A 57545-nucleotide genomic window follows, 5' to 3' on the forward strand; every position below is an offset into this window, starting at 1 on the left:
CCCACGTGTTACTCACCCGTCCGCCGCTAACATCAGGGAGCAAGCTCCCATCTGTCCGCTCGACTTGCATGTATTAGGCACGCCGCCAGCGTTCGTCCTGAGCCAGGATCAAACTCTCCGATAAAGTAGTTTGACTGACTACGCACATCGCTGTGCGATTTATTTAAAACTTGAATTAACAGGTACGTTTTGTCTTGTTTAGTTTTCAAAGATCATCAGCACTTCTCGATGAAGCAGCTTTACTAATATAACATTCAGGTCTCTGATTGTCAACAACTTTTTTTCAAAGTGTTTTGAGGCTTCTTGTTTTGTCTGCTGTTCATCAGCGACGTTTAATAATATAACACCTATAATTATTTATTGCAATAGTTTTTTTAAAAAAATCTATAAAACAATAAAACTGTAATCTTTTTTAATTCTATCTAACTTGTAATGCTTTTTAAAACATATATCTATTAATGAACATTTACCACAGGCAATATCATCTTGTTGTTTTAACCTTTTTCTTGTATAGTAGAAACGAACTAAATATCCGATAACCACAAGGGGAGCATAAAAGCTGAGAGTGAGCGGTTCCGTTCTGACCCTTTGAACCTGTTAGTTAACGCTGGCGTAGGGATGTGGCAAAGTCAAATGAATTGCAGATTGTAAAGCAGTGCGTGGAACTTTCCTATCCTTCCGCGTGCTGCTTTTTTGTTGTCCTTTTGGATTGTCTATCAATGGAAGGGGATTTTTATGGCTCAACCAAGACTGGTCCGTCTTATTGAAATTGCAATCATGACTGCTGCCGCTGTCATTTTAGACATCGTTTCCGGAATGTTCCTCCGTATGCCTCAAGGAGGATCGGTATCCATCATGATGATTCCGATTTTTTTGATTTCATTTCGCTGGGGAGTTAAAGCAGGTCTTACCACCGGTCTATTGACAGGTCTTGTTCAAATTGCGATTGGAAATCTATTTCTTCAGCACCCTGTTCAGCTATTGCTTGATTACATTGCAGCGTTCGCCGCTGTTGGAATAAGCGGCTTTTTCGCTTCCGCTGTCCGCAAATCAGCTTTATCAAAAGCAAAAGGAAAATTGATTGTATCAGTGATTTGCGCAGTTTTTATCGGCAGTTTTCTGCGTTATGCTGCACATGTGATTTCAGGGGCGGTATTTTTCGGCAGCTTTGCACCAAAAGGAACGCCGGTATGGATTTACTCATTAACTTATAACGCTACTTATATGATTCCATCATTCATCATCTGTGCGATTGTCCTTTGTTTATTGTTCATGACAGCTCCGCGCTTGCTGAAAACTGAAAAAGCTTAATCTAACAACCCCCAGCGGCCGTTCCGCTGGGGGTTGTTTTCTATATCCTGTTAAGCTGATTTTTTAATGAAGCAAGATCTGGCCATCCGAATCCTATTTCTTTCAAACTTTCTCCTGCGATTTCAAAACTATCCTCGGCTGCTCTTTCAGGTGAAAACGACTGATAAAATGTAATCGAAGGATTCTCTTCTACGACCCAAACAAACATGCTCGTAAAGCCATGATCAAGCAAAAAATCTGCTCCCTTTGTCAAAAGTGCTCTGCCTGCACCTTGCCGCTGTTTTTCTTCTAAAAGGTAAATGGCATATAACTCACCGTCATAGCCTTTCTGCTCTGTACGAATAGGACCAAAAGATGCAAAGCCGAATACTGAACCTTTATCATCTTCTGCCACAAAAACCCCCTTTAAGGAACGGGTTTTCCATTTGGCTTCAAAATCCTTGTAGTTTAAACCATTTAAATATTCAGCCGAGACAATGCCGCTGTATGTTGTCACCCAGCTGTCAACGTGCACTTTTGCGATGGCCTTTATATCATCTATTCGTGCTTCTCTTATAGTCACCATTCATTCTCTATTCCTTTCCGCAATGGTTATTCAGATTTTTGAACAGGTTTTGTTTCTTTTAATTCATTTGTCAGTTCGTTGATGCTCTGTTTGATGTTGCCTTTTCCTGAAAAGTTCTCAATCATTTCCTTTACGTCGATTCCCGAAGACGCTTTTAAGCTTTCTTGTAAGCTGGACATTAAGTTTGTCGCATAGCTTGTGACTTTGTTGGCGCCGCTTGAATCACCGCTGCCTCCTGTATCAACGACGGTAATCTTATCAATATTTGAAAGCGGTGCTGATACCTGTTTCGCGTATTCCGGAAGCATTTTGACAATCATATCGAAAATTGCAGCCTGACCGTACTGCTCAAAGGCAGCAGCAATTTTTTCTTTCGCTTCCGCTTCAGCAAGACCTTTTAAGCGAATAACCTCGGCCTCTGTCTCACCTTTTGCTTTTTCCGCTTCTGCTTTTGCAAGACCGTCAATTCTGACCCTTTCAGCTTCAGCCTTCGCCATCGCTTCTATGCTGTATTTCTTGGCATCGGCTTGGGCGAGCTGTTTGGCTTTTTCAGCAGCGGCTGATTGCTCAACTGAATAGCGGTCTGCATCGGCTTTTTTCTTCACTTCAGAATCATACTGGCGTTCACGGCGAAGTATTTCTTTTTCTTCTAATTCAATTTGTTTTTGCCGTTCTATAATCTTGACCTGCATTTCCTGCTCTGTGACCTGCTGGCGTGCTTTAGCTGTTTCCAAATCGTATGCCTGGTCAGCGTTGGCTTTTGCTGTATCTTGATCTCGCCGGTATTCAGCCATTTTAAGCTGATTGATTTTTTCAGCTTCCGCAATTTCCGTCGCTCGTTCAAGCTCTGATTTTTTGGCTTCTTTATCGGCTTCCGCCCGCTTAATTCTTGTTTCTTTATCAGCCTCTGCGGTTGCAATGTCAGCATCACGTTTTACCTGCGCAATTCTAGGTTTACCTAGTGATTCAAGATAGCCGTTTTTATCACGGACATCTTTAATGGTAAAGGAGACAATCACAAGACCCATCTTAGCGAGATCCTGTGAAGCGACACGTTGCACTTCTTGGGAGAATTTTTCGCGGTTTTTATAAATTTCTTCTACTGTCATAGACCCGAGAATGGAGCGAAGGTGGCCCTCCAGTACTTCACGCGCCTCCTGCTCTCGGTCTTCTTTTGACTTTCCTAAAAATTGTTCGGCTGCTGTGGCGATTTCTCCGATCGATCCGCCGATTTTAATAATTGCAGTTCCGTCCGCCATTACAGGCACACCTTGCTCTGTATAAACTTCAGGAGTCGATACATCGAGTTTGCTTGATAACAGACTTAACGGTTCAGCCTGCTGAAAAACCGGAAGAACAAAGGTTCCTCCTCCGCGAACAATCTTCAGGCGGTTGCCTCCCTCATCAACATGAACATTTTTATTTCCAAGATAGCTTCCTGTAACAATTAACGCTTCATCAGGCCCTGCCGTACGATATTTTGTAATAAATACCGCTATAAGTGCAATGAGTAAAAAGAATACAACTCCGATGACGATGATAATCGGCATTGTCATATGACATTCCTCCTTGTTTTATAAAGGTTCATGCGGAGTGACTGAAAGAACTCCGTTTTTGACATCCACAACTAAGACGACTGTTCCGTAACTGATCTGTTCATTTTCAAAGCTGATCGCCGATTTTGAGATCGTACCGCCTATCCCTTCAATCAGCACTTCTCCAAATCCATCAACCGGTACAGCGGTTATGACTTTTCCGAGTCTTCCTCTAAGATCATCTTCCCGATAAGTCAATGATTCTTCTGCCGATGATAAAGGGACAAGCACAAATAAATGGAGCATTATCACCAGCAACACTGAAAGAAGACAGGATAATAGAGCAATAATCATACTGGAGAGGGGGATAACTGTTTCGCCTATATATCCAGATGCGGAGAAAAATGTGAAAAATGAGAGCACCAATATCGGGTTTAAAAATGGAATACCTTCTAACAGCCCTTCAAACACATCTCCGAAAAATAAAAATAGCAGCGTAAGGCTTCCGGCTATGATAAGGGTGTAAAGGTAAATCGTTTGGACAGGAACACCGTATAACTCCAATTTTCTCATCCTTTCTAAGCTGCTACTTTAACCGACGGCCGTCGTTACCTTTTATACGAGACACACAAGGAAAGGTTTCAAAATGTTTCGATAAATGCTCCCGACACAGTGCTTTATACATGATAAATGCCCTTATATATGGTAATGTTTTTTCAGGAGGAGATATGATGAGTATCTTTAATGAAGCCAGATTAGAAACATGGAATGAAGTCAAAGGACTTTCCGATGAAAAGCTGAATCAAAAGCCTTCTTCTGATGAATGGAGTATACGGGAAGTTCTTGATCATTTGAAGAAAATTGATATGACCGCCCAAAACATGCTGAAAGAACGAGTAAAGGAAGCGCCTATTAAGGAAATTGGGGAAAAACCGCTTACGGCTGCACAGGATAGAAGCAATAAACGGAAAGCGCCCGCCCATCTTGAACCAGATCATGATTTTATTTCAGGCAGCCAAATGAAACGGGAGCTTGATGTTGTAAGGGAGCAGTTAACAGCTGTTATTGCATCTCTTAAAGAAGAAGATTTCGAAAGAGTATTGCCGCATCCCTTGTTTCAAGAGGTGACCGTCAGACAATGGATCGATTTTATCGGCCATCATGAAAAACGCCACCTTAGCCAGATCAAAGAAATTAAAGAGAAAATAGAAAGAGTCTGATTTAATCAGACTCTTTCTGCTTTTTGTTTAATGTTCCGCTGATAGGAATGAACGATTATTTCGTCACCTGCATACACGGCACCGGGTCTCTCGACAATACATACAATACCTCTTATCCCCAACGCATGGCGGACAAAAGCCGGTGCAAGCTTTGGCTTGTCCGGATAATAAGACTGGATGACTTCACCCGGCTGGATACACGGATCATTTTCTCCCTCACACAGTAAAGCGGCGCCGCTCGGAAATATAAGCCGGCTTCCTTCTTTTAATGTTGTGAAATCAGGTATACCGCTGATTGCAACATTTGCACCGAGCCATTCTGGAAAAATACTCGGGACACCCATTTTCAAAGCAATTTCGTCACATTCTTCTGTTGAAACAATTGAGATTTGCCTGCGATTAAAAATCTCTGTTCCTCTTGAAAACATCGGCTCTCGGGCCCCAGCTTTTTTTGTCAGGCCGAAATGCAAGTCGCCGGGAATGCCGCCATAATCAAAATCGAGCTTGTCCATTTGTTTTGTTACAAAGCTTTCTGTATCTGCAACATATAAGCCTTCCGTTTTTGCAGTCATGCGTTTCCACATAAGCTTGCACCGTCCTTTGTCTTTAGGATTGTCACTTATGTTCAATTATCCAAAAAAATCCCGCTCTGTAAAGGAGCGGGATTATCGCATTATACAGTTTTTGGCGTAAGATTAAAGCAGCGTTTGTAGATCCAGTTATATGCTTTCTCATTTAAATCTCTAGGATTTCCGAAGGTTTGCGGATCTTTCATTGCTTCTTTTGACAAGCGCTCGATCATGTCAGGTGATACCCCTTGTTCTTCTAAAGTCGGTACTTCTAACTCTTTCACAAGATCGTACATCCAGTTGACAGATGCTTTTGCAGCTTCTTCTGTTGTCATCTGGCTTGTATCAATACCGAACGCTTTTGCGATGCGGGCAAACTTCTCTGGATAGCCCTTCCAGTTGTATTCCATAACAGGGCCCATCATTGCCGCCACACATTGGCCGTGAGCGACCGGGATAATACCGCCGAGTGTTTGGCTCATGGCGTGAGCAGCACCCGCTGATTCACTGCCGTAAGAAAGACCGGCAAGCATAGCAGCCTGCGCCATTCCGTATCTAGCTTCGAGATCTTCTCCGTCAGCAAATGCTCTCTTAATGTAGTGAGCGGCATATTCAATCGCCATCAAAGCCACTGCGTCTGTAATCGGCTGCGCAAATTTCATTGTGTAGCACTCAATGGCGTGAGCGAGAGCATCAATCCCCGTCATCGCTGTTACGTGCGGCGGCATTGAGACGTGAAGCTCTGGATCAATCACAGTCAAATGCGCGGCAATCAGCGGACCGCCTGTGTTAAATTTGAATTCTCTTTCTTCATCTGTAATAACCGCCCATTGCGTTACCTCTGAGCCTGTTCCAGCGGTTGTCGGAATTGTCGTTAGCGGAGGAATGCGGTTTTCCAGCGGTTTCTTTCCTTCAGCTGCTTCATAATCAAGTACGCTTCCCTCGTGAGTCGCTTCTACTCCAATGGCCTTCGCTGTGTCCATGGAGCTCCCGCCTCCGACTGCCACCAAGCCGTTGCAGTTCTCTTTTTTGTAAAGCTCGGAACCTTCATTTACAAGCCGTACAGGAGGGTTTGGCTCAACTTTATTAAAGAGCACCACTTCAATGCCTGCCTCTTTTAATGACTCGATCACAGGATCTACAACGCCCGCTTTATAAATTCCCGGGTCTGTAACAAGCAATGCTTTTGAAACCCCCAGTCCAGCTACTTCTTTTCCTGCGTGATTGATGGCGCCAATTCCGTGCTTAATCACAGTCGGAATTTCAAATGTGTGAAATTTATGCATGCTTTCTACTTTCATATTTAATGTCATAATCAATCTCCCCCTCTTATGAATTGAACCAATTAACCGCTGCCGGTTTTGTGTTGCGATATACATGTTTGACTTCTGTATACTCTTCAAGCCCTATTTTTCCAAGTTCCCGTCCGAATCCGGATTGCTTATAGCCGCCCCATGGCGCCTGTGCAAAGTACGGATGGAAATCATTAATCCAAACCGTCCCCATTCTTAAACGGGCTGCTACACGTTCGCACTTTTCAATATCTTTCGACCATACAGCTCCAGCCAATCCGTAAATCGTATCATTCGCCAGTGAGATTACTTCTTCTTCAGAACTGAATGTCTCGACTGTTAATACTGGCCCGAATACTTCTTCCTGAACAATTCTCATGTCAGATGTACAGTTTGAGAAAATGGTAGGTTCATAGAAAAAACCATTTTGAAGTGCAGGATCTTCCGGACGTTTGCCGCCAGTCTCCAGTTTTGCACCTTCTTGCAGTCCGATCTCTACATATTTTTCAACCTTTGCTCTGTGCTCCGCGGAAATGAGCGGACCGCTCTCTGTCTCTCCGTGAAAACCGTTTCCGAGTTTAATGCGTTTCGCCCGTTTGACAAGCTCTGCTAAAAATTGATCATGAATATCTTCTTCTACAAGCAATCGGGACCCGGCGGAGCATACTTGGCCGGCGTGGAAAAATACAGCGTTTAGCGCCTGATCAACCGCGACTTCCAGGTCTGCGTCTTTGAAAACGATATTTGGATTTTTCCCTCCAAGCTCAAGCGCGATTTTTTTGACGTTGCCGCTTGCCGCCCGCATGATTTTTTTGCCTGTTTCAATTCCGCCTGTAAACGAAATTAAGTCAACGTCTTTGTTTACAGCAAGCTCATCACCCACTGTGGCGCCTGGTCCCAACACAAGGTTTGCGACACCTTTCGGAACTCCGGCTTCCTCCATCAGCTTAAAGACTTTCATTGTCGTCAGCGGTGTGATCTCACTCGGCTTCATGACAATTGTATTGCCTGCCGCTAAAGCCGGGGCGATTTTCCAGCTTGCTTGCAGAAGCGGATAATTCCACGGCGTGATTTGTCCGCATACGCCAATTGGCTCCCTGATGATTTTGCTCTCTGAATCACGGATTGGAGATGAGATGATCTCTCCTCCATCTTTATCTGCCAGACCAGCATAATACTGAAAAACATTGGCGATATCGTCCATATCGGCTTTGCTTTCTTCAAGAGTTTTCCCTGTATCAAGGGATTCGAGCTCGGCCAGCTCGTCTAAATCGCGCCTGATTAATTCCGCAATTTTCAGAACTATTTTTCCGCGTTCAAGCCCTGAAAGAGAAGGCCATTCTCCTGTGTCAAAAGCTTTTCGTGCGGCAGCAATTGCTTTAACGGCATCCTCACGTCCGCCCTCGCTAACTGTTGCAATTTCTTCTTGATTAAATGGATTAATAATACTGCGGACCTGCCCTTTTTCGGCACTGATCCATTCACCGTCAATGTATAATGTTTGACTCATCTAAGTCCTCCTTGACGAAAATAAAGTTTGTTAAATAAAAATTTAATGTTTTTAACAACCTTAATCTAACATATGGTTTTTAAACTGTCAAAGCCCTAATTGTGATTTTTCGTTTTGACTTTTCTCTAGGTTTCGATAAGATAAAGAACATAAAGAAATGACTTAACGAATTTAATTTTCTAAAGGAAAAGAGGGTCAGTATGGATGAAAATCCAGAATTTGCAGCTATAGAACAGGCACGGGATCTCGTTATTGACTCCATTGCTGAAACAATGGATCTTTACGGAATTACCCGAAGTGTCGGGATATTATATGGAACGATGTACATGCGGGACGAAATGACGCTTGACGAAATGCGGGAGGAGCTGCAAATGAGCAAGCCCAGCATGAGTACAGGTGTCAAAAAGCTGCAGGATTTAAATGTCGTGAAAAAGACATTTCACCGAGGCATCCGCAAGCACACATTTGTAGCCGAAAAAGATTTCTTTAAATTTTTCACAAATTTCTTTCCGCCAAAATGGGAACGGGAAGTTCAGGTGAATGTATCAGCAATTGAAGAAGCTCAGGCTGATTTACAAGAGGTATTGCAAAAGGAAACGCTCAGTGAGGAAATGAAGAACGAAGCGCAGCGTTTATACGAGCAGCTGGAAAGTTCTAAAGCCTACTACGATTGGCTGAAACGTCTTGCTGAATCAGTGCAGAGCGGAGAGATTTTTAAATTTATACCAATTGAAACAAAATAATTAAGAAACGTCTGGAAAACCGGACGTTTTTTTGTTTTTTCACTTTAATTACTACAAATTTTAAAAATACGGGAAAAACACCCCATTTACTTCCATTTTATTTGATGGTAATTTTATGTAGGTAAAATTTGTATTTGGCCTTTTAAGAGGAGGTGGAAAAGCAGAGGCAGGCCTTTAATCTTTATCACTTATTAGGGGGAATTTTTGTTATGAAACGCAAGTTATTATCTTCTTTAGCTATCAGTGTATTAAGTCTCGGTTTACTCGTTTCTGCACCTTCAGCTTCATTTGCAGCTGAATCTAAGTCATCTTCTGCTCATACTGAGTCTACGATGAGAACTCAATCATCAGCTTCATTGTTTGCAACAATTACAGGAACGAGCAAAACAGAATGGTCTTTCTCTGATATTGAATTGACATACCGTCCAAACACGCTTCTCAGCCTTGGCGTAATGGAATTTACATTGCCAAGCGGATTTACAGCAAATACAAAAGATACGATGAACGGAAATGCATTGCGCGAAACACAAATCCTCAATAACGGTAAAACAGTAAGAGTACCTCTGGCTCTTGATTTATTAGGCGCTGGTGAATTTAAGTTAAAACTGAATAACAAAACACTTCCTGCCGCTGGTACATATACTTTCCGTGCAGAAAACAAATCACTGAGCATCGGAAATAAATTTTACGCGGAAGCCAGCATCGATGTGGCTAAGCGCAGCACACCTCCGACTCAGCCATGCGGCTGTAAGTAATCCCAGAGGGCCGGCTTTATGCCGGTCTTTTTTACGTTTATTGACTTCTTTCTCCCGCTTTTTCCTCTATTTCCAGCTATCTTTTCACTTGTTTTAAATTTAAATTGACAAACACTAGAAACAGGAGTAAATTCTTGAGTGTTCAATTTCATAAAGTCTCTTTTACCGCTTAATCAAAAACGAACGGGGAAACCAATGATTGGCTGTTTCACAAAACGGCCTTGGGGTGAATCTTACTTAGTAAGAAGGGGTACTCTGAATCCCTAATCCGACAGCTAACCTCGTAGGCGTATACAGAGAGGAGGTCTATTGTGACCATTCTTTGTAATGGTCTTTTTTACTTCAAAACGCTAATTTTATTAAGGGAGTCTTGAACATTGGGAAGAATAAAAAACAAGCAATTTGCCGTAATCGGGCTTGGACGGTTCGGGGGAAGCATTTGCAAAGAGCTTCACAGAATGGGCCATGAGGTCCTTGCCATTGATATTAATGAAGAAAAGGTCAATGCCTTCGCTTCCTACGCAACCCATGCGGTCATTGCCAATGCCACTGAAGAAAACGAATTGCTTTCACTGGGAATTCGTAATTTCGAATATGTCGTTGTTGCTATTGGGGCGAATATTCAAGCGAGCACACTGACCACTTTGCTATTGAAAGAGCTTCACATTCCAAATATTTGGGTGAAGGCTCAAAATTATTATCACCATAAGGTGCTGGAAAAAATCGGCGCCGACCGCATTATTCATCCGGAAAAGGATATGGGCGTTAAAATCGCACAAAGTCTCTCTGATGAAAATGTCTTGAATTATATCGACTTATCCGATGATTACAGTATTGTTGAGCTGCTGGCAACACGAAAACTGAATTCCAAATCCATTCATGATCTGAATGTTAGAGCGAAATACGGATGTACCATCCTGGCAATTAAACATAATGGAGATGTTCGCCTTTCTCCTGCACCGGAAGAGATGATTTACGAACAAGACTGCCTGGTGATGATGGGTCATAAAAAGGATATTAAACGCTTCGAAAACGAAGGGATGTAGACAAAGGTGAGACTTCATAAGGAAACTGTAATCAAGTGGGTTCGTTTTTCTCCCCCGCAAGTGCTTGCGATTGGTTTTTTTCTTACTATTATTATCGGCTCTCTTTTGTTAAAGCTCCCGATTTCTACTGCGAAGCCGTTGTCATGGATAGATGCTCTTTTTACAGCGGCTTCTGCCACTACTGTTACCGGGCTTGCAGTTGTTGACACTGGGACAGAATTTACGGTGTTCGGGCAAACTGTCATCATGGGTCTGATTCAAGTCGGCGGGCTTGGCTTTATGACATTTGCTGTTCTGATCGTCATGATTTTAGGAAAAAAAATCGGATTGAAAGAACGAATGCTGGTCCGGGAGGCCTTAAACCAGCCGACAATCGGCGGCGTGATAGGCCTTGTCAAAGTCCTGTTTCTGTTTTCAATCAGTATCGAATTGATCGCCGCACTGATCTTATCCATCCGGCTTGTGCCCCAGTATGGCTGGGCGTCGGGATTGTTTGCCAGTCTGTTTCACGCGATATCCGCTTTTAACAATGCCGGTTTTTCTTTGTGGCCGGATAATTTAATGAGCTACGTTGGTGATCCTACGGTCAACCTTGTCATTACTTTCTTATTTATCACAGGGGGAATCGGGTTTACGGTGCTTTTTGACATCCTGAAAAATCGGCGTTTCAAAGCCTTTTCATTACATACGAAACTGATGCTTGCGGGAACGTTCATTTTAAATATTGCTGCCACGCTGATCATCTTTATTTTAGAGTACAGCAACCCCGGCACGCTTGGTTCCTTGCATTTACCAGATAAACTGTGGGCTTCGTATTTTCAGGCAGTGACGCCGAGAACCGCGGGCTTCAACTCTGTGGACTTTGGCAGCATGAGAGAAGGCACCATTGTATTTGTCCTGTTGTTGATGTTTATTGGAGCAGGAAGCGCCTCAACGGCGAGCGGTATTAAGCTGACTACTTTCATTGTGATTTTAATGTCTGTCATCGCTTATTTAAGAGGGCAGAAAGAAACTGTTATTTTCCGCCGGACCATAAAATATCCGATCATCATTAAGGCCTTAGCAGTCAGTGTTATCAGCTTGTTCATCGTCTTTATAGGCATTTTTGTCCTGACCATTACAGAACAAGCGCCGTTTATCCAGATTGTTTTTGAAACCTTTTCCGCATTCGGAACGGTCGGACTGACAATGGGGCTGACTCCCGAACTGACAACAGCGGGAAAATGCATCATTATTGCGATTATGTTCATCGGAAGAATCGGTCCGTTGACGTTTGTTTTTTCATTTGCGAAAACAGAAAAATCAAATATTCGTTACCCTGACGGCGAGGTGTTTACTGGGTGATGTTTAAAAAATCCGGCATATTACATGCCGGATTTTTTATGATTCAATATGAGATTGATTTTGTCTTTTTTCCTGCTCCGCGATGATATCATTATCTTCCGCGTTATCACGCGTCACTTTTTGCGTAAGGATCGCGCCGACCGCAACAAGGATCATCACTGCAATGTAGTAGCCTTTTTCATTGAGTTCGAGATTATCAGCGTTATAGAGTCCGATACAAAACAAAAATACTCCCGCAAAAAAAGTGAAATAAGCTAATACAGTAAAGGCAACCGTGTTTCTCCGTCTATATTTCTGCACCTTTGTTCCCTCCTGAAGCATAGTTATTAAGTGATAACTTCCGTGGAATATTATACCTCAAATTCCCCTGAATGGAACAAAAAAATAAAAATACCAGGAAAAACGGCTCAGGTTGCTTCCTTTATTTCAACAGCTGAGTCATCAATCCAGCCGACCAGTTTATTATTGACTTGGAATTGGTACCATACGGACTGGCCTTTCTCTTTTTTAGATACAACCTTTATATCTTTACCAACGTAAGATTGCGCAGAGGTCAGCTTAATGGATTGTTCATCAGTAGAAGGCTTAGACCATACATCTTGAACGGCGCTGTCTTTGATGGCCCCTTTTAAATCCACAGCTTTCAGAGATGGATTCACCTCATCGTATTTATCTAAATCATACTTTTCCACAATAGCACTGATTTTGCCAGCATAGTCCGGGTCTGTGGCATAACCTGATGTTTGAAGAGCGCCTGCCGCTTCTTTATAATCCTCAGCTTCAAGCACCGGCTTATACTTCTTTTTATTCCACGATGTGCCTTGGACAAATAATTTGGCGTGATCATCCATTGATTCAAAAAACGTGCTGTATTTGCGGAATTTCGCGCGGATCGTTTTTCTTTCCCCTTTTTCAAATTCATCTGTTTCCATGGTGACGTGATGTCCTTTATAATTTCCTTTTACACCAAACAGGTTGTTGGCTTTAGAGGCAAGCTCGCTGTTTCCCCAGTCAGATTCGAGTATGGCCTGAGCAATCGTTATGCTGGGAAGAACATGATATTTTTTATATAAAATTTGAGCATGTCCGGAAAGGCTGTCAATAAATACTTGCTGTTCATCAATTTCTTCCGGTTCTTTGGCTGTTTCAATTGGCTTTGAGAGAGTTGTCACTAAAACAAACAAGGCTAGCGGAATCGATACAACGAAAAATAGAGAGATCAAGAGTCTACGTTTTTTCAGTTTTTTACGGGCCATGAAAACCTTCCTTCGATTTAAAAGATTACGAGTGTAAAGTATCTACCTTTAAGAATTTTACTTGTACTTCTAATATTTTTCAATTCTTTAGGGATAAAGTTTGAGAGAGAATACACAAAAAGCCTTCCCCATCAAAGGAAAGGCAGTGATCAAGTATCTATTTTTGTAAGACCGTGCTGTTTAAAATGTCTGAGCGCATCACGATATTCTTGATCATGTATGACTTTAGGAGATTTTACCGCAGCCTTTGTCAATCCATGTGCGGAAACAGCCGGTTTCTCCGGAGCTGGTTTTCCTTTATCATGAGGCTTATGAGCCAGCTTGTGTCCCATCCCTGTGGCGTTCATACAAAACGATAAACAAACGAGCAGCACGCTCAGGATAAAAGAAATCAAAAAGAGATCATGATAGGCAGTCATCATCGCATCCTGCATTGATCCATTTTGTCTGGCCGCATCCTTTTTCGTGAAATAGCCAATCAGGATAGGCACACCCATATAGATAAACAATCTTAAAAACTGAACAGCTGTCATTCTTTTGACCAAATTAGGAAGCGGGCCGCCCATAGCGGCTCCCATTAGTCCTGCTGCGACCGTCAGACCGGTTCCTGCTGCCAGCATAATGAACAGCGCCGCAAACACATAGAGAGATGATTGATACTGCATATGAAGCCATTGAACATTCACAAAAACGAGAATGAGAGAACCTATAATCCCCAGTATCCCTGGTCCGACTTTATCATATAACAGAGCACTCGCAATAGCCGCGATGGCCACTCCGATCAATAGAGTCATGTTTAAAAGAATGAGATGATCTCGGGAAATATCATACATTTGACGAAGCAAGCCTTGAAAAGCTGCCAGGCTGACAGCTACCGTAATCGTTCCTGCCGCTATGATAAATAAACCGAGCACAGGTTTAGGCAGCAGCATCTGTTTAATAGAGATGAAAGGGTTTTTCACCTTATATTCTACAATGAACAGAATGATGAGCAAACATAAAGCAACCCCAAAACCAGCCCGTACATAACCTGATGAAAAGCCCCATTTTTGCAGAATAATAAATGTAAACGCTGAGGCTGCGGCCACACATACAGATAAAATGATTCCTGCTCTGTCGAGTGATGACTGCTCCTTTTCTGATCCCCCATGATGCTCATCATAGAGAAAGAAATAACTCACTGCGATGCCGATCAAAGACAGTGTGCCAAAGGTAAAAAACAGCCATCTCCAGTGGCCGTAGCTCAACGCGATCGTTCCTAGAATCGAACCGATAATAACAGAGCCATAGAACCCGCCGATAAGCACCAGTAATGCGTAATTCCGGCGTTCAATCGGAAATGACAGAACAAGCATCGGAATCATAATCATCAGCATGACACCTGTAGCCGCTCCCTGTAAAAAGCGTCCTGCCGCCATCCATGCAATATCGCTTGAAAATGCGAAGAGCAGAGAGCCAAGTATAAAAACGGGTAATGAAGCCAGATAGATCGGACGGGCGCCGAATTTTTTCCTTAGCAGCGGCCCTGCCGGAACTAATAAAGCGAAGGCCATATTGCCGATCAATATTGGATTTACTGATGTGAAGTCACTTGTTCCAACCGTCTTCTGAACAAGGCCTTGAACTGACGACAATGCCGTGTTAGACATCAATCCCGGCCCGACCGCTAAAACAGCGAGCAAAGAAATCACCCAATAGTGTTTTGTCTTCATGTTGTCATTCCTTCCTGTATGAATACATAAGAACACTTCTTTTTTTGAATACAAAAGAAGCTAATAGATTTTGGAATGCCATTAGCTTTTATTCTGGTTCTCTCCCCATCACGGGAAATGATATGATTTTATGATAATATGTGAAAAAATGAGCATATACTCAAACATTATTCCAAATCGATTGTGTTTTGTCAATGGCGCATATTTCAAGCACAAAACAAAAGCCTGAACACCTTTTGCACGGTATCGTGACTTATGAGTCCCTGCTTGCTCCCTCAAGCGATTCAAAGTAGGCCGTTTTAAAAGTTCACCAGAAAATCCTTCCAGTCTTCGTCTTAGGTCATGTCGGCACCTTTCAATTCACTGTTTTTATCAAAATTCCAACTAATAAACTCGAATAAGATGGACCGCACAATTTTCTTTGTTCACTAGGCGTTTGCCGCCTCTAAATTGCATATGGGTAAATACCATGAACTAATCTGCGGAATGCCAATGCTAGTCAATTCTAAATGATCCGGGAGGTAAAACGAATGGAACTGTATGAGTGTATCGAAGAAATGTTTAGCGGCTTGAAAAATCCGTCGGTTAAAGATTTGGCAGCTTCTTTAAAACAAATTCCAAACGCGGCAGAATTAAGTCAACGATATATAAAGGAGCCAGACCAGTACGCTTACGGCCGAAATGCCATTTATAGAAACAATGAATTGGAAATGATCTTGATTCACATTCCCCCAAACAAGGAGACAGCAGTCCACGATCATGGCCAATCCATTGGTTGTGCAATGGTGTTAGAGGGAAAACTTCTCAATTCTATTTATCGCTCAACCGGCGATCATGCCGAACTCTCCAATTCATATTTTGTCCACAAAGGAGAATGTCTTATTTCAACGAAAGGGTTAATTCACAAAATGTCCAATCCTACTTCCGAACGGATGGTGTCTCTTCATGTGTACTCACCCCCTTTGGAAGACATGACGGTCTTTAAAGAACAAAGTGGTGTATTGGAAAATTCATGATTTACAGGTGAACTGCTTTACTTGATTAGTTGTTATCAGTCATTTTTCAAAACAAACCCAGGAGCCTAACGAAGGAAATACCTGACTTTATCGTTAGAGATGTATACGCCCCTTATATACTAAAAATGAAATGCTTCTGGGGATATTTGAATTTGGATCACAGAAGAGTTCAGAATGAAACCTTTCCATTAAAAACAAAAAAACCCTTATAGAATAAGGGTTTACAGGTATGGAGCCAAGGGGGCTCGAACCCCTGACCTCTACGCTGCCAGCGTAGCGCTCTCCCAGCTGAGCTATGGCCCCGTATGTAACGTCATGTTTATTATAGATGATTTTTTTTTGAAAAACAAGCTGTTCCTTTCTAATTAACAGAAAAAAATAAGGCCCTTTCCAGAGCCTTATTTTTCGATTCACATCATAAACAAAAGCAAAATGACGCCGAGAATGATTCGGTAGATTGCAAACGGAACAAGTTTGATTTTGTTAATCAGTCTTAGGAAGAAACGGACCACAAACAGCGCGACAACAAAGGCACAGATAAAGCCGACGATAAAAAATGGCATCAAATCTGAGCTTAAGCTGTCCCAATGCTTCACTAGGCTTAAGGTGCTGGCTCCCATCATAATCGGCATTGCCATAATAAATGTGAAATCGGCTGCCGCACGGTGATTCAATCCGAGAATAACGCCGCCGGAAATGGTTGAGCCGGAGCGTGAGAAACCCGGCCAAAGGGCAAGACATTGGAATAAACCGACACCGATTGCCTGCTTATATGAAATACGGTCTAGGGTGTCTGTCGTTTCTTTCCGTTTATTAATCCAATCGGCTGCAAGCATTAAAACTGCCCCGGCAATGAGGCCGATGGCCACGGTGCGGACTGAAAATAAATATTCATCAATATAATCCTCAAACAAAAAGCCGAGAACCGCGGCCGGCACAAGCCCTACTGCGATTTGGGCAATGCTTAATTTGTGACCATGCTCTTGGTCACTCGTGATATTTTTTTTCAAGCCAAGCAAATTTAAAATCCTGTCTTTAAACACGATAGCAACCGCTAAAATAGAGCCAAGCTGAATGACAACTTTAAATGAGTTGGCAGCTTCCTCAGACATGAGACTGCCTGATTTAAGCCAGATATCGTCCACTATAATCATATGTCCTGTCGAAGAAACCGGCGCGTACTCTGTTAACCCTTCTACGATTCCTAAAATAGCAGCTACAAACAATTCCCATAGAGTCATGATTTTAATTCTCCCCATTAGACATTTATTTTTTACATAACGGGAGCCTTCCATAAATGGAAAGCCCGTCTTATATAACTATAAATGAAATTTATGCTTTATGACTCTTTGCATTTTCATTTTTTTCTTCATCGTATAGATGCGACTGCATTTTAAACCAGTCAAATAAATGTGTCGTAATGACTTTGGTAACCGCATAACCCGGAATGGCAAGAATAATTCCGATAACACCAAACAGCTTGCCTGCAGTTAACAGCAGAAAAATAATGGTGATTGGGTGGATATGAAGGTTTTTCCCCATAATTTGCGGAGAGATCAGTTTCCCTTCAATAAGCTGAACAATCGTCCAAACGATCACGAGCTTGAGCAGCATCAGAGGCGATGTCACAATAGCGATAATAATCGCAGGCGTAATGGCGATTGTCGGCCCTAAATACGGCACGATGCTTGTACAAGCCGCAATAACGGCAAGTAATGAAGCGTAATCCAGTCCGATGATCAAATAGCCGATAAACAGCAAAAATCCAATGCAGAAGCTGACAATGACCTGTCCTCTGATATAAGAACTCAGCCGATGATTCATTTCGCTTAATACCGTGTATGTTTGTTCTTTTAATTGTGTCGGTACAAACTTCAGTATGTAGATCGGCAATTTCTTTCCGTCCTTTAACAGATAGAAAAGAATAAATGGAACTGTCACGATCGAAATGATAATCTCAGTTAGGGCGCCGATAAAATTCCCAACGCCGGTAAAGGTGCTGTTTACAATCGTCGCTGCCTGATCTGACACCTTTGTCGCGAGATCAGATATATTAATGTTCATCGTTTGCTGCGCCTGATTCACAAAGTTACTTCCGATCAGCTCTTTTGTCTGATTCTCAACAACATCCACATATCTCGGGATGTTGTCAATCAAGCTCATAATTTGTTCTTTTAAAAAGGGGATGATGGATACAATCGTAATCGTGATCAGCCCGATAATCAACAGATATAACAGCACAATGGAATAGACTCTTCTGATTCTTCTTCTCTCAAGGAAATCAACGACAGGGTTTAACAGATAGAAAACAATGCCTGTTAAAATAATCGGAAGCGATATCGTTTTGAGCAGAACAATGATCGGGGTGAAAATAAATGATGTTTTTGTAAATACGAGAATATTTAAACCAATCAGCAGCAGCACAAGCAGAAATAGAACAAACTTGTTGTCCAAGAAAAAACGCTTGAATCTGCCGCTCCATGTTTGCAACGTCTCCACTATCGTTCCTCCGTCATACATAGTTTAAGTAAATTGTACACTATCGTACCTATAATGAAAAATAAAAACCGCTAATTGCTGGAAAAACTTCCTTATCTAAAAAAATATGATGTAATCTATCATGTGGGTTACTCCTTTTTAAGCTATAATTTAGCTATATCATACAAAAGGAGCGATATGCGTGATACGATTTGCAATAGTAGGAACCAACTGGATTACAGACCGCTTTCTAGAAGCAGCTTCAGAAATTGAAGATTTTCATCTTACAGCCGTTTATTCAAGAACGCCTGAGCGCGCTGCTGAGTTTGCTGCTCGGCATGGGGCTGCACATACCTTCTCAAATCTTCAGAAAATGGCGGCAAGCGATGACTTTGATGCTGTATATCTCGCCAGCCCGAATGCTCTTCACAAGGAGCAGGCGATCCTCTTTATGAATCATGGCAAACATGTGCTATGCGAGAAACCGCTTGCTTCAAATGCCAGAGAAACAGAAGAGATGATTTCAGCCGCTAAAGCGAATGGAGTTGTCCTCATGGAAGCAATGAAGACCACATTCCTGCCTAATTTTAAAGAGCTGAAAAAACACTTCCATAAAATCGGCTCAATCCGCAGATTTACCGCAAGCTACTGTCAGTACTCTTCAAGATATGATGCGTATAGAAACGGAACTGTTTTGAACGCGTTTCAGCCTGAGCTGTCTAACGGCTCATTGATGGATATCGGCATCTATTGTATTTACCCTGCCGTTGTGCTGTTTGGAGAGCCGAAAGCCGTGAAAGCGAACGGCTACACTTTATCTTCCGGTGTTGATGGAGAAGGCACCGTCATTCTCTCATATGACGGGTTTGAGGCCGTACTGATGCATTCTAAAATCTCAACTTCCTACGCGCCTGCTGAAATCCAAGGAGAGGACGGGACAATTGTGTTGGATACGATCCATCGTCCTGAACGAGTGGAAATTCGCTATCGCGACGGCCGTCTGGAAAACATTTCGCTCTCTGATCCTAAACCGGCAATGTTTTACGAAGCGGCTGAATTTGTTTCACTCGTGAAAGAGAAGAAGCAGGAATCTGAAGAAAATACATATGAACGCTCCTTGATCACTGCGAAAATCATGGAAGAAGCGAGAAAACAAATGGGGATTGTCTACCCTGCTGATCAAGCCTAAAAAAAACCGCCCGCGGCATGTTGCACGCGGGCGGTTTTTTTAAATAATCGGTGAGGATGCCTGCCTTTTGAAAAGCACGTTTTGTTCATATTCTTTGATATCATTGAGCCAAGCCTCTTTTACCGGCACTCCCATTTGCTCACAGTAATAATCCCAGATGGCACCGAAAGGATAGGTTTTAAATTCCTCCATCAGCGCCAGCCTTTCTGTAAAGCGCCCCTCTTCTTGCAATTGTTTTAAATGGTCATTCGGGAGAAGCAAAGCGTACATTAAAGCTTTCATCATATTTCTCGTTCCAATAGTCCAGGCGGCGACACGGTTAATGCTGGCATCGAAAAAGTCCAGACCGATGGCGACTTTCTCTAATGCCTGATTACGGACGATCTCAAGGGCGATTTCTCTCAATTCATCGTCTAACATCACGACATGGTCACTGTCCCAGCGAACGGGGCGGGATACGTGCAAGGCGAGTTTGTCTGTGTAAAGCAGCATCGCCGAGATCTTGTTTGATACCGTTTCTGTCGGGTGGAAATGTCCTGTATCGAGCAAGCATAACTTATGGTTCGTTAAAGCATAGGCCAAATAAAACTCATGAGACCCGACGACATATGACTCTGATCCAAGTCCGAACAGCTTGCTCTCGACCGAATCGACATTGTAGTCTTCACTGATTTCCTCTTGGAATATCCGATCCAATGATTCCTTTAATCTTTTGCGCGGCGTCAGCCTGTCACTCGGAATATCCTTATAGCCGTCCGGAATCCAAATATTCGTCAAGCAAGGCGTGCCTAATTCTTTGCCGAAATACGCTCCGATGCGGCGGCACGCGATGCAGTGATGAATCCAAAACTCCCGGATGGAAGGATCAGGATGTGCGAGTGTAAGCCCGTCATCAGCTTTCTCATGTGAAAACAGTGTCGGGTTGAAATCTAATCCGAGACCGAGCTCCTTCGCCCACTTCACCCAATTTTCAAAGTGATGCGGCTTCAGCTGATCACGTTCTACAACTTCTCCGTTTGTTTCTGCGTATATTGCGTGCAGATTGACCCGATGATTTCCCGGAATGAGAGATAGAGCTTTCTCCAGGTCTCTTCTTAGTTCTTCCGGGTTTTGCGCTTTTCCGGGATAATTGCCTGTCACGTCAATTCCGCCGGAAAGCTCACCCTTATTTACTTCAAAGCCTTCAATGTCGTCACCCTGCCAGCAGTGGATTGAGATCGGAACTTGCTGTAATTGCCGGAACACAGCTTCAACATCAATTCCCCATTTTTCATATTCTAGTTTTGCGCTGTCATAATTCGCTTTTATCGTCATACGGCTCTCTCCCTTTTATTCGAAATAAAAGACTTCCTTCAGATCGATTGAAACGGGACTGTCATCGGCGTTTGTTTTCATTAATGGCGCCATTGCCTTCCACCATCTGCGGCACACCTCTGTGTCCGCCATCTTCCTCCACCTTTCCTCATCCTCTATCTCTAAATAAGCAAATAACCGACCTGTCTCTTCGTCTAAAAAAATAGAATAGTAATGCGCTCCATGGGCTTTAAGCGCGTCTGCCATTTCTGGCCAAATGTCATCATGCCGCTGTTTGTATTCCTTGAATTTATCTTTATGGACGAACATGATACTCGCTTTTCTTTTCAAGCAGATCACCTCTTTTTATTTAGATAACGCTTTCAAAACAGTTTGATGATAGGACTGAATGATGGCGCTTCTGTCAGCATCTTTAGACATAAACACTTTAAGTGGAAAGGAGTTCCTGACGATCTTGCGGGCCTGGTTTACATCCTTTATTTCTTTGGCGGCAATCATTTGCATCAGCAGATTTCCGATGGCTGTCGCCTCAGCAGGTCCGGCGTATACCGTTTTTCCGCTCATATCAGCGGTTAATTGATTTAAGAAGTCGTTTTGGGCGCCTCCTCCGATAATATGAAGCTGTTGAATGTTTTTCCCTGTAATGGTTTCTAGTTCTGAGATGGCTGTCGCATAGATGATGGCTAAATTGCTGTAGATACAGCAGGCAAGTTCGCCTGCTGTGTGAGGAATCTGTTGGAAGGTTTCTCTGCAATAATTTTGTATTTCCTTTATCATGTCATCCGGATTCAAAAAACGATCATCATTTAAGTTGATAAACTGCTGAAACGGTTTTGTTTTTCCGGCTTCTTCTGCCAGTTGCTGAAAATTGTAATCTTCTCGTAATTGTCTTCGGACTTCTTGTATCACCCACATGCCAATGATGTTTTTCAAGAAACGAATGGTGTTGTTTGCGCCGCGTTCATTTGTATAATTGTTTTTCAATGCGAGTTCATTAATAATCGGTGTTTCGTTCTCCATTCCGATTAGCGACCATGTTCCGCTGCTGATATACGCCCAATCATTGTTTATACCTGGTGCGGCGAGGACAGCTGAAGCAGTATCATGCGTTGCGACGGTAATCACCCTGCAAGCCGGCAGATCATAGGCTGGAAACCATTCATTTCTTAGCATGCCGAGCTCCTGTCCCGGTTCAGTCAGCGGCGGAAATTGCTGTGCCTTAACAGACACGGCTTTGAGCAATTCGGGATCAAACTTTCCTGTTGAGGGGTTTAAGAGCTGTGTCGTGGACACATTTGTGATTTCTGCTGCTGCTTTGCCGGTTAAGCAATAGCCTAAATAATCCGGCACCATTAAAATCTGCGCTGTTTTTCTCAGCAGCTCTTGGTCTTCTTCATATAATTGATAGATCGTGTTAAAAGGCAGAAATTGAATGCCTGTTTTTTGATAGATTGTTTCTTTTGATACCGTTTGCGTAAGCTTTTCCATTGTGTTCTCTGTTCTTTTATCCCGGTATGATATGACTTCTCGTAAGCGGCTGCCTTTCTCATCCAGCAAGACGTAATCAACGGCCCATGTATCAATGCCGACGGTGCAGCAGTCATAGCCAAGGGCTTTCACCTTTTGCAGCCCTTGCAGGATTTGCTCTAACAAGTGATCAATATCCCAATAGCAATGTCCTTCTCTTTGCATGAAGCCGTTTGCGAATCGGTGAATCTCTTGTACCGCAAGCTTTCCTTCCTGGAGTTCGCCTATGATGACTCTCCCGCTTGATGCCCCTATATCAACAGCAGCATATATCATTCTTTCACCCTTTCTTTAGGAAGGGGGACGGCTGTCACTGTCGCATTCTTTTCTTCAAGTGCTTTTACTGATACCGGATCAAGTCCAGAATCAGTAATGATGCAGCTGACATCTTGCAAAGAGGCGATATGTGAAAACTCGCGGTTCCCCCATTTGCTTGAATCGGCCATCAGAATGGTCTGGTCAGACCTTTCAATCATCCGTATTTTGAGCAGTGCCTGCCACTCATTTGAGTCGCTCATTCCATGTTCCATATCAACCCCTTGGCAGGACAGAAAGGTTTTATTTACATGATAGGTTTCAAGTGAACGCTCAGCTAACGGTCCCGCAAATGATAATGATTTTGTCAGCAAGATACCGCCGGTTGAAATAACGGATATCTTTTGTTTTTTGCTCAGTTCAATGGCTGCCTTCATTGAGTTTGTAATGACGGTGAGCTCAATATCAGGGAGTATTTTCGCCATGTACCACGCAGTGGTGCTTGCATCGAGAATGATTCGGTCACCGCTTTTTACATATCTGGCCGCTTCATGAGCAATGGCTTTTTTCTCTATTACATTTGTAATTTCACGTTCAGAAAAATGAATTTCTGACTCCTGCTGCTGAATGCTGACCGCACCTCCGTGGCTGCGGCTCAGCTTATGCTCTTTCTCAAGCTTCTCAAGATCACGCCGAATCGTTTCTTCTGTGACAGAAAATATGTCACTCAGTTCGGATACGCGGATGCTTAAACGCTTATTCACTAGTTCAACTATTTTTTTCTGCCGTTCTGCTACTAACATCGGTAACGTCCTTCCTCAATAATATCCGTCTTGTGGTTCCCATATCATAGCATACTTCTAACGCGTAAAAGCTGCCGGGACGCCGCCGTCTACTGTAACCATACATCCTGTCGTCTTTTCGGCTTTAGAAGAAGCAAGGAACGCGATTGATTCAGCAATATCCTGCGGGTAAATATTAACCAAAAGCGTCGTGCGTTTCCGATAATGTTCCTCTAGCTGATCCTGCTCTATTCCATATGCCGCAGCCCGTTCCTCCCGCCAGCTTGATCCCCAAATGGCTGAGCCTTGGAGAACCGCGTCAGGCAAAACTGAGTTTACTCGAATGCCGTATTCTCCTCCTTCTGCCGCAATACATCGTGCCAGATGGGTTTCAAGCGCTTTTACCGAACTGTAGGCTGAAGCGTTTTTTCCCGCATAGACAGCGTTTTTTGATCCTACAAACACCATGCTTCCGCCTATGTTTTGCTGTTTCATTTGCTTAAACGCTTCGCGGGCCACGAGGAAATAGCCGGTTCCCAATACATTGATGTTGAGATTCCATTCTTTTAGACTAGTTTCGTCAAAAGGGCTTGATGTTGCCAGCCCGGCATTATTAACGACAATGTCAATTCCGCCGTAGGTAAGCGCTGCTTGTTCAAAGGCAGACTGTACCTCTTCTTCGTTTGTCACATCCATTTTGACAGCCATTGCGCGTCCTTCTCCGTACGTTTCGTTTATTTCCTCGGCAATTTTTTGTGCGCCTTCTATATTCAAGTCAGCCGCAATTACGTGTCCGCCTTCAGCCGCAAAGCGTCGGCAGGCTGCACTTCCGATTCCGCCGGCTCCACCTGTTACCAATGCTACTTTTCGAGAAAATTCTGCTTCCGGCGGGGCCAGCGTGAGTTTATATAATTCCAGCGGCCAGTATTCAACATGATAGGATTCATTTTCGTTTAGTGAAACAAATTGTCCGAGTGAGGTAGAGCCTTTCATTACAGCAATAGCTCTCTGATATAAAGCACCGCTTACTTTTGACATGGCAAGGCTTTTTCCCGTATTGACCATTCCAATGCCAGGAATCAAGATGACACGCGGCGCTGATTCAAAGATTTGATCGCCTTCCTGCTGATTGCGTGCAAAGTAAGCTTGATACTCTGCTTTGAAGCGCTCGATCCCTGACTTCAGCAGATCCTCCAGCTCCTGTGCATCTTGCGTTTCCGGATTCCATTCAATGTACAGCGGGAAACGCTTTGTATGAACGAGGTGATCCGGACACGCAGCGCCGATTTGAGAAAGCTCCGGCGCTTGCACGCTGTTTACAAATTCTAATACCTCTTCATGATCGTCATAGGAGAGGATCATTTGCTTTTCATCGCTTACAGCTCCTCGGATAACTGGCATGACACCCGCCAGAATTTGTTTCCGCTTATCTTCTGGCAGTGACTCGTATCGCCTTCCGCCGAATCGCTGTTTTTGGTTGATGCGTTCATGAATGTACTGCTCGGCTTCTTGAATAATGGAGATCGTTTTCTCATAACACTTCTCTGACGTATCTCCCCAAGTGACTAAGCCGTGTTTTTCCATTAAGACAAGCTCGGCATTTGGATTGTTTGCCACGCCGTCTGCGATCATTTTAGACAGAGTAAATCCCGGGCGAACGTATGGCACCCACACAAACCGGCTGCCGTAAATATCTTCGGCAATTTGTTTTCCATTATCAGCGCAGCAAATGCTGATAATCGCATCCGGATGGGTATGGTCAACATGATTGTATGGCAAAAATGCGTGTAAGAGTGTTTCAATGGAAGGGCGGGGATGTTTGCTGTCTATCATACAATGAGACAAGTAATCTACCATTTCTTCATCAGACATCTGATCTCTTTCGATCAGGGGACGGATGTCATCTAATCTCAGACCGGTAAAGTTATGCGCTTTCATTGTTGCCAAGTCTGAGCCGCTTCCTTTTACCCACATCACTTCTGTTTCGCGGCCTCTGAAATCCTTCTCCGTTGTTTTCATCGACGTATTGCCGCCGCCCCAGTTGCATACAGTGCGGTCTGCTCCGATTAAATTGGACCGATACACCAATTCTTCAACACCCTTTGATAGCTGGGCGGCATGTTCTGAATCCCATACATGTTTCACCATTTTCATCTTCCTCCGTCCCTTTTACTTGTATCCGCTTTCATTATATATCATGTTTGTTTGTTTTTGAATACCTTTTGTTTATTTTTGTTTTATTAAGAAACAAAAAAGAAAGCAGCAAAGATATGCCGCTTTCTTTTTCTATTAAGATTCAATTTTAAATTTTTTCGTAATGTCTTGAAGTTCTTCCGCCATGTTCGCCAATGTTTCAGCTGAAGAGCTAATTTCTTCCATAGACGCAAGCTGTTCTTCCGCCGAAGCCGCGATATCTTGAATACCCGCTGAGCTTTCTTTCGCTACTTCGGAAATTTCCTCAACCGCACTTGATACTTCCTGTGATCCGACTGACAGCTGTTCAACCGTTGCATTCAGATTTTGCAATTCACCGGATATTTGCGATGTCATCTCGTAGATTTGCTTAAAGCTTTCAGCTGTTTGGTCTGTAATTTGCAAGCCTTCTTTAACTTCATGATTCACGGATTGGAACATAGAGAGTGATGTGCTGATTTCTCTGACAATCTCTTGAATTAATCCTTCAATTTCCTTCGCAGAATGTGCTGATTGCACAGCAAGTTTTCTGACCTCTTCTGCTACAACAGAGAAGCCTCTGCCGTATTCTCCGGCTCTGGCTGCCTCAATTGCTGCATTTAGAGCCAACAAGTTCGTTTGATCTGCAATGCCGTTAATTACATTTAAGATGCTGGTAATGTCCTGAGATTTTGTTTCAAGCCCTTTGACAACCGCTTCCGCTTTTTGTACGGATTCATCGATTGTCTTCATTTGGCCGACTGTGTGCTCTACCAGTTTTTCTCCGCTTCCTGCTGCCTCAGAGGACTGGATCGAAGACTTCGTAATGGTTGATGAAGCCTGAGCCACTTTTGATATGCCATGGTTCATTTGAGAAAGATGATCTGAGCTTGTTTCCAATTTCTCACTTTGCGCCTCGTTGCCATTTGAAAACTGTTCGATTGCCAGCGTAATGTGTTCAGTCGCCTTACTCGTTTGGGCTGCACTTGCCGTCAGTTCTTCGGAAGATGATGCCACATTTTCTACAGACGTTTGAATAACACCGATGACAGAACGCAATGATTCAGACATTTCGTTAAAACTTTCTCCTAGCTGGCCAAACTCATTTTTCGACTGAATATCAATCACTTCCGTTAAATCTCCGCTGCTGATTTTCGCAGAGGTTGAAACCAGTTTTCTTAACGGTTTGGTGATGGCGCGTATAATAAAGAGAATGAGTATGCCGCCGATAACAATTGACACACATAGAATGATAACGGCAGTGTTCAGTACCGGACTTGAAGCATCTTGCAATTCACTGACAAAGTACGTACCCGCAATTTTCCATCCCGTCAGTTTATTTGTCGTAAATGCCATTTTCTTTTCTTTGCCTTCGAAGGTATATTCAAATGAGCCGTCTGCTTTGGAATATACCTCTTTTGTCCAGTCGCCGGATCCAGTTGTTCCAGGCTTAATCGTCGGATGGGCGATATATTTTTTATCGCCTGATGTAATAAATGCAAAGCCGTTTGTACCGATTTTTATTCTCTGTGAAGCTGCCAGCACTTCATCCAGATTTAAATCAAGCGCTATGACCCCTGAGCCATCTTTTAATTGTTTGGAAATCGTAACCACGATATCTCCTGTCGCTTCGTCAGTATACGGGTCTGAAAAAACAGCCTGTCCTTTTTTCGCAACGGCTTGTTTGTACCAGTCACGTTCTGTCGGATCGAAACCTTTAGGAACACCGCTTTCCGGATATTTGTAAAGCTTTTTATTTTCTGAAGCCGCATAGATTGCTCCTACATCGGCATTTAGTATTGTGTACTGCTTAAATTTTTCATTCAGTAAGGTTTTGTTTTTCCCTTGCAGTATGTCTTTATCAATCGTCTCACTGTAATAATCAATTGCTTTTACTTTATGATTCAATTTGTTTTCAAGTGTGCTGTTGAGTTCTTCAACGTTTCCTATTGCACTATTCGTAAGTTCCCTGTCCAGCGCGTTCCAAGCTGATTGATAACTGAAATATGCTAATACCCCAATCGGCAAAATAAGCACTGTCAGAAACGCAGCGATAAGCGGTTTGCTGATTGATGGCTGTTTGATCCAATGTATGAATTTTCCCATTCTCGATAATTCCTCCTTTAAGCTAAAAATAATATCGTCAAGCTAGGACAAAAGCTTTAATAAAAAAACTAAAAAAAACACCCAGGTGCAGAACCCTGGGTGTTTCGACTAATTATTCGATTTTGAATCGTTTTGTCATATCGCGAAGCTCTTCAGCCATGCTTGAAAGTGTTTCTGCTGATGAGCTGATTTCTTCCATAGAAGCAAGCTGCTCTTCGGCTGATGCCGCGATATCTTGAATGTGGGCTGAGCTCTCTTTTGAAATCGATGCAATATGCTCAGACGCTCCCGATACCTCTTCAGAGCTGGCAGAAAGCTGCTGCACCGTGGCACTCATGTTTTGCAGTTCTCCGGCTATCTGGTTTGTCATTTCAGAGATTCGTTTAAAGCTTGTCTCTGTTTGATCTGTGATGTCAAGGCCTGTTTGCACCTCTTGGTTCACAGACTGGAACATGCCGAGAGATGTGTTGATTTCTTTCACAATTTCAATGATGAGTGCTTCAATTTCTTTAGCTGAATCAGCGGACTGTACAGCCAGTTTTCTGACTTCTTCCGCTACGACGGAGAAGCCGCGCCCGTATTCGCCTGCGCGCGCCGCTTCAATGGCAGCGTTTAATGCAAGCAGGTTCGTCTGGTCAGCAATACCGTTAATCACGCGCAGAATGTTTGTGATGTCTTTTGATTTGGTTTCCAATCCGCGAACAACTTGTTCCGCCTCTTTCACGGACTTGTCTATCACGTTCATTTGGCCGACAGTCTGATGAACAAGCTGTCCGCCCGCACTCGCGATTTCTGTCGATTGAACAGATGAATCTGTAATGACTTCAGAGGCTTGGGCCATATTCGTCAATCCGTCATTCATCTGATAAATATGCTCTGCCGCTGTTTCGATGTTTTCATTTTGTTTTTCATTGCCATTTGAAAATTGTTCAATCGCCAATGTGATATGCTCGGTCGCCTTGCTTGTTTGCGCGGCAGATGCGGTCAATTCCTCAGAGGAAGCGGCAACATTGTCTACCGAATCCTGAATGGCGTGTATGAGAGAGCGAAGTGAAGACGCCATATTGTTAAAGCTTTTGCCCAGTTCGCCCAGTTCATCTTTTGAACGGATATCAATCGTTTCTGTTAAATCTCCTTCACTGATCCGTTTTGAAGATCCAACAAGCTGTTTCAGCGGCGTCGTGATCGATCGAATAACTAATGTCATTACGATGATACCGACGAGAATGGCTGCAATCAGGACAATTGTTGCGAGGTGAAGTACAGGCTTAGCCGCATCATGAATCTCGTCCAGATACATCGTTCCGCCTATCTTCCATCCCGTTAGCTTGTTCGTATCAAAGGCCATTTTTTTCTTATCGCCGTTCATGCTGTATTGAAAATCGCCTTTATCGGCAGACAGCATCTGTTCAAGCCAGTCGCCTTTCAATTCGGTTCCTGAAGTCTCATTAGGATGCGCAACGACCTTTTTGTCTTTCGTCATAATAAAAGCATAGCCTTCTTTGCCGATGTTCACTTGTTTCGTCGTTTTCAGCAGGTTATCAATCGTCATGTTGATTGCGATAACGCCTGATCCGTCTTTTGTCTGCTGGGCAATTGTCACAACCATTGTGTTCGTAGATGCTGTTTTGTATGGATCTGTTATGACGACTTTGCCATTATTGGCAACCGCTTTTTTGTACCAGTCCCGTTCAACGGGATTATAATCGCTTGGCATCGGCAGATCTGGGTAACGGGTAAAGCGCCCGTCTTTGTCACTTGTATAAATAGATTCTACGTCTTTATTAATTTTAATATATTGTGAGAATTTCTCTTCAATGCTGGCATTGCTCTTTGCTTTATATTTCTTTTGTGTCAGCCATTCGCTGAAGTATTCGGCGCTGTTTTCTTTTTCTCCGATGCTGGTGTTAATGATTTCGTTTAGTTGCTGTACATTTTCTAATGCGCTTCCCATCATCTGTCTGTCGAGCGAGCTGCTGGCAGATCCATAAGCAATCGCCGCTAATATGGCAACCGGTATGATGAGAATCGATAGAAAGGAAACAAGAAGCTTCCGTGTAATAGATCTCTGTTTGATAAGTTGGAGTATTTTTTTCATCAGTTCATTTCTCCTTTTTTATGCTACCCTTCATATCGGCTGAAAATGGGTAAATATATACATTAAAAAAGGAGAAATTCAAGAAAACTAACTAAATCCCTATTAAAAAATAGTAATTTAGACCTATTAATCATCCAATTTAAATCGTTTTGTCAAATCTCGCAGCTCTTCAGACATTTTTTCAAGCGTCTGTGCCGATGAGCTGATTTCTTCCATGGAGGCAAGCTGCTCCTCGGCTGAAGCGGCGATATCTTGAATGCCGTCCGAACTTGCTTTAGAGATAGCGGCGATATCTATAGAAGCAGCGGATATTTCCTGAGAACCCGCCGACAGCTGTTCAACCGTCGCATTCATGTTTTGCAGTTCTGCGGCAATTTGATTCGTCATTTTTGATATATGGTTAAAGCTTTGTTTTGTTTCGTCTGTCATGACCAGGCCTGTTTCCACTTCTTTATTCACAGATTGAAGCACGTTTAATGATGTATGGATCTCTTTTACGATTTCGCTGATCAGCGATTCAATTTCCTTAGCTGAATCTGCCGACTGTACCGCAAGTTTTCTCACTTCTTCAGCGACCACAGAAAAGCCTCGTCCGTACTCGCCTGCTCTTGCCGCTTCAATGGCGGCATTTAATGCTAAAAGATTGGTTTGATCTGCGATGCCGTTGATAACACGTAAAATATTTGTGATATCCTTTGATTTAATTTCCAGGCCTTTGACCACTTGCTCCGCTTCTTTCACAGAATGATCAATCGTATTCATTTGGCCGGCTGTTCTCTGAACGAGTGTTTCCCCTGCGCTTGACACTTCGGTGGAATCTGCAGAGGTTTCTGTAATGACTGCCGCCGCCCGAGCCAGCTCTGCCAGTCCGTCGTTCATTTCGTTAATTTGTTCTGTTGTTGTCTCGATTCTGTCGCTCTGGTTTTCGCTTCCGTTTGAAAATTGTTCGATTGCCTTTGTAATGTGTTCAGTGGCCTTGCTTGTCTGATCTGCGGAAGCTGTCAGCTCTTCTGACGATGAGGCGACATGTTCTACAGAATCTTTGATGCCGTGGATCAGTGAACGGAGAGAGTGCGCCATATTGTTGAAGCTTTGGCTCAGAACCCCGAGTTCGTCTTTTGATGTGATTTCTATCGTTTCTGTTAAATCGCCTTTACTGATTTTTTCAGCTGACGCAACGATGCGTTTCAAAGGCCTTGTAATCGACCGAATGACAAAATAGGTCGCCGTGATTCCGGCTGCAATGGCAATGGCCAGAACAACTGATGCCATAACAAGAACCTTGCTTGCGGCATCATGGATCTCGTCAGCATACATCGTGCCGCTGATTTTCCAGCCTGTTGTTTCGCTTGTGGCGAACGCCATTTTCTTCTTCTTTCCTTTGTGCGTATATTCAAAGTCACCGCTTTTGTCTTTGTAAAGTTTGTCTATCCACTCCCCTTCTAACTGCGTTCCCGCTTTTTCACCGGAGTAGGCGATGACTTCTTTATTTTGGCTGAGGATAAAGGCATAGCCTTCTTTGCCAATACTGATTTCTTTTGCGGTTTCCACAAGGTCATCGATTTTCATATCCATGGCGACAACGCCTGATCCGTCCTTTGTCTGGCGTGCAATGGTGACAACCATTTTTCCTGATGAAATGGATTCGTAAGGTTCGGTCACAATTGTCTTTCCTTTATTAGCCATGGCTTCTGTGTACCAGTCACGTTCTAAAGCATTAAAGTCGCTCGGCATGTCTGCGTGCGGATAGCGTGTGAATGTCCCGTCTTTACTGCTTGAAAACACCGCAGCGACATTGTCATTCATTTGAATAAATTGTTTAAATTCTTGTTTGAGTTCCGTTTTTTTCTTGTCTTTCAACTTGTCTGCTGTCGCCCAGTCGCTGAAAAACGCGAGGCTTTTTTCAGTCGTTTTGATCTTACCGTCAATAATGTTATCTAATATTTGAACGTTTTCCTTTGCGCTTTGCGCCATCTGTATGTCAAGAGATGCAACGGCTGATTGATAAGCGCTTACCGATAGTGCCGCAATTGGGACAATTAAGATCAGCAGGAAAGAAATAATGAGTCTCCTGGCAATTGATGATCTGCGAATGGTGGTGAGTGTTTTTTTCATTCCTCTTGAACCTTCTTTCAATAATTTACAAATTATATCGGCTGATATTCCTTTATCTTACATTGAAAATGAAGGAAAAAATGAAAAATAGTTCTAAACTCACCGTTTTAGACAGGTCTTTTTTATTATTTCTTATACAAAAAAACAGCGCTTCATACGCGCTGTTTTTTGCTCTTATTCAATTTTAAATTTTTTCGTCAGATCACGAAGCTCTTCTGCCATCTGCGCCAGGGTCGTGGCTGACGAACTGATTTCTTCCATAGAAGCAAGCTGCTCCTCGGCCGATGCGGCAATGTCTTGAATGCTTGCCGAGCTTTCTCTTGAAACATCGGCAATTCCGCTCACCGCTGCCGATACTTGCTCTGATCGGCCTGACAGCTGTTCTACGGTTGTATTCATCGTCTGCAATTTGTCTGCAATCTCATTTGTCATGGTGAAAATACTTTGGAAGCTTTCCTTTGTATTGTCTGTGACAACCAGTCCCGATTGCACTTCTTGATTAACGGCTTTAAACATGTGAAGAGAAGTTTCGATTTCTGCTACGATCTCCTGGATTAGTTTCTCGATTTCTTTAGATGAGTCTGCAGATTGAACGGCCAGTTTACGCACTTCCTCCGCTACAACAGAGAAGCCTCTCCCTGATTCCCCGGCCCGCGCCGCTTCAATGGCTGCATTTAATGCCAGCAGGTTTGTTTGGTCAGCAATCCCGTTGATGACTCGTAAAATACTCGTGATATCTTTTGATTTTCCTTCTAAGCCTTTCACCACTGCTTCAGCCTGCTGAACAGACTCATTAATTGAATTCATCTGCCCGACTGTCTGCTGGACAAACTTCTCGCCTGTACCCGCGATTTCCGTTGATTGAATAGACGCCTTCGTAATGTCTGATGATGTTTGTGAGACTTGCTGGAGCCCTTCATTCATCATGTTCAGCTGATGAGAGCTGGATTCCACTTTTTCGCTTTGCTCTTCGTTTCCGTTTGAGAACTGCTCAATTGCCATTGTGATATGCTCCGTCGCCTTGCTCGTTTGTCCGGCGGATGCAGTCAACTGTTCGGATGATGCGGCAACATTATTAACCGAGTCTTGAATGGCGCTGATAAGCGAACGCAAGGATTGTCCCATTTCGTTGAAGCTTTCGCCAAGCTCTCCCAGTTCATCTTTCGACCGGATTTCGATGGTTTCTGTCAGATCCCCGCTGCTGATCATTTTTGATGATTGAACCAGACGTTTTAACGGTTTTGTGATCGAACCAACGATAAACAGGATTAAAATTCCGCCTATAAGTATTGAAGCAATCAGCACAATCATGCCTGTTGTGAGAACAGATTTTGAGGCATCTTTGATTTCACTCATATACATGGTGCCGGCAATTTTCCAGCCAGTCAGCTGATTTGTCGTATATGTCATCTTTTTATCTTCATGATTCAGGGTATACTGCAGCTCGCCGCTGTCCTTGTCATACATTTTGGCAACCCAGTCGCCTGACAGCTTTTCACCAGCCTTATGGTTTTGATGGGCGACATATGTTTTGTTTTTCGTGGCGATGAAAACATAGCCCTCTTTTCCGACTTTAATCTGTTTCATCTGTTCCAACAGCTTATCAATTGTGATATCCATGGCAACGACACCTGAACCATCCTTCAATTCCTGAGCAATCGTTATGACCATGCTTCCGTCATTGGCTGCCACATAAGGATCGGTCACTATGATGTCACCGCCGGCTTTCATAGCATCCTGGTACCAAGCTCGTTTTCTCGGATCGTAGCCATCCGGCAATTTTTCTTTCGGTGCCTGTACATATGTGCCGTTTTCTGCCCCAGCGTAGATTCTGGCTACGTCTTGGTTAATAGAAACATATTGCGAAAACTTGGCTTTAAGCTCTTCCTGTTTGGATTTTCCTTTAAACGCAGAGCTTTTCAGTGATTCACTGAAAAAGCTGATGCCTTTCGCTTTTGCTCCTAAATCATTTGTAACTGTTGTATTAAATGAATCGACACTATTTTTCGCATTTCCCATGATTTCCTGATCCAGTTTTCCGCTTGCTGAGCGGTAAGAACTGAATTCCAATATAAGAATCGGAATAATTAAAATCACAACAAATGAAATCATTAGCTTTCTAGAAATTGACGGTTTTGTCAGCCAATTGATAAAAGTCTTCATATCCAGTTTCTCCTTCAGGTTTGATACACTATATATCGGCTGCTTTAAAAAGTTTTTAAAATCAGACGCAAGAAATTTCCTTTCCGACTTTTTCTCTGTTTTTTAACTTTCATTGCCCGAGCCTTGTGCATAGTTTATAAAAAACAAGGGGGGCTTCAGATGATTATTATATCCGGACAATGGCTCCGTCCCCAAGACATTGAAAACTGGCAAATTGACAAGAACCTGAACCCGCTGCTAAAAGAATTGATTGAAACACCCGTTCAGTTTGATTATCATTCGATCGCTGAACTGATGTTTGAGCTTCATTTGCGCATGAATATCGTTGAATCGGCAAAAGCGCTGCATAAAAGCGGAGCGAAGTTCGCCACCTTTGTAAAAACATACGGGAATACAGCGTATTGGCGGGTTTCACCGGAAGGGGCTCTGGAGCTTAAGTATAAAATGCCGCCTTCAAAGGCGATTCGGAATATTGTAGAAAACGGCCCGTTTTACGCGTTTGAATGCGCGACGGCAATTGTTGTGATTTATTACTTGGCTTTGCTTAAAACCATCGGAGAAGAAAAATTCGACGCAGCCTTTGACAGAATTATTTTGTATGACTGGCATTATGAGAAATTGCCGATATATACAGAAACGGGACATCACTTTTTTCTTGGAGACTGTTTGTATTTTAAAAATCCTGAATTTGATCCGCAGAAAGCGCAGTGGAGAGGCGAAAATGTGATTTTATTAGAAAAGAACAAATATTTCGCTCACGGCTTGGGAATTTTAAACGCTCAGCAAATTATTGATAAGCTGAATTCCTTCAGAAGAAAAGGAGCCGTACAGTCCGCTTATCTCCTTTCACAAGCGACCAGGCTTGATATTCCGTCTCTCTATCCCATCACCCGCTAAAAACCCCACCGTCTATTTTGGGGACGATGGGGTTTCAAATGCTTTTCGTTTTCGATAGAAAGGGGCTGTGCCGACATACTGGTTCGCAGCCCATTCCATTTTTTCAAGGTCAGTTCTCGTCACGATGGGATCTTGGCTGCTCCACTTGATACATCGGACAAAATAATACCCTTGGATGGGAGCCATTGTAACTTTTGAATGAGGCCAGTCTTCAAATACAAACTCAATTTTCCCTTTCTTTTTATAAGAATATTGAAGAATGTTCATCGTCTGTCACCTCTGTTGGTTACGTTACGATTGGCAAAGCTCAGCTATCAGCGTTCTCACGTCAGCGGATCTATTGAGCATTCCGACTGATTGCCCCGCCCACAGAGACATGTGACCGGAATCTTTGGCTGCGGCGGCATGTTTTCTCATTGGTTTTGTTAACGTGTTTTGCAATGGATAAGGAAGTGTATTTGCCTCTTCAGCTTGTTGCTCTTTCATCCATTGGTTGACTATACCCCTTGCAGGCTTTCCCGAAAACAATGCGGTAAGGCGTGTGTCTGTTCCATGTGCTTCTTTTAATTCCTGTCTGTACGTTTCAGAGGCTTCGCTTTCCTCACACATAAGAAATGGAGTCCCGACCTGTACACCTTGAGCTCCGAGACAGTGAGCTGCTTGGACGCCGCGGCGGTCTGCAATTCCGCCTGCCGCAATCACGGGTACTGAAACAGCGTCTGCAGCTTGGGGAACCAATGACATTAAGCCAATAGAAGACTCTCCGCTGACCGGCAGAAAAGAACCGCGGTGGCCGCCTGCTTCACTGCCTTGCAGCACGATGATATCCATTCCGCGCTCTTCCAGCAGGACGGCTTCTTGCGGCGAAGTAGCCGTTCCGATAAGACAGCACCCATTTTCCTTTAATACATGAATGCTTTCATCAGGCGGGATGCCGAACGTAAATGAACAGGCTCTTACATTGTATGTAAGAATCAGATTTATTTTTTGATGAAAATCCTCCCACTCTTCCTCTTCTGAAGGAAAAGCAGCCGCCTGTTCGGCAAACGGAATGTTCTTTTTCCATGTGTGAACCGTTTTATCGTCCGGTGCCTTCCTTTTTTCCGGCACGAACACATTTACCTGAAAAGCGCTGCTGGTCAATTCCTGCATCTCGATGATTTGTTTTTCAAGCGTACCCGGACTGAGATATCCGGAAGCGAGACTTCCGAGTGCGCCTTCATTCGACACAGCGGCTGCCAGCCGGGGTGTGACCAGGCCGCCTGCCATCGGCGCCTGAATGACAGGCTTTGATAATGATAATGCTTTCATCCATTGAGTCATAGAAGCACCTCCTGTTAATCCATAATTTTGATATGGCATGTTCGGTGACGCGGGCCGTCAAATTCGCAGAAATAAATACCTTGCCACGTCCCGAGAATGAGACGCCCATTTTCAATTATGACATGCTGTGAAGCGCCTACCGTACTGGACTTCATATGTGCAGCTGTATTGCCTTCTATATGGCGGTCCAGCTCATGGTCCCATGGATAAATCTCATCAAATCTTCGGAGCATATCTCTTTTCACATCGGGATCGGCATTTTCATTAATTGTAATGCCTGCCGTCGTATGCGGACAGTAAATCAGCGCTGCCCCGTTTGCCACCCCTGTTTCTTGGAGAAACGCTTCCACCTCGTGAGTGATTTCAATCATTTCATCTCTTTTGTTTGTTTTGATTTGCAGTGTTTTCAGCATATCGTTTCTCCTTTCAATTCCCCTTCTCTTTGCATATTCGTTCTGTGTTCTTTTTTTCCTGTTACATCAGGCTCATAAACCTGAAGAAAACAAAAACTCCAGCTTTTTGCCGGAGTTTTATTGCCATAGGTATACTCTGGCTTCATAAGGTTTTAACAGCAGTGATGTCGTATGCTTGTGCGGTTCTGTTTCCATATTTGACAGGAGGAGTTTGTCAGTGGATAACGGCAATGCGGGATATCTGCAGAACGCCGGCGACCCCGTCAGATTTGCCGCAATCAGTGCCGTTTGGCTCTCGTTTTTGCGAAGGTATGCAAAGATTTGCTGATCTTCCGGCAGGATCAGCTCGTATTGGCCATAAATAAATACATCATATGTTTGGCGGAGTTTGATCAAGCTTTTGTAAAAGTGATAGACAGATGTGTTATCGTTTAGTTGCGCCTCGGCGTTCAGCCATGTGTAATTGTCATTTACCCCAAGCCATGGCTTGGCATGAGAAAACCCAGCGTGAGGAGAAGCATTCCATTGCATGGGGGTTCGTGAATTGTCTCTTCCCTTTTTCCAGACAATCTTCATTACTTCCTCATGAGAAGCGCCTTTTGCAGTCTCAATGTCATACAGCCGCTTCATCGCGACATCATCATAATCCTCAATGGAAGGAAACGCCACATTGGTCATGCCGATTTCCTGTCCCTGATAAATAAACGGCGTGCCTTTCATCAGAAAATAAACAGCGGCGAGCGCTTTTGCACTTTCCTTTAAGGAATTCCCGTCGTCTCCCCATACAGAAACAGAACGGGGCTGATCATGGTTTTCCATGAACAAAGCGTTCCACGCAATTCCCTCCAAACTGTTCTGCCACTCTGTTAAAATTCGTTTGAAAGCAACGATATCGATGGTTTCATTTATCTCTATATCCCACAGACCGAGATGTTCAAATTGAAAAATCATGCTGAAAATCCCGGATTCCTCTCCCACCCATTCAGCCGCCTCCTTTGCCGCGACACCGTTTGCCTCTCCGACCGTCATGATCGGATAGCGGGAAAATGTGTTTTCCTTCAGCTCTGTTAAAAAATCTAAAATACCCTCAGCATTCATATGATAAGGAAAGGATGGAACATAGGACAGCCCTTTCGGATTCGGCAGATCAGGCAGCCCTTCTTTTTTCTTAATATGAGAAATGGCATCCACCCGAAATCCGTCTATGCCTTTATCAAGCCACCAATTGACCATGTCATAAACGGTGTTTCTTACCTCTACATTTTCCCAGTTCAGATCAGGCTGCTTTTTATCAAAAAGATGGAGATAGTACTGGCTTGTCTGTTGATCATACTCCCAAGCCGATCCGCCGAAAATGCTTTCCCAATTGTTCGGCTCTTTTCCGTCTTTCCCGTCCTTCCAAATATACCAGTCACGTTTTTGGGATTGTAAAGATGCACGTGATTCAATAAACCATGGATGTTCATCACTTGTATGATTCACGACAAGATCCATAATAAGCTTCATGCCAAGCTCATGAGTATCATGAAGCAGCTGATCAAAATCTGCCATTGTGCCGAAATCGCTCAATATGTTTTTGTAATCTTTAATATCATAGCCGTTATCCGCATTGGGTGAGTCGTACAAGGGGCAAATCCAAATCACATTGGCACCTAGTTCTTTTATGTACGGAAGCTTGGACCTGATTCCTTGAATATCCCCGATTCCATCGCTGTTTGAATCTTTGAAGCTTCGGGGATAAATTTGGTAGACCACCGCTTCCTTCCACCAAGCCTTTTTCATACAGCCACTCCTTCCTGTGTGTTTTATATCTTATGTAGAAAAAGGCCATTGAAGCATTCATTTTTTCAGAAAAAAACCTCTTGCCGATGACAAAAGACTGATCAATGTTTCAGAAGCCTTTGGTCCGGTCTTTCTTTGAATGCTCAAAAAAACAGCCGCGTTTAGCCGGCTGTTTTTGATTAAAACTCTGTTTTTTTGATTTCGACAAATCGAATATGATGGTCTTCAGCATCGAGAATTTTAAACTCGCAGCCCTCCGCCTGTATCACATCTCCTGCTTTCAGCTCCATTTTTTGCGTCAGAAGCCAGCCTGCAATCGTATCAATTTCTTCATTCTCAATGGCAATGTCGAGCAGGTCATTCACTTCATCTATTAGCGCTTTTCCATCCATCACATAATGGTGCTCGCCTTTTTTCAAAATATGCGGCGTTTCATCCTGGTCATATTCATCACGGATTTCCCCGACGATTTCTTCGATAATATCCTCGACAGTGACAAGCCCCGCCGTACCCCCGTATTCATCTACGAGAATGGCCATATGAATCCGTTCCTTCTGCATGCGGATTAAAAGCTCCTGAACAGGAATGCTTTCAATGACCCTGATGACAGGTCTCATAATTTGCTTCAGTTTAATCGGCTGGCCTAGAAAATACGCTTTAAACATATCTTTGCTGTTGATAATCCCTAAAATATGATCCTTATCTTCTTTAATGACAGGATACCGTGTATACCGTTCGTTAATGATGAGATGAATCGCCTCTTCAAGCGACTGCTCCAGAGAAATGACAGCGATTTCTGTTCGCGGAATCATAATTTCTCTCGCCACGCGGTTGTCGAATTCAAAAATCTTATTCACATAGCGAAATTCGGACTGGTTGATTTCCCCTTTTTCATAGCTTTCTGACAGGATCAGCCTCAGTTCTTCCTCACTGATGACAACCTCATGCTCCTTTACTGAATGAAACCCAAACAGCTTCACAAGAAAACTCGCAGAGCCGTTCAAGGCTTTGATAAACGGATACATGATTTTATAAAACCAGATCAGCGGCTTAGCGATCCATAAACTGACGGCCTCCGCCTTTTGAATCGAAACCGTCTTCGGCGCAAGCTCTCCCATCACCACATGCAAAAAAGTGACGATGATAAATGCAACAATAAAGGTGACGATGTGATTGATAGGTTCCGGCATACCCGTCATTGTAAATAAGGGATGAAGGATGTGCTCCAATGTTGGTTCACCGAGCCACCCGAGGCCCAGCGCCGTGATCGTAATCCCGAGCTGGCAGGCTGATAAATACTCGTCTAGATTAGAAATGATTTTGTGTACGGCAAGCGCACGGCTGTCACCGCTTTCCATGAGCTGATTGATTTTCGAACCCCGAATCTTAACAATCGCAAATTCCGCTGCAACAAAAACAGCCGTAATGCCAATCAAAACAAAAATGGCTACCAATTGTAGAATAAGCAAAAAAAGCCCTTACCGTAAATGGTAAGGGGCCACCTCCTTAACGTTAATTCTCATTACGACCGTTTAAGAAGATCATCACAAACCGAAGAAGTTCAAACAGGGAAACCAGCGCGGCGGCCACATACGTCAATGCAGCGGCACTCAGCACTTTATTTACACCGTGTTCTTCGTTGTTTCGAATGAATCCTTCAGACACAATAATTTGCTTCGCGCGTGAACTTGCATTGAATTCAACAGGCAGTGTGATCAGCTGGAAAAAGACAGCGGCTGAAAACAGAATGATGCCGAGCCCGATGAGGTTCAGACTGCCAAGAAGCATGCCCCCTAAAAAAAGTAAAGGAGCCACTCCGGATGCAAAATTCACAACGGGGAACATTTTATGTCTCAGCACAAGCGCACCATATGATTCCTGATGCTGCAAGGCATGTCCGACTTCATGGGAAGCAACGGATATGGCGGAAATTGAGCGGCCGTAATAAACCGGCTCAGATAAACGCACCACCCGTCTTGTCGGGTCGTAATGGTCTGTTAAAGCGCCTCTTACCGGTTCAACCGGCACGTCGTAAAGACCGTTTATATCTAAAATCCGTCTTGCGGTTTCTGCCCCTGTTCGACCGCTTGAGGCTTCCACTTTTGAATATTTTTCAAAGTTGCTCTTTACTTTAAATTGTGCCCAAAACGACAATCCCAATGCGGCTATTGTTAAAAATATAAACAGCATGTTTCATCATCCTTTTTTAAAGATCGTATGTTTCTTTATTACGATTATTTTAATGAGTTTTCTTTCTCGTGTACAGAAATGCGCTTTTTCTTCCGTCTCGGTGCACACATTCCGATAAGCAAAAGGAACAAGCCGGCCGAAAACAAATAAAAAGAAAAGCCTCCAATCAGCTTATTCAAAAAATGATGCCATGAGAAGCTATCGGAGAAGTGATTATACGAATTCAAGTCGAAAATAAACAAAATCACTGCGGATGCCGCAAGCTGCGTACCGATCAAAACCACAACAGTTCTCTGAATGATCGTCATCTGTTCCACCTTTTTTCGCTGATTTGTTTTAGTTTATGGAGAAAACCGGTTTTATATGTTTTAGTTCATTTTTTGAAAAACAACGCCGGAAGTAGGACATACTGTTATAAAAAGAGCACGGGTGTGATGAACATGAAAGTGACGAGTGAGGAAAAGGAACAGCTGAGTACAGCGATTGACCGAATGAATGAAGGACTGGACGTATTTATCCAGTTTTATAATGAATCTGAAATCGATGAACCCCTTATTCAGCTGGAAGACGATACAGCTGATCTCATGAAGCAGGCCCGCGACCTGTACGGCCAGGAAAAGCTAAATGAGAAGCTGAACACAATTATCAAACAGATTTTATCTATTTCATTATCTGAAGAAGGAGAAAAAGAATGAAGTCAAATCGGATCTTTATCTCATGGCTGAGGTGGCCGTTATTTATCCGAATCGGGCTGATCATTCTTTTTCTAGTTCTTTTGTTCGGGCAAATCATTTATTTACTTGAGCCCAAGCAGTTTACTTCTGTCTTCGAAGGTATTTGGTGGGCCGTGGTTACCGTCTCAACAGTAGGCTACGGGGATTATGTGCCGCACACGCCGCTTGGTCAACTAGCCGGAATGCTGCTGATATTAATCGGTGCAAGCTTTGTCACTGCTTACTTTGCCACCTTATCCGCTGCCGCTTTCAGTAAACAGCACCGCTACATAGAGGGTAAGGTCGCTTACAAAGGACGGGGCCATGTCATTATTATCGGCTGGAATGAAAAATCAAATCGCCTTTTGAGAGAGCTTCAGCTGGCGGCGCCCTCCAAGACAGTCGTTCTGATTGATGAAACGTTAAAAGAAGGGCCGCTCATTGAAAATGTCCATTTCATACGCGGACACGCCGCAGATGATGAAACGCTGAAACGAGCCAATATTACTGAGGCGGACACAGTTATGGTCACCGCCGACCAATATAAAAGTGAAGCGGAGGCGGACATGCTGTCGGTGCTGATTCTTTTATCAGTCAAAGGATTGAATCCGCTGGCTTACTGTATTGTCGAAATTCTGACTGACCGCTTTGTCACCAATGCAGAACGGGCAGGCGCTAATAAAATTATCGGGACATCTCAGCTCTTAAGCCGCGTGATGCTGGAACATTACCGAGTCAAATTGCAGCTGTCTAAACCGCAAAGCTTAATTGAGCTGACACTCGATAAAAAAGTGCGGCTGATTTCGGTTCCTTCTGAGCTGCAGGGCGCCGCTTATAAAACATGCGTCCTCTATTTTCTAGATCACAACACCACCATTATCGGCATACAAAAAGAGGAAGGGCCTATGATTACCCCTCCTCTTTCATATAAAGTGCTTGAAACAGATCAGTTCCTTGCGCTTTAACCCAACAGAACATCCTCCAGCTCTTTGACAAGGGAGGCGCCGATATCCAAATACGCCGGATCAATCTCCGCGTCCCGTCTTTCGGGTTCAGAAAATTGATTAAACAGCGATTGAAACGGCCCTCCTTCAGCTTGATCATCAAGGCCTGTCTGGAACACCTGCCTCAGCATAAACGGAGTTCCGATACGGACAGCTGCCCCGCGTTCATCGAGACTGCCTTGTATGGCATTGACGGGAATTCTTAAAAACAAATATCCGTCTTTATCATCAATTTTATAATCAAAATAGCCGTGGTCGTACTCCCAGCCGCCGTTTATCACATAACCGAGCGGCTTCATGACTTGTTCCAGCTCCTGAAGCAAAAAAGGCTGCCCATCTATCGCGGAAGGTATTGTAATCATCAAACTGCCCCTTTTTTCATTTATCCTGTCCTGCCGAACAAGACTTCATTCAGAGGCTGATTACATGGAAATTGTTTTTTCCTTTGCCCGGCCAACCGAAAAGAAAGCGCATTCAATTAAGAAGTAAACAGTTATCGCTGCAGCAATCCCCGCCGCAGATTCCCATGAAACATATACAACAGCCGCATAGAGTCCTAACTTTGTTAAAAGGGTGTGAGATTGCTTCAATTGCAAAATATGATGCACTGCATCAGTAAAAATGGCAAGCGGAAGCCCGATCAGAAGAAAGGTGTGGATAAAAAAGTGTGAGAGTGTGCCGCCAAGGTGGGAAGAAAACTCTGTATTCACGGCATCAAAGGATATGAGAATAACGAAAACTGCTGCCGATAAGCCCGCAATGATGAGATGTTTGACCATTTGTTTCATGAACATCAGCACCTTTCTGATTTGATAAAAAGCCGACCGGCTAATGCCAGTCAGCTTTCTTACATTAATCTTCGAGACGTTTTTCAAGCTCAGCTTTTTTCTCTTCAAAGCCAGGTTTGCCAAGCAATGCAAACATATTGACTTTATATGCTTCTACTCCAGGCTGGTCAAAAGGATTGACGCCGAGGAGATATCCGCTCATCGCACAGGCTTTTTCGAAGAAATAAACAAGATATCCAAAAGTATATGCATTCAGCTCAGGAATGTTGACGATTAAGTTTGGAACGTTTCCGTCTGTATGAGCCAGCATTGTACCTTGGAATGCTTTTTTGTTAACGAAGTCTACCGTTTTTCCGGCTAAATAGTTTAAGCCGTCAAGATCGCTATCCGCTTCTTCGATTGTCAGCTCGTGTTTAGGTTTTTCGACATTCAGCACCGTTTCGAACAAGTCTCTGCGGCCTTCCTGTACGTACTGTCCTAATGAGTGAAGGTCTGTTGAATAGTTGGCAGAAGAAGGATAAATGCCCTTCTCGTCTTTGCCTTCACTTTCGCCGAACAGCTGCTTCCACCACTCCGCAAAATATTGAAGCGCCGGCTCATAGTTGATAAGCATTTCAATCGTTTTGCCTTTATTGTAAAGCACATTGCGAACGACCGCATACTGGTATGCAGGGTTTTCTTCCAATTCTGATGTGGCAAAATCCTTGCTCGCATCAAATGCGCCTTTCATCATGTCGTCAATGTTGACGCCGCTGACAGCAATCGGAAGGAGACCAACAGCTGTTAAGACAGAATATCGTCCGCCGACATCATCAGGAATGACAAATGATTCGAAGCCTTCTTCGTTAGAAAGTGTTTTTAACGCGCCGCGCTCTTTATCAGTTGTCGCATAAATCCGCGCTTTCGCTTCTTCCTTGCCGTATTTCTCTTCCAGAAGCTTGCGGAAAATACGGAAAGCGATTGCAGGCTCAGTTGTTGTACCTGATTTAGAGATGACGTTAATGGAGAAGTCAACATCTTCGAGAAGATCCATGACATCTCTCATATATGATGAACTGATGTTGTTTCCGATGAAAATGACTTGCGGATTGCCTCGTTTTGCTTTTGGCAGTGTATTGTAAAACGCGTGATTAAGCGCTTCAATTGCTGCCCGCGCGCCGAGGTAAGAACCGCCGATACCGACAACAAGCAATACATCAGAGTCAGATTTGATTTTTTCCGCGCTTTTTTTAATGCGCGCAAATTCTTCTTTATCATAATGTTCAGGGAGGTCCACCCAGCCTAGAAAATCGCTGCCCGCGCCTGTTTTTTCATGAATATTATGGTGTGCTGTTTTTACAAAGTCGCGCAAATATGTAAGTTCATGTTCGTTGAAGAAAGTCAACGCTTTTGAGTAGTCAAAGCGTACATGCGTCATTGCTTGTCCCTCCATAACGGTATAATGTTTTCATCTTTCACTTTATATGAACTTATCTGTGAAATCAAGTCAAGAAGAAAGGACGGAATGACTGCATTCCGTCCTTTGACATTAGAGTGACGCGCGGAGGATGGCAAGCACGTCATCTTTGTTCAGTTTTTGGAAGTTGCCGAAGCCGCCGTACTCCATTTCTTTGGCTGCGATATCAGCAATCAGTTCCAATTTTTCTTCTCCGATCTCATAGTCGGATAGACGGGAAGGCGCACCCAGACTTGTCCAGAACGCAGACAGCTTGTCAATTCCTTCAAGCGCAATTTCTTTATCCGTTTTGCCCTCTGTATCAATGTCAAACATATTGAGCATGAGGTTTTTAAAGCGGCCGACATTCGTATCAAGCGTGTATCTCATCCAGTTCGGGAACAGGATCGCAAGTCCGCCGGCATGCGGAATATCATATACAGCTGATACGGCATGCTCCATGGTGTGAGAAGCCCAGTCGCCGAAGTAGCCCATTTGAAGCGTGCCATTCAGAGCGATAGTGCCTGCATATAGAATCGTCTCACGATGTTTATAATTTTCAAGATCCTCTAATAGTTTTGGAGCTGTTTCGATCACCGTCTGCAGAACGGCAAAGCACATTCTGTCTTGCAGCGGTGTGTTTTCGACATTATGGAAGTATTGTTCAAACACGTGGCTCATCATGTCAACCATGCCGTAAACCGTTTGATTTTCAGGCACTGTGAACGTATTTTCAGGGTCTAAAATCGAGAACCGCGGATGAGTTACATTGCTTCCCCATACAAACTTCTCATTTGTTTCCCAGTTTGTAATCACAGAGTCAGGGTTCATTTCAGAACCTGTGGCAGCAAGGGTTAGAACTGTACCAAACGGCAGTGCATCCTCGGCTGTTACTTTCTTGCTGAAAATGTCCCAAGCGTCTCCGTCGTATTTCACTCCCGCAGCAATCGCTTTTGTGCAGTCAATGACACTTCCGCCACCCACAGCAAGCAGAAAATTAATATCATGCTGTCTGCATAGGTCAATGCCTTTTTCCACAGTCGCAAGACGCGGGTTCGGCTCGACCCCTGACAGTTCATGGACAGCCGCGCCTTCTTCTTTTAATATGTCTGTTACTTGGTCATAAAGGCCATTACGTTTAATGCTTCCGCCTCCGTAGACAAGCAGAACATTTTTACCGTATTGCTTTAATTCTTTTCTTAATTGTTCAAGCTGACCTTTTCCGAAGATCAGTTTCGTCGGGTTATAATAAGTGAAATTTTCCATTGTAAAACCTCCATATATTGCTGTATCAAAAAACAGGTTAACAATTGTAACATAAGTTCAAAGAAAAAGGGAAGCAGCCTGATCGGCTGTTTCCCCTTTTGTTATAGAGATGCTTTTAAGATAGCAAGTACATCTTCTTTGTGTAGTGATTTAAACTGGCCGAACGTACCGTTGGCCATTGCCTTGTCTGCAATTGTGTCAAGCTGTTCGTCATTGATATCGTAATCAGCCAGTCGATTTGGAGCGCCTAGGCTTGTCCAGAAAGCAGACAGCTTGTCGATACCTTCCAGCGCGATTTCCTCATCTGATTTTCCAGCTTCCTCCACACCAAACACACGAACCGCAAGCTGCTTCATGCGAGCCGGGTTTTCTGACAATGTATGTCTCATCCAGTTCGGGAAGAGTATTGCGAGTCCGCCGGCATGCGGAATATCGTAAACGGCTGAAACCGCATGTTCTATATTATGAGTGGCCCAATCCCCTCTTGCACCCATTGACAGCATGCCGTTTAAAGCGATTGTCCCTGTGTAAAGAATCGTTTCACGCAGTTCGTAATTTTCAAGATCATTGATCAGCTTAGGCGCTGTTTCGATGACTGTGCGTAAGAGCGATTCGCACATGCGATCCTGGTAAGGTGTGTTTGATACATGGTGGAAGTATTGCTCAAACACGTGGCTCATCATATCAACCATTCCGTAGATCGTGTGATTTTTAGGAACAGTAAACGTGTTCACTGGATCCAAAATTGAGAACTTAGGGAACACGAGCGGGCTTCCCCAGCCATATTTCTCTTTTGTTTCCCAGTTTGTAATAACTGAACCTGAGTTCATTTCAGAGCCAGTTGCGGCGAGAGTCAAAACAGTTCCGAACGGTAAAGCTTCCTTCGGCTGGTGTTTTTTCGTTACGATATCCCACGCGTCACCATCATACTTTGCCCCCGCAGCAATCGCCTTTGCACAGTCGATGACACTGCCGCCGCCGACAGCCAATAAGAAATCAATGTTGTTTTCTTTGCAGATCGCAACACCTTTATTAACAGTCGACACACGCGGGTTCGGCTCTACGCCTGCTAATTCATGTACCGTGACACCGGCTTTATTCAGCTGTTCCATCACTTGGTCATAAAGGCCGCTGCGTTTAATGCTTCCGCCTCCGTAGACTAACAATACATTTTTTCCGTAAGGTTTTAGTTCCTCCGGGAGTTTTTCAACTTCGCCGCGGCCGAAAATTAATTTCGTCGGGTTCCAATATGTAAAGTTTTGCATGACATCTCCTCCTTAGATTTTTATTATGCAGAATGCCTGCGCTCCATGTAAAGCAATCAGCTCGTTCTGTTTTCAGCGTATCAGACAGTTTTCATTTGCAAGATGCTGGGAATGAAACAGATACAGCTGAGTTTGAGCCGTTTCGTCCGGCTTCTCACAATATGGAGAATGCATGTATATATTCTCCAATATGTCACAATCTATAACTGTTTTAATAATTCATGGAGGAGGTTGTAAACATGAGTACTATTCAGAGAATTTGTCTTGTATTAACGATCATTGGCGCTATTAACTGGGGACTGATCGGATTTTTCCAATTTGATTTAGTAGCAGCCATCTTTGGCGGCCAAGGGTCAGCCCTTTCCCGTATCATTTACGGACTTGTCGGAATCGCCGGATTAATTAACCTCGGCCTGCTGTTTAAGCCAAACGAGGAAAGATCACGTGAAGAGGCAACAAATCCTGAAATGCGATAGGATAAAAAAAGCACCGAACATTCCTGTCCGGTGCTTTTTCATGCTTATTTTTTGATAAGGTCTTTGCGGTTGGACATTTCGATCCACTCTTCAAGCTTATCTTTTAATGTGTTGAAACCTTGTGGCGCAGAAGCTTCTTCGCTTACTTGCGCAGCTTTAGATTTTCTTGGTTTGCTTTCTTTTTTCTCAGGCGCAGCTTGTGTCGCACGAATTGAAAGGCTGATTTTCCCTTTTTCTTCATCAACAGCAAGTACTTTTACTTGTACTTCGTCGCCAACAGAAAGGTGCTCGTTGATATCTTTTACGAAACCGTGAGTCACTTCAGAAATGTGTACCAAACCTTGAGTTTCTTCATCTAATGCAACAAACGCACCATACGCTTGTAATCCTGTAACTTTACCAGTGTAAACACTGCCCACTTCAAATTTTGCTGCCATTCATAACAACTCCTAAGTTAAATTAAATATCTGTTTATACGCAATTTAAAATTATATCATACATGTCTCATTTCCGCAAAGGAAACTTTTTTATATGATATCGGGTTTAAGCATATCAAAAAGAGGGTAAACTTTAAATACTAAAGGCTTTCTAGTATTCCCCCTTTTATTGGATGCGAACAAAAGGTTCGTATCTTTTTTTATGTTGTTTTGTGTAAGAAACGTTTCATTCTGACCAATGCTTCTTGCAGCTGTTCAATTGATGTCGCATATGAACAGCGGATATATCCTTCTCCGCTCGGCCCAAACACATTACCGGGAACAACAGCTACTTTTTCCTGCATCAGGAGCTCCTCGGCAAACTGTTCTGAGCTCATCCCAGTGCTTTTGATGGATGGGAAAGCATAGAAAGCACCGCTCGGATGGTGGCAGCTGAGACCGATCTCATTTAGCGTTTCAACAAACAAATTACGTCTTCTTCGGTAGCTCTTTTTCATCTTTTCTACATCTTCTATTCCGTTTTTTAACCCTTCAAGCGCTGCGTATTGCGCCATTGCAGGCGCGCACATCATCGCATACTGATGGATTTTAAGCATCGCGTTGCGAATTTCTGAAGGCGCCGCGGCAAAACCGAGTCTCCAGCCTGTCATGGCAAACGCCTTTGAAAATCCTGAAATGACAACCGTCCGCTCTTTCATCCCCGGTAATGCTGCTATGCTCGTGAATTCCTCATCGTATGTCAGTTCCGCATAAATCTCGTCGCTCAGTACGATCAAATCATGTGTTTTGGCAAACTCAGCAATTTCATGCAACTCTTTCTTTGAGTAAACCGAGCCGGTCGGATTCGAAGGCGAACAAATGAGAATAGCCTTTGTCTTTTCGGTCACTGCCGCTTCAAAATCCTCAGCCGTCGCTTTAAATCCTTTATCAGCCGTCGTATGGACATGAACCGGAACGCCGCCTGTCAAAGAGACAAGCGATTCATACGCCACAAAACACGGTTCTGGAATAATCACTTCCTCACTCGGATTTACAATGGCGCGGATCGCAATATCCAAAGCCTGGCTCGCCCCTACCGTCACAATCAATTCATCGTCAGGAGAGTATGTAAGACCAAACCGGCTGCTGACATAACGGCTGATTTCCTCTCGCAATGAGTATAAACCTGCATTAGCGGTATATGACGTATATCCTTGTTCAAGGGAAAGAATGCTTGCTTCACGGACATTCCAAGCCGTTACAAAGTCAGGTTCTCCGACTCCTAAAGAAATAACACCTTCCATCGTTGCCGCCAAATCAAAAAATCTGCGGATGCCGGATGGTTTTATTTGTTGTACATAATCGGATAAATAAGAAGTCATTTACGGTGACACCACGATTCTTTTGTCGTCGTCTCCCGTTTCAAATACTTTGCCGTCATGCTTGTATTTTTTCAGGATAAAATGTGTTGTCGTAGACACAACTGAATCAAGAGTTGACAGTTTATCAGATACGAAACGCGCAACGTCAGACATTGAATTGCCGCGGATCACGACAGACAGGTCGTATACGCCTGACATCAGGTAGACTGATTCTACCTCCTGGAATCGGTAAATCCGCTCCGCCACTTCGTCAAAACCGACTCCGCGCTTCGGAGTGACTTTAACATCAATCATGGCTGTCACGCCTTCATGGCCGTCCACCTTCCGCCAGTCGATCATAGCGGAATAATCGATGATAACCTTTTCTTTTTCCAATTTGTCAATGATCGCTTTTACTTCATTTACAGGGATACCGGCCATCTTTGCGATTGTTTCTAGATCGGCGCGGCTGTTTTCGTCTAAAATTTCTAATATTTCTGTTTCTTTCTCGGTCAATTTCATTCAATTCACACCTTTGCAATGTCAAGAAATCTCATGACATTATATCACGTTTTTTGACGAATGCTAAGAAAAAACGAGGAGAAACTTCCGCTAGAACTGACAATTTCTGGGCATAATACAGGACATCCTATGAAAGGAGTGACGGCAAAATGGAGGCGGTTACACCAATAAGGCGTGTTAAAGTCGGAGGCGTAAATGTATATTATGAGCACTATCAAAACCCGGGCAAACAAACAATTGTCTGCGTACACGGTTTTTTATCTTCTGCTTTCAGCTTCAGAAAATTAATCCCCTTGCTTCGGGACCAGTATGACATCATCGCGCTCGATTTGCCTCCTTTCGGCCAATCAGAAAAATCAAGGACATTTAGATATACCTATCAAAACCTCGCCATGCTTATCATCGGACTCCTGGAGCACTTGCAAGTCAAACAGGCGGCGCTTGTCGGGCATTCGATGGGAGGACAGATATCGCTGTCGGCAGCTCTATTAAAGCCTGAACTCTTCTCGAAGATTGTGCTTCTTTGCAGTTCAGGTTATTTAAAACGCTCGCACCCGACGATTATCTTCGGGACTCACCTCCCATATTTTCATCTTTATATCAAACGCTGGCTTTCCAAAGAAGGCGTGATGAAAAACTTATTAAATGTCGTCCACAACAAATCGCTGATTGACGAGGTGATGATTGACGGCTACGGCAAACCTTTTCAAGATGAACAGATTTTCAAAGCAATGACGAGGTTCATCCGGCACAGAGAAGGAGATTTACAGTCTGTGGAATTGAAAAAGATCAACAAACCCGCTTTATTGATTTGGGGCGAGGAGGACAAGGTGGTTCCGGTGAAAATCGGCGAACGCCTGCATCATGACCTGCCGGATTCCAAACTGTATTCATTGCGGGAAACAGGACATTTGGTGCCGGAGGAACGCCCTGAATTCGTTTCCGAACGAATTGCAGAGTTTATCACAGAATAAAAAAACCGGTTTGTATACCGGTTTTTTTCAAGGCGTGCAAGAGCTGCTGTCTTTAATGAACAGCAGCTGGCCAGCCACATTCCGGCAGCCGTCGATCGGAAGTGTTTGTTCAAAAGAAGCTTCGAAAATATGCTGTATGCTTTTCGCTAACACTTCAGGATCGTCTTCATCATAGACGGCCTGTACGACATCAACAGCCTCCGTTTCATAAAAATCTTCACCATATTTAAACGGGTCCCATTTGGCAATGATATTGATCATTTCCCTGACCGCTTGACTTTCTTCCATTTTCATCACCGCTTATAATAAAATTTGCAGATTTATTTTATCATAGTTACGCTAAGAAAAATAAATATACATAAGAGGTGGAACAGAATGAATTTTGATAAACAAGAACAGCGCCTCGGCACCCAATCCGTAAAATGGGATAAGACAGGCGAATTATTCGGCGTGACAGACGCCCTCCCGATGTGGGTCGCGGATATGGATTTTCGTGCGCCGGAAGCCATAACAGAAGCATTAAAACAGCGCCTAGAACAAGGGATTTTCGGATATACAGCGCCAGATCAGAAAACAAAAGATGCAGTATGTGCATGGATGCATAACCGGCACAGCTGGAAGGTGAACCCGGAAAGCATTACATTCAGTCCCGGCGTTGTCACAGCTTTAGGCATGGCGGTTCAGGCTTTTACAGAACCACAGGATCAAGTGATTGTCCAATCCCCTGTTTACACGCCTTTTTACCATATGATTGAGAAAAACGGCCGGCGTATTTTACATAATCCGCTTAAAGAAAAAGACGGAACATATGTAATGGATTTTGAAGATTTGGAGACAAAAATCAGTGATCCGAGCGTCAAAATGTTTATTTTATGCAATCCGCATAACCCTTCAGGGCGTGCCTGGGGCCGGGAAGATTTGCTGAAGCTCGGCGAATTATGCCTTGAACACGGCGTTACAGTCGTGTCAGATGAAATTCATTCCGATTTGATGCTGTACGGAAATAACCATACGCCGTTTGCCTCTCTTTCTGATGAATTCGCTGAGATTTCTGTGACTTGCGCGGCACCTAGCAAAACGTTTAATATCGCGGGTTTGCAGGCGTCTGCAATCATTATTCCAGACCGGCTGAAGCGCGCCAAATTTTCAGCCAGCCTGCAGCGGAACGGTTTAGGCGGATTAAACGCGTTTGCCGTGAGCGCAATCGAAGCCGCTTACTCAAAAGGCGGGCCGTGGCTCGATGAACTGATTTCTTATCTTGAGAAAAACATGGACGAGGCTGCAGCCTTTTTGACCAGCGAGCTCCCGAATGTCAAGATGATGAAGCCTGATGCGTCTTACCTGATCTGGCTGGATTTCCGCGCATATGGCTTGTCTGATGCAGAGCTGCAGCAAAAGATGCTGCACAAAGGGAATATTATTTTGGAGCCCGGCACGAAATACGGCCCTGGCGGAGAAGGATTTATGCGTTTGAATGCAGGATGCCCTCTGGCAACCTTGCAGGACGGACTGCGCCGAATAAAAACAGCGTTAGAGTAAATATTCGTCACAAACGCCTTTACGTATCAATCGTAAAGGCGTTCTTTATTAAGAAATTTTGTATTTTACTTCTAATGATAAGTGTTATAATAGATTCATATTTTATACGAAAGGATTTCACTCGAATGGAAATTCTAAAAGACTATCTCCTACATATCTGCTTTATTTTGTTTCCTATTCTTCTTTATCAAGTGTTTTGGCTTGGAAAACCGTCGATCATTGTACCAAAAATCAACAACGTATTGGTCACGATATTTGCATGCGGCGCCTCAGTTTTATGCATTATATTCCCTATACAGGAAATGGACTACATCCAATATGGCCTTCAAATCATTCCTGTCATCATTTGTTTATTGTATATAAACACTGCTTCCGGGCTAACAGTCGCCGCATCCGTCTTATGTTTTGAACTGCTGTTTTTTGAGCCTTCCGCCATTTTTGTATACGCTTTGCTGCCTTTTCATATCATCATTCCAACTCTACTTCAAAAAAAGTGGCCATTCATGTCCAAAGCGAGAAAACTGCTGCTGTCTTTATTCATCGGTTGCTTGGAGATCTTCTTATTTTTCGCCTCCATCTTGGTTTTTTCTGCCGTGAATATTTTAAATTTTCAAAATTCAGAAATGATATATTATGAGGCAGCTGTCTCAGGTCTGTTCCGCTGCACCGTTCTTCTTTTAAGCATTTATCTGATAGAAAGCATCGCAGAAAATATCGCCCTGCGTTCCCAGCTTATCCATTCGGAAAAAATGGAAATTGTGAGTGAACTTGCGGCAAGTGTGGCTCATGAAGTAAGAAATCCGCTGACAGTTGTCCGGGGATTTGTCCAGCTGCTTTTTAATGATGAATCCCTTCAAAACAAATCCAGTGCGGATTATCAAAAGCTTGTGCTGTCAGAGCTTGACCGGGCTCAGGGCATTATTACAAATTATCTTGATATCGCCAAACAGCAATTGTACGAAAAAGAGATTTTTGATCTATCTTCTCTTATCAAAGAGACGAGCTCCCTTATGATTTCGTATGCCAATTATAAATCTGTGACAGTAGAGGCGGACGCTGAGCCGGACCTTTTGGTATACGGGGATGCAACAAAGCTGAAGCAGGCTGTGATCAACCTCATGAAAAACAGCATTGAAGCCGTTCCTACGGGTAAAGGGGTCATCCAAGTTTCAGCGGAAAAAATCGGCCATATAATTGTAATCAAAATCTCAGATAACGGTGTCGGCATGACGGATCACCAAATGCAGAAGCTGGGTGAACCTTATTATTCTTTAAAAACGAATGGAACGGGACTTGGGCTGACTGTGACGTTTTCCATCATTGAACATCACCACGGAACCATTTCGTTCAGCAGCAGCTTTCAAAGAGGAACCATTGTGACGATCAAGCTCCCCGCCGACCTTCCTCACTAGCAAATCAATTGGAACTTTTATAGAATGAATGCGAGGTGATAACAGATGAGTACATTTGAGAAAGGCTCTATCGTAAAAGGATTTTACAAAACAGGTGCATACATAGGAGAAATTACAGATTGCAGACCGCAGCATTATTTAGTCAAAATTAAGGCGGTTCTCACCCATCCCGCTCAAGGAGACCTTCACCATCCAAAACAGGCAGATGTGCCGTTTTTCCATGAAAGAAGAGCGCTTGCTTTCGGCGAACAGACTAATATCCCCCATCACATGGTGAAGCCCTATGACAGTGAAGTGCCGGATTATAACGAGTCTTTGCGGCAAGCGGTTGCACAGCTGAGAGCCAAACTGGCCGGAGATGATTCACAATGGGCAAAGCGATCCCTGAACAATCTGGACGTTTTAGAAAAAGAATACTTTACCCGGCCATAACCCAGTCTGACGAAAGATTGGGTTTTTTATGTTGCGCGCCGGAATAGTTCAGATAAATCAATCCTCTCGCCGATTGTCGGCGGTTTTGGTTTTTCGAGGTACTGCTTATCCTGCTCGACAAGCTTAAAAAGCTTATAGGCTGTAAGAGCATCGTCAAGCGCCTTATGATGGGTGCCAGTTCCCTTATCTCCGTACTCTTCCGCAGCCTTCCACAACCCAGTCAGTGTCCGGTCTCCAAAAAAGTTTTTATATTCAAGAGATAAATCTCTCATCTCCCCTTTAAACGGGAAAGGAATATGGTTAAACATACAATTTTGCTTCAGCACTTTCATATCCATGTTTCCCCACGTGATGATCGTGCAATTTTTTTCAGGGTCAAGCTCATTTAATTTACGGATAAAGTCCTCGAACCTCATCCCCTCATCTACTTGGTTTTGCGTAATGTTTAAAAATGATTTGCAGCGCTTCGTCAGCTTGGGGAATTTTTTCGGCCTAATATAACTCGAAAACGTCTCAACTACTTCACCATTAACCGACTTTACAATTCCTGCTTCTATGATTTCCGGAAAAAAATTTTGCGGACTGTATTTTCCTTCGGGCATCGTAAATTCGAAATCAATAATGAGTAAGTTGCCTGCCTCCACTATTTTTACACCTACCTTTCCTCCGATCAGAAGAATGCTATCTTTATAGTATATCGATTCTCCTTCTCTTCATTTCTTCATTTTCTAAAAATAATGAAATTTCCCAGCCGCATTGTTTCTTTTAAATGGTGCACTGTTTCTTTATAATTAGTAAGGAACCCGAAATAATAAGAAGGTGATGTTATTTCTATCCGCAAGAAAAACTTTGTCATTGTGTGGCTGGCGAATTTCTTTGTATCAGCCAGCACCACAATGATCATTCCTTTTCTCTCCTTGTATATTGAGACGCTCAGCACCTTTTCCAACGGCTTTGTGCAAAGGTGGAGCGGTTATGTGTTCGGCATTACATTTTTAATGGCTTTTTTGGTATCCCCGTTCTGGGGGCGGTTCGGAGACAAACGCGGTTACAAGAAAATCCTTTTGACAACCGGAATCGGCATTGCCGTCAGCATTTTATTAATGGGCTTTGTCACATCGGTTTATCAATTGTTTTTTCTGCGTATGGCTATGGGGCTTGTAACCGGATTTATTCCGACATCCCTTGCAATGATTTCCGCGCAGACGCCTAAAAGCTCAGCCGGCAAAACGCTTGGCACGCTCCAAATGGGGCAAGTGTCCGGAAGCTTGTTCGGCCCGCTTTTGGGAGGCGTGCTTGCTGACCACTTCGGCTTTACGTATACCTTTTTTATCACATCCTTTGTAATTTTCTTGGCCGTTCTTCTCGTGTTATTCGGGGTCAAAGAACAGCCGCTCACAGAGAAGATGAATAAACGTCAGTCTTATACGAGAAAAGAAGTGCTCTCCTATATATTTCACCAGCCCGCGCTTTGGGTCATGATGCTGTTAACCATGCTGATTCAAACAGGAAATTTCAGTATCCAGCCGTTGCTCGCTTTATATGTAAACGAGCTGCACGGACCTGCCAATCTGGCCTTTTTCTCCGGCATGGCATTTTCGGCAACCGGACTCGGCAGTTTGCTGCTGGCAAGAAAATGGGGAGATTTAGGAGACCGCTACGGCCACCGCCGCATTCTAATCGGGCTTTTAATTGCCGCCTCTTTATTTTTTATTCCGCAGGCACTCGCGTCTTCATTCAGTGTGCTTCTTGTTTTCAGGTTTTTATTCGGGATGGCGATGGGCGGCCTTCTGCCATGCATCACAGCGGCAATCCGCGTTCAGGCTCCCGGCTCCATCCAAGGAGAAGTCCTCGGCTACAATGTCAGCTTTCGCTTTTTAGGAAACGTTCTCGGACCTCTTCTCGGCGGTATTATATCGAGTCACTTCAATATCTCTGCAGCCTTTTATGTCACAGCATTTCTCTTTTTCGCAGGTGCCTGCCTGCTTTGGATCATGAAGAAATTCCAAAAAGAATCGTATGCCAAAGCAAGCTGATTTTCAGCAAAAATTGAGGAGTCTTCTAAATTTAACCTTCTCGTAAACTCAAAAGAATGGTACGATATGGCTAGAATTTAGGAGAAAAGAGAGTGACCATGTTACGAAAAATTATCGGATGGATTTTGCTCCTTTGCATAATCCCATTGTTTGCATTTACAGTTATCGCTTCCGGAAAAGAAGTAAAACAAATGAAGTCCCTGGATCAGGTGCTTGATAAGAATATTGATTTGAAAGAGATCAGCCTTGTTCAAAACAGCTACATGTACGACAGGGACGGGTCTCTGGTCTCGGAAATCGTCAGCGATGATGAGAACCGAGTGCTGGTTCCCTTCAACAAGATTCCCGAAGAAGTCAAACAGATATTTTTAACTTCCGAGGACCGCCATTTTTACGAACATAAAGGCTTTGACTTTATGGGGATGGTGCGGGCGGCCGCTTCCAACGTGAAGGACAAAAAGATTGACCAAGGGGCCAGCACCATCACACAGCAGCTTACAAGAAACTTGTATTTGAGCCACGAGCGCTCTTTCAGCCGCAAACTGACTGAGCTCGCATACTCCTATCAGCTTGAGAAAAAGTATACAAAAAATGAGATTCTTGAAGCCTACTTAAATACGATTTATTTTAATAACGGCGTTTATGGCGTCGGATCAGCTGCTGAATTTTATTTCAGCAAACCGCTGAAATCTCTCACACTGGGAGAAATGGCTTTTATTTGCGCTATACCTAATAACCCTACATTATATGATCCTCTCAAGCATTTTGACTACACGAAAAGCCGTCAAGAACGCTTGCTTAAAGGGTTAAAAAATGCCGGGGTTATAACGGACAAAGAACTGAAGAAAGCCGTAAAACAAAAAATCAAACTGGATGTCGAGGAGAAAGAAGACAAATTTCCAGACTACGTTTCCTACGTAAATGATGAATTCACTCAACTCGTGTCTGAATCTGAAGGTTATGATAAGCGTCTTCAAAAAGCATCAGGAAAACAAAAAGACAAAATAGAAAACGAGCTGTCCGCTAGAGTCAGCACACTTCTGAAAGACGGCGTAAAAATTTATACCGCACTTGATCCGTACATGCAAAATCAAGTCGTGGCACAAATGAATTCGAAGCTGCCGTATGCGGGCGTACAGGGCGGAGCGGCTGTTATTAATCACCAGACGCATCAAGTTGTCGCTCTATCCGGCGGAAAAAACTATCATAAGTATGATTTTAACCGTGC

Annotated in this window: 56 protein-coding genes, 1 tRNA gene, 1 rRNA gene, 1 pseudogene and 2 riboswitches (1 of these 61 running past the window's edge); of the genes and pseudogenes, 18 read left to right on the forward strand and 41 right to left on the reverse strand. The window is 43.5% G+C overall.

The features are described from left to right. A 16S ribosomal RNA gene (locus tag LJF29_RS13280) occupies window positions 1-124 on the reverse strand; the annotation flags it as partial. Between the two features lie 410 nt (window positions 125-534). Next, window positions 535-636: riboswitch (TPP riboswitch) on the forward strand. A gap of 99 nt (window positions 637-735) precedes the next feature. Between LJF29_RS13280 and thiT the strand changes: the two genes are divergently transcribed. Beyond that, a complete protein-coding gene (gene thiT / locus LJF29_RS13285) occupies window positions 736-1311 on the forward strand; it encodes an energy-coupled thiamine transporter ThiT (protein ID WP_229149017.1) in 576 nt (191 codons plus the stop codon). A 40-nt stretch (window positions 1312-1351) separates the two neighbouring features. On the opposite strand, the gene LJF29_RS13290 is transcribed toward thiT, so the two are convergent. The 3 genes from LJF29_RS13290 to LJF29_RS13300 are packed head-to-tail and all read right to left on the reverse strand — an operon-like array spanning window position 1352 to window position 3975. Next, entirely contained in the window at window positions 1352-1876 is a 525-nt protein-coding gene (locus tag LJF29_RS13290) for a GNAT family N-acetyltransferase (RefSeq protein ID WP_229149018.1), read from the reverse strand. Window positions 1877-1902: 26 nt separating this feature from the next. Further along, window positions 1903-3432: a flotillin lipid rafts scaffold protein FloT gene (floT, locus tag LJF29_RS13295; protein ID WP_010331616.1), complete on the reverse strand. Its 1530-nt coding sequence runs from the start codon at window positions 3430-3432 to the stop codon at window positions 1903-1905. Between the two features lie 18 nt (window positions 3433-3450). Beyond that, the gene (locus LJF29_RS13300) at window positions 3451-3975 is read right to left on the reverse strand and encodes a hypothetical protein (protein WP_229149019.1); all 525 of its coding nucleotides are present in this window, start codon (window positions 3973-3975) and stop codon (window positions 3451-3453) included. A 167-nt stretch (window positions 3976-4142) separates the two neighbouring features. On the opposite strand from LJF29_RS13300, the gene LJF29_RS13305 reads away from it, so the two are divergent. Then, entirely contained in the window at window positions 4143-4631 is a 489-nt protein-coding gene (locus tag LJF29_RS13305; RefSeq protein ID WP_229149020.1) for a DinB family protein, read from the forward strand. Window positions 4632-4636: 5 nt separating this feature from the next. Here the strand turns inward: LJF29_RS13305 and LJF29_RS13310 are convergent, their stop codons facing one another. From LJF29_RS13310 to betB, 3 genes are all read right to left on the reverse strand, one after another. Then, the gene (locus LJF29_RS13310; RefSeq protein WP_010331619.1) at window positions 4637-5215 is read right to left on the reverse strand and encodes an MOSC domain-containing protein; all 579 of its coding nucleotides are present in this window, start codon (window positions 5213-5215) and stop codon (window positions 4637-4639) included. An 89-nt stretch (window positions 5216-5304) separates the two neighbouring features. After that, window positions 5305-6513 (reverse strand): choline dehydrogenase, encoded by a 1209-nt coding sequence (gene gbsB / locus LJF29_RS13315; RefSeq protein ID WP_010331620.1) that lies wholly within the window; start codon window positions 6511-6513, stop codon window positions 5305-5307. Window positions 6514-6529: 16 nt separating this feature from the next. Beyond that, window positions 6530-8002 (reverse strand): betaine-aldehyde dehydrogenase, encoded by a 1473-nt coding sequence (gene betB / locus LJF29_RS13320; RefSeq protein ID WP_229149027.1) that lies wholly within the window; start codon window positions 8000-8002, stop codon window positions 6530-6532. A 200-nt stretch (window positions 8003-8202) separates the two neighbouring features. Between betB and cudC the strand changes: the two genes are divergently transcribed. The 4 genes from cudC (at window position 8203) to LJF29_RS13340 (ending at window position 11890) form a co-directional block, all read left to right on the forward strand. Continuing rightward, a complete protein-coding gene (cudC, locus tag LJF29_RS13325) occupies window positions 8203-8745 on the forward strand; it encodes a choline uptake/conversion transcriptional regulator CudC (protein WP_010331622.1) in 543 nt (180 codons plus the stop codon). Between the two features lie 209 nt (window positions 8746-8954). Then, window positions 8955-9500, forward strand: coding sequence for a biofilm surface layer hydrophobin BslA (gene bslA, locus LJF29_RS13330; RefSeq protein ID WP_010331624.1), 546 nt, complete (start codon window positions 8955-8957; stop codon window positions 9498-9500). A gap of 156 nt (window positions 9501-9656) precedes the next feature. Then, window positions 9657-9806, forward strand: a riboswitch (cyclic di-AMP (ydaO/yuaA leader). A gap of 71 nt (window positions 9807-9877) precedes the next feature. Continuing rightward, entirely contained in the window at window positions 9878-10546 is a 669-nt protein-coding gene (locus LJF29_RS13335; protein WP_010331625.1) for a potassium channel family protein, read from the forward strand. Between the two features lie 6 nt (window positions 10547-10552). Next, the gene (locus LJF29_RS13340) at window positions 10553-11890 is read left to right on the forward strand and encodes a TrkH family potassium uptake protein (protein WP_229149029.1); all 1338 of its coding nucleotides are present in this window, start codon (window positions 10553-10555) and stop codon (window positions 11888-11890) included. A 36-nt stretch (window positions 11891-11926) separates the two neighbouring features. On the opposite strand, the gene LJF29_RS13345 is transcribed toward LJF29_RS13340, so the two are convergent. The 3 genes from LJF29_RS13345 to LJF29_RS13355 form a co-directional block, all read right to left on the reverse strand. After that, window positions 11927-12190, reverse strand: a complete 264-nt coding sequence (locus LJF29_RS13345) for a YiaA/YiaB family inner membrane protein (protein WP_010331626.1) — start codon at window positions 12188-12190, stop codon at window positions 11927-11929. Between the two features lie 107 nt (window positions 12191-12297). Then, window positions 12298-13146, reverse strand: coding sequence for a glucosaminidase domain-containing protein (locus LJF29_RS13350; RefSeq protein WP_229149030.1), 849 nt, complete (start codon window positions 13144-13146; stop codon window positions 12298-12300). A gap of 149 nt (window positions 13147-13295) precedes the next feature. Next, window positions 13296-14858: an MFS transporter gene (locus LJF29_RS13355; RefSeq protein WP_229149032.1), complete on the reverse strand. Its 1563-nt coding sequence runs from the start codon at window positions 14856-14858 to the stop codon at window positions 13296-13298. Window positions 14859-15388: 530 nt separating this feature from the next. Between LJF29_RS13355 and LJF29_RS13360 the strand changes: the two genes are divergently transcribed. Continuing rightward, window positions 15389-15874, forward strand: coding sequence for a cysteine dioxygenase (locus LJF29_RS13360; RefSeq protein WP_229149033.1), 486 nt, complete (start codon window positions 15389-15391; stop codon window positions 15872-15874). Window positions 15875-16104: 230 nt separating this feature from the next. Here LJF29_RS13360 and LJF29_RS13365 read toward each other — a convergent pair. The 3 genes from LJF29_RS13365 to LJF29_RS13375 all read right to left on the reverse strand — a co-directional run bounded on the left by LJF29_RS13365 (window position 16105) and on the right by LJF29_RS13375 (window position 18373). Continuing rightward, window positions 16105-16177 (reverse strand) — tRNA-Ala (locus tag LJF29_RS13365). Window positions 16178-16284: 107 nt separating this feature from the next. Further along, window positions 16285-17115, reverse strand: a complete 831-nt coding sequence (locus LJF29_RS13370) for an undecaprenyl-diphosphate phosphatase (protein WP_010331630.1) — start codon at window positions 17113-17115, stop codon at window positions 16285-16287. A 91-nt stretch (window positions 17116-17206) separates the two neighbouring features. Next, the gene (locus LJF29_RS13375) at window positions 17207-18373 is read right to left on the reverse strand and encodes an AI-2E family transporter (protein WP_010331631.1); all 1167 of its coding nucleotides are present in this window, start codon (window positions 18371-18373) and stop codon (window positions 17207-17209) included. 181 nt (window positions 18374-18554) lie between these two features. Between LJF29_RS13375 and LJF29_RS13380 the strand changes: the two genes are divergently transcribed. After that, window positions 18555-19541 carry a Gfo/Idh/MocA family protein gene (locus tag LJF29_RS13380; RefSeq protein WP_229149035.1) on the forward strand — a complete coding sequence of 329 codons (987 nt, stop codon included), beginning with the start codon at window positions 18555-18557 and terminating at the stop codon, window positions 19539-19541. A gap of 39 nt (window positions 19542-19580) precedes the next feature. Here LJF29_RS13380 and rhaA read toward each other — a convergent pair whose 3' ends face one another. The 10 genes and pseudogenes from rhaA to LJF29_RS13425 all read right to left on the reverse strand — a co-directional run bounded on the left by rhaA (window position 19581) and on the right by LJF29_RS13425 (window position 34073). Beyond that, a complete protein-coding gene (gene rhaA / locus LJF29_RS13385) occupies window positions 19581-20855 on the reverse strand; it encodes an L-rhamnose isomerase (RefSeq protein ID WP_229149036.1) in 1275 nt (424 codons plus the stop codon). 15 nt (window positions 20856-20870) lie between these two features. After that, window positions 20871-21185 (reverse strand): L-rhamnose mutarotase, encoded by a 315-nt coding sequence (gene rhaM / locus LJF29_RS13390; RefSeq protein ID WP_229149038.1) that lies wholly within the window; start codon window positions 21183-21185, stop codon window positions 20871-20873. 15 nt (window positions 21186-21200) lie between these two features. Continuing rightward, complete coding sequence (rhaB, locus tag LJF29_RS13395; protein WP_229149040.1) at window positions 21201-22658, reverse strand: rhamnulokinase; 1458 nt, start codon at window positions 22656-22658, stop codon at window positions 21201-21203. Continuing rightward, complete coding sequence (locus LJF29_RS13400) at window positions 22655-23440, reverse strand: DeoR/GlpR family DNA-binding transcription regulator (protein WP_229149041.1); 786 nt, start codon at window positions 23438-23440, stop codon at window positions 22655-22657. Before LJF29_RS13400 ends, rhaB begins: the two co-directional genes overlap by 4 nt. A 57-nt stretch (window positions 23441-23497) precedes the next feature. Further along, window positions 23498-25567 carry a bifunctional aldolase/short-chain dehydrogenase gene (locus LJF29_RS13405; RefSeq protein WP_229149043.1) on the reverse strand — a complete coding sequence of 690 codons (2070 nt, stop codon included), beginning with the start codon at window positions 25565-25567 and terminating at the stop codon, window positions 23498-23500. Between the two features lie 141 nt (window positions 25568-25708). After that, window positions 25709-27697, reverse strand: a complete 1989-nt coding sequence (locus LJF29_RS13410; protein ID WP_229149044.1) for a methyl-accepting chemotaxis protein — start codon at window positions 27695-27697, stop codon at window positions 25709-25711. Between the two features lie 112 nt (window positions 27698-27809). Beyond that, window positions 27810-28760, reverse strand: coding sequence for a methyl-accepting chemotaxis protein (locus tag LJF29_RS21330; RefSeq protein ID WP_369810968.1), 951 nt, complete (start codon window positions 28758-28760; stop codon window positions 27810-27812). Next, window positions 28755-29795 (reverse strand): annotated as a pseudogene (locus LJF29_RS21335) (cache domain-containing protein); the annotation flags it as partial. The gene LJF29_RS21330 and the pseudogene LJF29_RS21335, both read right to left, overlap by 6 nt. Window positions 29796-29921: 126 nt before the next feature. Next, entirely contained in the window at window positions 29922-31910 is a 1989-nt protein-coding gene (locus tag LJF29_RS13420) for a methyl-accepting chemotaxis protein (protein WP_229149045.1), read from the reverse strand. Between the two features lie 174 nt (window positions 31911-32084). Continuing rightward, entirely contained in the window at window positions 32085-34073 is a 1989-nt protein-coding gene (locus tag LJF29_RS13425; RefSeq protein WP_229149046.1) for a HAMP domain-containing methyl-accepting chemotaxis protein, read from the reverse strand. 159 nt (window positions 34074-34232) lie between these two features. Here LJF29_RS13425 and LJF29_RS13430 point away from each other — a divergent pair, with 159 nt between their 5' ends. Continuing rightward, entirely contained in the window at window positions 34233-34970 is a 738-nt protein-coding gene (locus LJF29_RS13430) for a protein-glutamine gamma-glutamyltransferase (protein ID WP_229149048.1), read from the forward strand. 12 nt (window positions 34971-34982) lie between these two features. Here the strand turns inward: LJF29_RS13430 and LJF29_RS13435 are convergent, their stop codons facing one another. The 7 genes from LJF29_RS13435 to LJF29_RS13465 all read right to left on the reverse strand — a co-directional run bounded on the left by LJF29_RS13435 (window position 34983) and on the right by LJF29_RS13465 (window position 40986). Continuing rightward, the gene (locus LJF29_RS13435) at window positions 34983-35237 is read right to left on the reverse strand and encodes a hypothetical protein (protein ID WP_168748622.1); all 255 of its coding nucleotides are present in this window, start codon (window positions 35235-35237) and stop codon (window positions 34983-34985) included. A 24-nt stretch (window positions 35238-35261) separates the two neighbouring features. Continuing rightward, window positions 35262-36293: a nitronate monooxygenase gene (locus tag LJF29_RS13440; protein ID WP_229149049.1), complete on the reverse strand. Its 1032-nt coding sequence runs from the start codon at window positions 36291-36293 to the stop codon at window positions 35262-35264. Window positions 36294-36307: 14 nt separating this feature from the next. Further along, window positions 36308-36706 carry a secondary thiamine-phosphate synthase enzyme YjbQ gene (locus LJF29_RS13445; RefSeq protein WP_229149053.1) on the reverse strand — a complete coding sequence of 133 codons (399 nt, stop codon included), beginning with the start codon at window positions 36704-36706 and terminating at the stop codon, window positions 36308-36310. A gap of 117 nt (window positions 36707-36823) precedes the next feature. After that, window positions 36824-38488 (reverse strand): glycoside hydrolase family 13 protein, encoded by a 1665-nt coding sequence (locus LJF29_RS13450; RefSeq protein ID WP_229149057.1) that lies wholly within the window; start codon window positions 38486-38488, stop codon window positions 36824-36826. Between the two features lie 179 nt (window positions 38489-38667). After that, window positions 38668-39957 (reverse strand): hemolysin family protein, encoded by a 1290-nt coding sequence (locus LJF29_RS13455; protein WP_168748626.1) that lies wholly within the window; start codon window positions 39955-39957, stop codon window positions 38668-38670. Between the two features lie 43 nt (window positions 39958-40000). After that, window positions 40001-40678 (reverse strand): zinc metallopeptidase, encoded by a 678-nt coding sequence (locus LJF29_RS13460; RefSeq protein ID WP_010331648.1) that lies wholly within the window; start codon window positions 40676-40678, stop codon window positions 40001-40003. Between the two features lie 44 nt (window positions 40679-40722). Beyond that, window positions 40723-40986 carry a hypothetical protein gene (locus LJF29_RS13465; protein WP_123373899.1) on the reverse strand — a complete coding sequence of 88 codons (264 nt, stop codon included), beginning with the start codon at window positions 40984-40986 and terminating at the stop codon, window positions 40723-40725. A 132-nt stretch (window positions 40987-41118) separates the two neighbouring features. Here LJF29_RS13465 and LJF29_RS13470 point away from each other — a divergent pair, with 132 nt between their 5' ends. Together LJF29_RS13470 and LJF29_RS13475 are read left to right on the forward strand one after the other, a co-directional pair. Further along, the gene (locus LJF29_RS13470) at window positions 41119-41373 is read left to right on the forward strand and encodes a protein mistic (protein WP_024122645.1); all 255 of its coding nucleotides are present in this window, start codon (window positions 41119-41121) and stop codon (window positions 41371-41373) included. Next, entirely contained in the window at window positions 41370-42356 is a 987-nt protein-coding gene (locus LJF29_RS13475) for a potassium channel family protein (protein WP_229149059.1), read from the forward strand. The genes LJF29_RS13470 and LJF29_RS13475 overlap by 4 nt, the downstream gene beginning before the upstream one ends. On the opposite strand, the gene LJF29_RS13480 is transcribed toward LJF29_RS13475, so the two are convergent. The 5 genes from LJF29_RS13480 to LJF29_RS13500 all read right to left on the reverse strand — a co-directional run bounded on the left by LJF29_RS13480 (window position 42353) and on the right by LJF29_RS13500 (window position 47149). Further along, window positions 42353-42757 (reverse strand): YugN-like family protein, encoded by a 405-nt coding sequence (locus LJF29_RS13480; RefSeq protein WP_229149060.1) that lies wholly within the window; start codon window positions 42755-42757, stop codon window positions 42353-42355. The genes LJF29_RS13475 and LJF29_RS13480 overlap by 4 nt on opposite strands. 60 nt (window positions 42758-42817) lie before the next feature. Then, a complete protein-coding gene (locus tag LJF29_RS13485) occupies window positions 42818-43189 on the reverse strand; it encodes a hypothetical protein (protein WP_229149203.1) in 372 nt (123 codons plus the stop codon). A gap of 58 nt (window positions 43190-43247) precedes the next feature. Continuing rightward, on the reverse strand, window positions 43248-44600 hold the full coding sequence (locus LJF29_RS13490; protein WP_010331654.1) for a glucose-6-phosphate isomerase: 1353 nt from the start codon (window positions 44598-44600) through the stop codon (window positions 43248-43250). A 111-nt stretch (window positions 44601-44711) separates the two neighbouring features. Next, a complete protein-coding gene (locus LJF29_RS13495; protein ID WP_229149061.1) occupies window positions 44712-45884 on the reverse strand; it encodes an iron-containing alcohol dehydrogenase in 1173 nt (390 codons plus the stop codon). 101 nt (window positions 45885-45985) lie between these two features. Further along, entirely contained in the window at window positions 45986-47149 is a 1164-nt protein-coding gene (locus LJF29_RS13500) for an iron-containing alcohol dehydrogenase (RefSeq protein WP_010331656.1), read from the reverse strand. A gap of 239 nt (window positions 47150-47388) precedes the next feature. On the opposite strand from LJF29_RS13500, the gene LJF29_RS13505 reads away from it, so the two are divergent. Then, on the forward strand, window positions 47389-47625 hold the full coding sequence (locus LJF29_RS13505) for a DUF378 domain-containing protein (RefSeq protein ID WP_229149063.1): 237 nt from the start codon (window positions 47389-47391) through the stop codon (window positions 47623-47625). Between the two features lie 44 nt (window positions 47626-47669). Here LJF29_RS13505 and yugI read toward each other — a convergent pair whose 3' ends face one another. From yugI to LJF29_RS13520, 3 genes are all read right to left on the reverse strand, one after another. Next, window positions 47670-48062: a S1 domain-containing post-transcriptional regulator GSP13 gene (gene yugI, locus LJF29_RS13510; protein WP_229149065.1), complete on the reverse strand. Its 393-nt coding sequence runs from the start codon at window positions 48060-48062 to the stop codon at window positions 47670-47672. A 200-nt stretch (window positions 48063-48262) separates the two neighbouring features. After that, window positions 48263-49423 carry an aminotransferase gene (locus LJF29_RS13515; protein WP_229149066.1) on the reverse strand — a complete coding sequence of 387 codons (1161 nt, stop codon included), beginning with the start codon at window positions 49421-49423 and terminating at the stop codon, window positions 48263-48265. Beyond that, window positions 49424-49924, reverse strand: coding sequence for an Lrp/AsnC family transcriptional regulator (locus LJF29_RS13520; protein WP_024122653.1), 501 nt, complete (start codon window positions 49922-49924; stop codon window positions 49424-49426). 149 nt (window positions 49925-50073) lie between these two features. Between LJF29_RS13520 and LJF29_RS13525 the strand changes: the two genes are divergently transcribed. Next, window positions 50074-50898, forward strand: coding sequence for an alpha/beta fold hydrolase (locus tag LJF29_RS13525; RefSeq protein WP_229149068.1), 825 nt, complete (start codon window positions 50074-50076; stop codon window positions 50896-50898). A gap of 27 nt (window positions 50899-50925) precedes the next feature. Here LJF29_RS13525 and LJF29_RS13530 read toward each other — a convergent pair whose 3' ends face one another. After that, entirely contained in the window at window positions 50926-51186 is a 261-nt protein-coding gene (locus tag LJF29_RS13530) for a YugE family protein (RefSeq protein ID WP_229149070.1), read from the reverse strand. An 87-nt stretch (window positions 51187-51273) separates the two neighbouring features. Here LJF29_RS13530 and LJF29_RS13535 point away from each other — a divergent pair, with 87 nt between their 5' ends. The 3 genes from LJF29_RS13535 to LJF29_RS13545 all read left to right on the forward strand — a co-directional run bounded on the left by LJF29_RS13535 (window position 51274) and on the right by LJF29_RS13545 (window position 54281). Further along, window positions 51274-52437, forward strand: coding sequence for a MalY/PatB family protein (locus tag LJF29_RS13535; RefSeq protein WP_229149071.1), 1164 nt, complete (start codon window positions 51274-51276; stop codon window positions 52435-52437). 125 nt (window positions 52438-52562) lie between these two features. Continuing rightward, a complete protein-coding gene (locus LJF29_RS13540) occupies window positions 52563-53849 on the forward strand; it encodes a sensor histidine kinase (protein ID WP_229149073.1) in 1287 nt (428 codons plus the stop codon). Window positions 53850-53894: 45 nt separating this feature from the next. Then, complete coding sequence (locus tag LJF29_RS13545) at window positions 53895-54281, forward strand: kinase-associated lipoprotein B (protein ID WP_229149075.1); 387 nt, start codon at window positions 53895-53897, stop codon at window positions 54279-54281. 26 nt (window positions 54282-54307) lie between these two features. Here the strand turns inward: LJF29_RS13545 and kapD are convergent, their stop codons facing one another. Continuing rightward, the gene (kapD, locus tag LJF29_RS13550; protein ID WP_010331666.1) at window positions 54308-54925 is read right to left on the reverse strand and encodes a 3'-5' exonuclease KapD; all 618 of its coding nucleotides are present in this window, start codon (window positions 54923-54925) and stop codon (window positions 54308-54310) included. Between the two features lie 77 nt (window positions 54926-55002). Continuing rightward, on the reverse strand, window positions 55003-55206 hold the full coding sequence (locus LJF29_RS13555; protein WP_026014598.1) for a hypothetical protein: 204 nt from the start codon (window positions 55204-55206) through the stop codon (window positions 55003-55005). On the opposite strand from LJF29_RS13555, the gene LJF29_RS13560 reads away from it, so the two are divergent. Together LJF29_RS13560 and LJF29_RS13565 are read left to right on the forward strand one after the other, a co-directional pair. Beyond that, on the forward strand, window positions 55109-56317 hold the full coding sequence (locus LJF29_RS13560; protein ID WP_411809969.1) for a multidrug efflux MFS transporter: 1209 nt from the start codon (window positions 55109-55111) through the stop codon (window positions 56315-56317). The two genes, LJF29_RS13555 and LJF29_RS13560, sit on opposite strands and share 98 nt — an antisense overlap. A gap of 92 nt (window positions 56318-56409) precedes the next feature. Next, window positions 56410-57545 carry the 5' portion of a transglycosylase domain-containing protein gene (locus tag LJF29_RS13565; protein WP_168748634.1) on the forward strand. The gene runs 739 nt beyond the window's last position, so 1136 of the gene's 1875 nt are visible here — the first part of the coding sequence; its start codon is at window positions 56410-56412; its stop codon lies beyond the right edge, outside the window.

The sequence above is a fragment of the Bacillus sp. LBG-1-113 genome (assembly GCF_020708615.1).
In the GTDB taxonomy this organism is placed as follows: Bacteria; Bacillota; Bacilli; order Bacillales; family Bacillaceae; genus Bacillus; species Bacillus mojavensis.

Excerpts from the sequence above, each read along its gene's own strand:
- thiT (WP_229149017.1), top strand. The coding sequence starts at position 736 with ATGGCTCAACCAAGACTGGTCCGTCTTATTGAAATTGCAATCATGACT.
- LJF29_RS13290 (WP_229149018.1), bottom strand. The coding sequence starts at position 1,876 with ATGGTGACTATAAGAGAAGCACGAATAGATGATATAAAGGCCATCGCA.
- floT (WP_010331616.1), bottom strand. The coding sequence starts at position 3,432 with ATGACAATGCCGATTATCATCGTCATCGGAGTTGTATTCTTTTTACTC.
- LJF29_RS13305 (WP_229149020.1), top strand. The coding sequence starts at position 4,143 with ATGAGTATCTTTAATGAAGCCAGATTAGAAACATGGAATGAAGTCAAA.
- LJF29_RS13310 (WP_010331619.1), bottom strand. The coding sequence starts at position 5,215 with ATGTGGAAACGCATGACTGCAAAAACGGAAGGCTTATATGTTGCAGAT.
- gbsB (WP_010331620.1), bottom strand. The coding sequence starts at position 6,513 with ATGACATTAAATATGAAAGTAGAAAGCATGCATAAATTTCACACATTT.
- betB (WP_229149027.1), bottom strand. The coding sequence starts at position 8,002 with ATGAGTCAAACATTATACATTGACGGTGAATGGATCAGTGCCGAAAAA.
- cudC (WP_010331622.1), top strand. The coding sequence starts at position 8,203 with ATGGATGAAAATCCAGAATTTGCAGCTATAGAACAGGCACGGGATCTC.
- bslA (WP_010331624.1), top strand. The coding sequence starts at position 8,955 with ATGAAACGCAAGTTATTATCTTCTTTAGCTATCAGTGTATTAAGTCTC.
- LJF29_RS13350 (WP_229149030.1), bottom strand. The coding sequence starts at position 13,146 with ATGGCCCGTAAAAAACTGAAAAAACGTAGACTCTTGATCTCTCTATTT.
- LJF29_RS13355 (WP_229149032.1), bottom strand. The coding sequence starts at position 14,858 with ATGAAGACAAAACACTATTGGGTGATTTCTTTGCTCGCTGTTTTAGCG.
- LJF29_RS13360 (WP_229149033.1), top strand. The coding sequence starts at position 15,389 with ATGGAACTGTATGAGTGTATCGAAGAAATGTTTAGCGGCTTGAAAAAT.
- LJF29_RS13370 (WP_010331630.1), bottom strand. The coding sequence starts at position 17,115 with ATGACTCTATGGGAATTGTTTGTAGCTGCTATTTTAGGAATCGTAGAA.
- rhaA (WP_229149036.1), bottom strand. The coding sequence starts at position 20,855 with ATGACGATAAAAGCGAATTATGACAGCGCAAAACTAGAATATGAAAAA.
- rhaB (WP_229149040.1), bottom strand. The coding sequence starts at position 22,658 with ATGATATATGCTGCTGTTGATATAGGGGCATCAAGCGGGAGAGTCATC.
- LJF29_RS13400 (WP_229149041.1), bottom strand. The coding sequence starts at position 23,440 with ATGTTAGTAGCAGAACGGCAGAAAAAAATAGTTGAACTAGTGAATAAG.
- LJF29_RS13405 (WP_229149043.1), bottom strand. The coding sequence starts at position 25,567 with ATGGTGAAACATGTATGGGATTCAGAACATGCCGCCCAGCTATCAAAG.
- LJF29_RS13410 (WP_229149044.1), bottom strand. The coding sequence starts at position 27,697 with ATGGGAAAATTCATACATTGGATCAAACAGCCATCAATCAGCAAACCG.
- LJF29_RS21330 (WP_369810968.1), bottom strand. The coding sequence starts at position 28,760 with ATGGCGTCTTCACTTCGCTCTCTCATACACGCCATTCAGGATTCGGTA.
- LJF29_RS13420 (WP_229149045.1), bottom strand. The coding sequence starts at position 31,910 with ATGAAAAAAACACTCACCACCATTCGCAGATCATCAATTGCCAGGAGA.
- LJF29_RS13425 (WP_229149046.1), bottom strand. The coding sequence starts at position 34,073 with ATGAAGACTTTTATCAATTGGCTGACAAAACCGTCAATTTCTAGAAAG.
- LJF29_RS13430 (WP_229149048.1), top strand. The coding sequence starts at position 34,233 with ATGATTATTATATCCGGACAATGGCTCCGTCCCCAAGACATTGAAAAC.
- LJF29_RS13435 (WP_168748622.1), bottom strand. The coding sequence starts at position 35,237 with ATGAACATTCTTCAATATTCTTATAAAAAGAAAGGGAAAATTGAGTTT.
- LJF29_RS13440 (WP_229149049.1), bottom strand. The coding sequence starts at position 36,293 with ATGACTCAATGGATGAAAGCATTATCATTATCAAAGCCTGTCATTCAG.
- LJF29_RS13445 (WP_229149053.1), bottom strand. The coding sequence starts at position 36,706 with ATGCTGAAAACACTGCAAATCAAAACAAACAAAAGAGATGAAATGATT.
- LJF29_RS13450 (WP_229149057.1), bottom strand. The coding sequence starts at position 38,488 with ATGAAAAAGGCTTGGTGGAAGGAAGCGGTGGTCTACCAAATTTATCCC.
- LJF29_RS13460 (WP_010331648.1), bottom strand. The coding sequence starts at position 40,678 with ATGCTGTTTATATTTTTAACAATAGCCGCATTGGGATTGTCGTTTTGG.
- LJF29_RS13465 (WP_123373899.1), bottom strand. The coding sequence starts at position 40,986 with ATGACGATCATTCAGAGAACTGTTGTGGTTTTGATCGGTACGCAGCTT.
- LJF29_RS13470 (WP_024122645.1), top strand. The coding sequence starts at position 41,119 with ATGAAAGTGACGAGTGAGGAAAAGGAACAGCTGAGTACAGCGATTGAC.
- LJF29_RS13475 (WP_229149059.1), top strand. The coding sequence starts at position 41,370 with ATGAAGTCAAATCGGATCTTTATCTCATGGCTGAGGTGGCCGTTATTT.
- LJF29_RS13480 (WP_229149060.1), bottom strand. The coding sequence starts at position 42,757 with ATGATTACAATACCTTCCGCGATAGATGGGCAGCCTTTTTTGCTTCAG.
- LJF29_RS13485 (WP_229149203.1), bottom strand. The coding sequence starts at position 43,189 with ATGTTCATGAAACAAATGGTCAAACATCTCATCATTGCGGGCTTATCG.
- LJF29_RS13490 (WP_010331654.1), bottom strand. The coding sequence starts at position 44,600 with ATGACGCATGTACGCTTTGACTACTCAAAAGCGTTGACTTTCTTCAAC.
- LJF29_RS13495 (WP_229149061.1), bottom strand. The coding sequence starts at position 45,884 with ATGGAAAATTTCACTTATTATAACCCGACGAAACTGATCTTCGGAAAA.
- LJF29_RS13500 (WP_010331656.1), bottom strand. The coding sequence starts at position 47,149 with ATGCAAAACTTTACATATTGGAACCCGACGAAATTAATTTTCGGCCGC.
- LJF29_RS13505 (WP_229149063.1), top strand. The coding sequence starts at position 47,389 with ATGAGTACTATTCAGAGAATTTGTCTTGTATTAACGATCATTGGCGCT.
- yugI (WP_229149065.1), bottom strand. The coding sequence starts at position 48,062 with ATGGCAGCAAAATTTGAAGTGGGCAGTGTTTACACTGGTAAAGTTACA.
- LJF29_RS13515 (WP_229149066.1), bottom strand. The coding sequence starts at position 49,423 with ATGACTTCTTATTTATCCGATTATGTACAACAAATAAAACCATCCGGC.
- LJF29_RS13520 (WP_024122653.1), bottom strand. The coding sequence starts at position 49,924 with ATGAAATTGACCGAGAAAGAAACAGAAATATTAGAAATTTTAGACGAA.
- LJF29_RS13525 (WP_229149068.1), top strand. The coding sequence starts at position 50,074 with ATGGAGGCGGTTACACCAATAAGGCGTGTTAAAGTCGGAGGCGTAAAT.
- LJF29_RS13530 (WP_229149070.1), bottom strand. The coding sequence starts at position 51,186 with ATGGAAGAAAGTCAAGCGGTCAGGGAAATGATCAATATCATTGCCAAA.
- LJF29_RS13535 (WP_229149071.1), top strand. The coding sequence starts at position 51,274 with ATGAATTTTGATAAACAAGAACAGCGCCTCGGCACCCAATCCGTAAAA.
- LJF29_RS13540 (WP_229149073.1), top strand. The coding sequence starts at position 52,563 with ATGGAAATTCTAAAAGACTATCTCCTACATATCTGCTTTATTTTGTTT.
- LJF29_RS13545 (WP_229149075.1), top strand. The coding sequence starts at position 53,895 with ATGAGTACATTTGAGAAAGGCTCTATCGTAAAAGGATTTTACAAAACA.